This is a genomic window from Streptomyces sp. CB03238, assembly GCF_002099185.1.
GTDB lineage: Bacteria > Actinomycetota > Actinomycetes > Streptomycetales > Streptomycetaceae > Streptomyces.
The window spans coordinates 6,898-64,568 of the sequence record NZ_NBCN01000033.1; the positions used below are offsets into that span (position 1 = coordinate 6,898).

Genomic DNA, 57,671 nt, shown 5'->3' on the forward strand with positions numbered 1-57,671 from the left:
GCGCGTCGGCCGCCCGCCGCACCGCCGCGGCCAGCTCGGCGACCGCGACGCCGGCATCGGCGGGCACGGGCCCGGGGGCCATGGCCACCCCAGCCCCACCGGCACCCGGGTCCGCCGCACGACCGGGACCGCCCGGCCCGGCGGGCACCCCCGGCGTACCGGGGCCGGCCGCCGCCCCCGGCGCCGCCGGACCTGCAGGGGCCCCCGCGCGGGCGGGAACCTCCGCCGCCATCGGCGCACCCGGCGATCCCGGCCCCGCCGGGGCCCCTGGACCATCCGGCGCGGTGGGCGCACCCGGCCCCGCCGGGGCCCCTGGACCTGCAGGGGCTACCGCGTGGGCTGAACCCCCCGGGATCATCGGCGCACCCGGGGCGCCCGCGCGGGCCGGGCCGTCCGGGGGCGCCGGGGTCGTCGGGGTGGGCGACGTGCCCAGCGGGGCCAGGGCCGTCACGTGGGCCGCGACCGCCGCGCGCAGCGGGGTCAGCCGGGCGGTCAGCGAGGGGTGCGCGGCGAGCACGGCGTCGTACCGCGCCAGCAGCGCCGCGCTCGTCGCTGCCGAACGGCGGCGCAGTGCCGTCTCCGCGCGGGCCGCGCGTTCCACCTCCGCCGCGGACGACGACGTACCGCCGAGGCCGCCGTCCGACGTGCACGCCCCGAGCACACCGGCCGCGGCCACCGCGCCCGTCGCGATGAGCGCACGTCTCCGTGTCGTCCCCGTACGCCCCACGCGTCACTCCCTCCACCCAAAGCCCAAGATCACCGCAGGCGAGCGTACCCGCGGCTCGCGCGAGGTGGACGGCAACACCCCCCGCGACCGGATACCCTTTGATCTGACACGCGACGATCCACACAACAGCACACGCGGCCGAGGAGTCACCCGGATGAGCACCACCCAGAGCGAAAGGCTGCGCGGGCTGCTGGAACCGCTGGTCAGCGACAGGGACCTGGACCTCGAGGAGATCGAGGTGTCCCGGGCGGGCCGGCGGCGGATGCTGAGGATCATCGTCGACTCGGACGAGGGCGTGGAACTCGACGCCTGTGCCGAGCTGAGCCGCGCCATCTCCGACAAGCTCGACGAGACGGACGCGATGGGCGACGAGGAGTACGTCCTCGAAGTCAGCTCGCCGGGCGCCGACCGCCCGCTGACCGAGCACCGCCACTACGTTCGCGCCACCGGCCGCCTCGTGAAGCTCCAGCTGACCGCCCAAGGGGCAGAGGGAGCCGGGGAGCTGGTGGCCCGCATCCTCTCCGTGGACGACGACGGCCTCGATCTCGAGGTGCCGGGCGTGAAGGGGCGCAAGCCCACCGCCCGCCGCGTGACGTTCGGGGACATCGCGAAGGCGCGCGTGGAGATCGAGTTCAACCGCAAGGACAAGAAGGAAGAGGAGGCGTAGCCGTGGACATCGACGTGAAGCTCCTGAGGGGCTTGGCGCAGGAGAAGGAGATTCCCTTCGACCTGCTGGTCGAGGCGATCGAGTCGGCCCTCCTCATCGCCTACCACCGCACCGAGGGAGCCCGCCGTCACGCCCGTGTCGTGCTGGACCGGCAGACCGGTCATGTGACGGTGTGGGCGAAGGAGGACCCGGCCGATCTGGAGGAGGGGCAGGAGCCCAAGGAGTTCGACGACACGCCGTCGGACTTCGGCCGGATCGCGGCGAGCACCGCCCGTCAGGTCATCCAGCAGCGGCTGCGGGACGCCGAGAACGACGTGACGTTCGGCGAGTACGCCCGCCGTGAGGGCGACATCGTGGCCGGCATGGTGCAGCAGGGCAAGGACCCCAAGAACGTCCTGGTCAAGCTGGACGACAAGCTGGAAGCGATCCTTCCGGTGCAGGAGCAGGTGCCGGGCGAGGAGTACACGCACGGGCTGCGGCTGCGGACGTACGTCGTCCGCGTCGCCCGGGGCGTGCGCGGTCCGTCCGTCACCCTGTCGCGTACACATCCCAATCTGGTGAAGAAACTGTTCGCGCTGGAGGTCCCCGAGATCGCGGACGGTTCGGTCGAGATCGCGGCGATCGCCCGTGAGGCCGGTCACCGCACCAAGATCGCGGTCCGGTCCACCCGTTCGGGCCTGAACGCCAAGGGCGCCTGCATCGGCCCGATGGGCAGCCGTGTGCGCAATGTCATGGCCGAGCTGCACGGTGAGAAGATCGACATCGTCGACTGGTCGGACGACCCGGCCGAGATGGTGGCGAACGCCCTGTCCCCGGCCCGGGTCTCCAAGGTGGAGGTCGTCGACCTCGCCGCCCGGTCCGCCCGCGTGACCGTGCCGGACTACCAGCTGTCGCTGGCGATCGGCAAGGAGGGGCAGAACGCCCGCCTGGCCGCCCGCCTGACCGGCTGGCGCATCGACATCCGCCCGGACACCGAGCAGCCCTCCGAGCAGGACTGAACCCGCTCCGGGATCCGCTCCGGGGAATAGAACTCGCCATGGTCACGTTGTGCGATGGCGAGATCACGACAACAACCGTTCGATTTTTGCCCCAAAGGGGTGAGGTCGGTGCGGGGAGGTAGACTTAACCGTGTCTGGCCGGACGCATGCCCGCGCCTGCCCTGAGCGAACCTGTGTGGGATGCCGGGAGCGAGCGGCCAAGCGCGATCTGCTGCGCATCGTGTTGATCAAGGGCGGCTGCGCCCCCGATCCACGCGGTACGCTGCCCGGCCGGGGTGCTTATGTGCATCCCGCCTCGGTCTGTCTCGACCTGGCGGTCCGCCGCCGGGCGTTCCCCAGGGCCTTCAGGGTCCAGGGGCCGCTCGAAGTCGCGGACGTCCGCCAGTACGTCGAGCAGTCGGCACCCGTAAGTTCGGCACCGTAAGAAGAAGTACGGCACGGAACACCGTGCGGTCAGGTACCTCGCGAGTTGGAAGTAGGTCGAGATTGCGATGAGCACTCGATGAGTACGCGATGAGTACGCCCATGAAGTAGCGACGGTCCGGCGGTAACCCGGACCTAAAAGGAGCGAAGTGGCTAAGGTCCGGGTATACGAACTCGCCAAGGAGTTCGGTGTAGAGAGCAAGGTCGTCATGGCCAAGCTCCAGGAACTCGGTGAATTCGTCCGTTCGGCGTCTTCGACCATCGAAGCGCCGGTTGTACGTAAACTGACTGACGCGCTGCAGGGGCCCGGCGGCAACGCCGGCAAGTCCGCAGCCAAGCCGGGCGCGCCTCGCAAGGCCGCGCCTGCCAAGCCTTCCCCCGCCGCGCCCTCCCCGGCGCAGGCGGCACGTCCCGCCGCCCCGAAGCCCGGCGCCCCCGCGCCGAAGCCCGCGGCGGCCGAGAAGCCCGCGGTGGCGGAGAAGCCCGCGACGCCGGCCCCCGGCCCGCGTCCCACCCCGGGTCCGAAGCCCGCGGCGGCGCCCAAGCCGGCGCCCGCCTCGCCGGCTCCGACCGCCCCGGAGTTCACCGCGCCCCCGTCGGCCCCGGCCGCCGGTCCCCGGCCCGGTGCCACCCCCGGTCCCCGTCCCGCCGGCCGCCCGCAGGGCGAGCGCGGTCAGGGCGGCGAGCGCGGTGGCCGTCCCGGCGGCGCCCCGCGCCCCGGTGGCGAGCGTCAGGCCCCCCGTCCGGGTGCCCCGCGTCCCGCGGGTCCGCGTCCGGGCAACAACCCGTTCACCTCTGGTGGCTCCACCGGCATGGCGCGCCCGCAGGCGCCCCGTCCGGGCGGTGCCCCGCGTCCCGGCGGCGCCGGTGCCCCGGGCGGTCCGCGTCCGCAGGGCGCCGGTCAGGGCGGTCCCCGTCCGCAGGCCGGTCCCGGTGGCCCGCGTCCCACTCCCGGCGGCATGCCCCGTCCCCAGGCCCCGCGCCCGGGTGGCGGCCCCGCCGGTAACCGCCCGAACCCGGGCATGATGCCGCAGCGTCCGGCTGCCGGTCCCCGCCCCGGCGGTGGCCCCGGTGGCGGTGGCCGTGGTCCCGGTGGCGGCGCCGGTCGTCCCGGCGGCGGCGCAGGTCGTCCCGGTGGCGGCTTCGCCGGCCGTCCGGCCGGTCCCGGTGGCGGTGGCGGCGGCTTCGCCGGCCGTCCCGGTGGCGGCGGTGGCGGCGGCGGTCGTCCCGGTGGTCCCGGTGGCGGTGGCGGCGGCTTCGGCGGTCGTCCCGGCTTCGGTGGCCGTCCCGGCGGTCCCGGTGGCCGTGGTGGCACGCAGGGTGCGTTCGGCCGTCCCGGCGGTCCGGCGCGTCGTGGCCGTAAGTCGAAGCGGCAGAGGCGCCAGGAGTACGAGGCCATGCAGGCCCCGTCGGTCGGCGGCGTGATGCTGCCTCGCGGCAACGGCGAGACCGTTCGCCTGTCGCGCGGTGCGTCCCTCACCGACTTCGCGGAGAAGATCAACGCCAACCCGGCGTCCCTCGTCGCGGTCATGATGAACCTCGGCGAGATGGTCACCGCCACGCAGTCCGTCTCCGACGAGACGCTGCAGCTGCTCGGCGACGAGATGAACTACACGGTTCAGATCGTCAGCCCCGAGGAGGAGGACCGCGAGCTGCTCGAGTCCTTCGACCTCGAGTGGGGCGAGGACGAGGGCGGCGAGGAGTACCTCGCGCCGCGTCCGCCGGTCGTGACCGTCATGGGTCACGTCGACCACGGTAAGACCCGACTGCTGGACGCGATCCGCAAGACGAACGTCGTCGCGGGCGAGGCCGGCGGTATTACGCAGCACATCGGTGCGTACCAGGTCGCCACCGAGGTCAACGGCGAGGACCGCAAGATCACCTTCATCGACACCCCGGGTCACGAGGCGTTCACCGCCATGCGTGCCCGTGGTGCGAAGTCCACCGACATCGCGATCCTCGTGGTCGCGGCCAATGACGGTGTGATGCCCCAGACGATCGAGGCGCTGAACCACGCCAAGGCGGCCGACGTGCCGATCGTGGTCGCGGTCAACAAGATCGACGTCGAGGGCGCCGACCCGGTCAAGGTGCGCGGTCAGCTGACCGAGTACGGCCTGGTGGCCGAGGAGTACGGCGGCGACACCATGTTCGTCGACATCTCCGCCAAGCAGGGTCTGCACATCGACTCCCTGCTGGAGGCCGTGATCCTGACGGCCGACGCCTCGCTCGACCTCCGGGCCAACCCGGAGCAGGACGCGCAGGGTATTGCCATCGAGGCCCACCTGGACAAGGGCCGCGGCGCCGTCGCGACCGTCCTGGTCCAGCGAGGCACGCTGCGGGTCGGCGACACGATGGTCGCGGGCGACGCCTACGGCCGTGTCCGCGCCATGCTCGACGACAAGGGCGAGAACGTGGAAGAGGCGGGTCCCTCGACCCCGGTCCTCGTCCTCGGCCTCACCAACGTCCCGGGCGCCGGCGACAACTTCCTGGTGGTCGACGAGGACCGTACGGCCCGTCAGATCGCCGAGAAGCGTGCCGCCCGTGAGCGCAACGCCGCGTTCGCCAAGCGCGTGCGCCGCGTCTCCCTCGAGGACCTGGACAAGGTGCTCAAGGCCGGCGAGATCCAGCAGCTCAACCTCATCATCAAGGGTGACGCTTCCGGTTCCGTCGAGGCGCTCGAGTCGTCGCTGCTCCAGCTCGACGTCGGCGAAGAGGTCGACATCCGGGTCCTGCACCGCGGTGTCGGTGCGGTCACGGAGTCGGACATCGACCTGGCGATGGGCTCCGACGCCATCGTCATCGGCTTCAACGTCCGCGCGGCCGGCCGTGCCGCGCAGATGGCGGAGCGCGAGGGCGTCGACGTCCGGTACTACTCGGTGATCTACCAGGCCATCGAGGAGATCGAGGCGGCCCTCAAGGGCATGCTCAAGCCGGAGTACGAAGAGGTCGAGCTCGGTACGGCGGAGATCCGCGAGGTCTTCCGCTCGTCCAAGCTGGGCAACATCGCCGGTGTCCTCATCCGCTCCGGCGAGGTGCGACGCAACACCAAGGCGCGCCTCATCCGCGACGGCAAGGTCATCGCGGAGAACCTCAACATCGAGGGTCTGCGTCGCTTCAAGGACGACGTCACCGAGATCCGCGAAGGCTTCGAGGGTGGTATCAACCTCGGAAACTTCAACGACATCAAGGTCGACGACGTCATCGCGACGTACGAGATGCGCGAGAAGCCGCGCGGCTGATCCAGCCACGGCAGCCGGGGCCGGTCGGCGGAAGTATTTCCGTCGATCGGCCCCGGCCGTTGCGTGTACGGTTCTTGGTGTCCCTGCCAAGTGGTTGGCGGGGCCCTGAACCCGAACCGGCGGGACATCCGGGCACACATGTATGTGGGGACTCTGTCCTTCGACCTGCTCCTCGGCGACGTACGGTCGTTGAAGGAGAAGCGCTCCGTCGTCCGCCCGATCATCGCGGAACTGCAACGCAAATTCGCGGTGAGTGTGGCGGAGACCGGCTCCCAGAACCTCCATCGCAGGGCCCACATCGGCCTCGCGATGGTGTCCGGGGACGTCGGGCACTTGACGGACGTGCTGGACCGGTGCGAGCGCATGGTCGCCGGCCGGCCCGAGGTGGAGCTGCTGTCGGTACGCCGGCGGATGCACACCGATGAAGACTGAACGTGTCGCGGCGCGGCACGACGAACGTAGGACGAAAGAGGAGAAGGACCGGTGGCCGACAACGCGCGGGCCCGCAAGCTGGCCGATCGCATCCAGGTCGTGGTCGCGGAGACCCTGGACCGGCGTATCAAGGATCCGCGACTGGGCTTCGTGACGATCACGGACGCCCGGGTCACCGGTGACCTGCGGGAGGCCACGGTCTTCTACACGGTCTACGGCGACGAGGAGGAGCGGGCGGCGTCCGCGGCGGCCCTGGAGTCCGCCAAGGGCATCCTGCGCTCCGAGGTGGGCAAGCAGACCGGCGTCCGCTTCACGCCGACCCTGACCTTCGTACCGGACGCCCTGCCGGACAACGCCCGCACCATCGAGGACCTCCTCCACAAGGCGCGGGCCAAGGACGAGGAGGTGCGCGAGGTGTCGACCGGCAAGACGTACGCCGGCGAGGCCGACCCGTACCGCAAGCCCGAGGACGAGGACGAGGGCGAAGCCCCGGAATGACACAGCAGAACAAGACGCCCGACGGGCTTGTCATCGTCGACAAGCCGTCGGGCTTCACTTCGCACGACGTCGTCGCCAAGATGCGCGGGATCGCCAGGACCCGACGCGTCGGACACGCGGGGACGCTCGACCCGATGGCGACCGGAGTCCTGGTCCTCGGCGTCGAGAAGGCCACCAAGCTCCTCGGTCACCTCGCGCTGACCGAGAAGGAGTACCTGGGCACCATCCGCCTCGGGCAGAACACCGTCACCGACGACGCGGAGGGCGAGATCACCTCGTCCACCGACGCCTCCCGGGTCACCCGCGAGGCCGTCGACGGGGAGGTCGCCAAGCTGTCCGGCGCCATCATGCAGGTGCCGTCCAAGGTCAGCGCCATCAAGATCGACGGCAAGCGGTCGTACGCGCGCGTGCGGGGCGGCGAGGAGTTCGACATCCCGGCCCGCCCGGTGACGGTGTCGTCGTTCCAGGTGTACGACATGCGCGACGCCGTCGCGGAGGACGGGACCCCGGTCGTCGACCTGGTCGTGTCGGTGGTCTGCTCCTCCGGTACGTACATCCGCGCCCTCGCCCGCGACCTGGGCGCCGGGCTCGGCGTCGGCGGCCACCTCACGGCCCTGCGGCGCACCCGGGTCGGCCCGTACAAGCTGGACGCGGCCCGCACGCTGGACCAGCTCCAGGAGGAGCTGACCGTCATGCCGATCGCCGAGGCTGCGGCGGCCGCGTTCCCCCGCTGGGACGTGGACGAGCGGCGGGCGAAGCTGCTGCTGAACGGCGTACGGCTGGACATGCCCGCGTACGACACCGCCCCGGTGGCGGTCTTCGGGCCGGAGGGGCGCTTCCTGGCTCTGGTGGAGGAGAAGAAGGGCAAGGCCAAGAGCCTGGCCGTCTTTGGTTGACCGCGTCTCGGCTGATGGCCGAGCACCGTGGAGCGGGCAACAAGGCCCGCTCCACGACCCCCTCCCCAAGGGTCTGTCCGCCCGGAACCGCGGATTCACCCACTTGGGCAGGCGCTCGGAGTGAATGACGGGGGCACTCGGGGGCGCTTTCGAACCGCGTCCTTCTCCCGGTGATCAACGCCGCCCTACCGTCGAACCATGGAACGCGGGGAACGGGCGACGCTGGTGCGGATCTGCGATCCGGCGGGCCGGACCCGGGGGGCCGGCTTTGTCGCCGACGACGAGGGCACGGTCGTGACCAGCCACGAAGCCGTGGACGGGCTCGACCGGGTCGAGGTGCGCGCGCCCGGCGGCCGCACGTACGTGGCCGGGACCGATGCCATCACTCCGCTGCCCGAGGCCGATCTGGCGCTCGTGCGCACCGAGGGGCTCGGCGTGAGCCCACTGCCGGTGGCGGCCCGGGGGCGCGTCGAGGCGGGGACGTACGTACGGATCGCCGCGCACGGCTGGCGCGAGGCGCGCGTGCTCGGCACCGCCCGGGTGACCTACACGGCCGCCGACCGGTTCCACCTGCTCGGTGACGTGCTGGAGCTCGCCATCGGGACCGAGGGCAGCGAGGCGCTGCGGCGGGGCGGCGAGGCCGCCGGTGGCCCCGTCCTGGACGCCGCCACCGGCGCGGTACTGGGCGTGCTCGGGACGGCGCTGCACGCCGGGCACCGGGCGGCCGGGCTCGCCGTCCCGCTCGCACGGGTCGCCGCGGCGGCGCCCGACGGCCCGCTGGCCGCGCTGCTGCGGCGCAACGCCGCCACCGTCCCCGCGTACGGCGCCGACCTGAACCTCGCGGGTGTCCTCCGGCTCGCCGCTACGACGGGCGGGCCCGCCGGTGGGACCAGCGCCTGGCCCGACCCGGTGGAACGGCGCGCCGTCGCCGACGAGTTGGCGGCCTTCGAGGCGTCGGACGCCGTGGCGTTCGCCCTCGTCGGCGAACCGGGCACCGGCCGGACCACCGAACTGCGCGCCCTCGCCGCCCGCCGCGCACGGGGCGACGCGCCCGCCCCCACCCTCTGGCTGCGCGGCGCCGACCTGCGCGCCGACGACACGTCCCTGGCCGACGGCGTCGGGCGGGCGCTGCGGGCGGCCGGCCGGATCGTGGCCTGCTCGGGCGCCCACAGCGACATGGGCACCGCCACCCCCGAACGGGTGGCGCGGCTCGCCCTCGACTGGGGGCGCCCCCTCCTCGTACTCCTCGACGGGCCGGAGGAGATGCCGCCCGCCCTCGCGCACCGGCCCGCCGCGTGGACCGCCGGGACCGTGTCGTGGCTGCGCGCGCACCGCGCCCGGCTCGTCGTCGCCTGCCGGCCCGAGCACTGGGAACAGGCGGGCGCCCTCTACCCCTCCGGGGCGCTGCACCGGCCCGGGCGGCCCGCGTGGCGGCTGCCGGACGCGCTGCGGATCGGCGACCTCGCCGGGCGCGAAGCGAAGCGGGCGCGGGAATGGTACGGGCTGCCCGGCGATGCCCTCGCGGCGGACGACGCCCGGCACCCGCTGGCGCTGCGGCTCCTCGCCGAGGTACGGGAGGCCCTGCCCGGGGACGTACCGGGGCGGCCCGGCCGGGCGGAGGTCTTCGCCGCGCACCTGGACCTGATGTGCCTGCGCGTCGCCGTCCGGATCGCCGCCGCGTCCCGGCCAGCGCTGCGAGGCGGCGCGGTACGGCGGCTGGCCGCGCGGGTGGCGGGCCGCGTCCACGAGGCGGCGCGGCGCTGCCTGGGGCCCGGACAGGGGGAACTGTCCCGCGAGGCCTTCGAGGAGCTGTTCCCCTGGGCGACCGGCTGGGCCCCCGCCGTCCTGACGGAGGGCCTCCTGGTCCCGGCGGGCGCCGGCTACCGGTTCGCCCACGAGGAGTTCGGCGACTGGATCCAGGGCACCCACCTGGACCTCGACGCGGCGCTGGACGCGCTGGTCCACGGCGAGGACCCCGTGGAGGACGCCTTGGAGGTCCAGCCCGCCCCTCCCGTTCTCCCCGTCCCGCGCCACCGGATCGGCCCGGTCCTCCAGGCGCTCCTCCTCCTGGACCGCGCCCAGGGCCCGTCCGCCCTGGCCCGGCGGCTCGAGGCCCTTATCGACGCCATCGACACCATCGACGCCATCGACGCCTTGGACGAGCACGAGGAGCGGGGCGGCGTGGGTGTGGACGGATCCGGGGAGGGGCGGCTTCAGGACGCCGAGTGGTGGGGCGCCCGGTTGCTGGGCGAGACGCTGCTGAGGGTGCCGGACCTGCGGCCGTACCTGGGCGTGTTGCGGCGGCTGGCCGAGCGCGTCGCCGCCGGCTCCGTCAGCGGCGGTGCGCTCGGCGAGTTCGGGCCCTGGTTCTGGGAGCGGCTCCGCCTCGGCGAGGACGACCGCCTCGACCTGCTGCGCCGGCTCGTGCCCGCCGACGGGCCGCCCGGGAGGTGCGACGCCCCGCGCTACCTGGACGCCGTCGCCCTACGCCTGGCCGCCGACCCACGAGGCGTACAGCCCCTGCTGTGCCGCTGGTTCACCGACGAGCGGCCGCTGCTCGCCGAGCCGGGCGCGCGGGTGCGGCCCACCGTCGCCGGGGCGGCGCAGGCCCTGCTGTACGCCCACCGTGACCTGGCCGTCGACGACCTGTGCGAGGCGCTCGTGACCACCGCGCACCCGCGCGCCGACGAGCTGCTCGCCGCCCTCGCCGAGGACGAGCCCGCCGCGCTGTGCCGCGCCGTCGACCGCTGGGCCCACGACGACACCCGGCCCGGCCGCCGCGTGGCCGCCGCCGCGTACGGGCAGCTGCTCGCCGCGCACGTCACCGCCGACGGGGACCGCGAACTGCTGCGGTACGCCGCCCGCGCGCTCCTCGCCCGCCCCGGGGACCAGGCCCTGCACGGACCGGCGCTCGGCCTGCTCGTACGCGACCCGCACAGCCGCTCCCCGTACCTCCGCCAGGCCCTGGCCGCCTTCCGCGCCGGGACCCCCGGGCTGCCCGCGAGCGCGCTCGCCGCCGCGCTGCACACCCACCCCGAGCAGGTCCTCGCCGCGTTCCGTCGCCGGCTCCTCGACGGAGGCCCGGGTCCCGGGGCCGTACTGGAGGTGCTCGCAGAGGTGCGCACGCCCGCGCTCGCCCGCCGCGCCGCCGACCTGGTCCGGGCGTACGTCGACCGCCACCCCGACGGCGCCGTCCACGCGGCCGGATACGTGGACCGGCGCCTGGAGCAGGGCCCGGCCGCCCGGGCCGTCCTCTTCCCGCTGGTCAGCGGAGTGCTGCGGGGCAGCCCCGTGGAGGTCCGCGGCGCGCTCGCCCCGGTCCTCGCGGCGCCCGGGACGCGCGCGTCACGGCCGCTGCGCGACGAGCTCCTCGACGTACTCCTGGAATACGAGCAGTACGAGAGCCACGACGGCCGCGACCTCGCCGTACTCGACGCGCTGCTGCGGGCCGCCGCGCTCGGCGCCGCGCGGCGCCCGGAGGCACGCACCCGGGAGCTGGTCCACCGCACCGGGCTGCTCCTCGTCCGTACGCTGGAGGGCGCCACCTGCTTCGACCGGCGGCTCGTCGAGCTCGCCCGGGAGGTGCCCGGATTCGCCGCCCTGGTGGTGGGATGGCTGCGGCAGGCCCCGGGAGACTGGGCGTTCGTCGTCGGACCCAGCGCCCGCCGGACCGTCGAGAGCCTGGGCGGCACCCCGGCCGGTCCGGCCCATCCGATGCCGATGCGGGCCGGAAGCCGTGGGCATGGCAGTCTTAGACCTGCGTAAGCGGTCAATGACGTACACGGGTTCGGGCGAGGAGCGGTCACAGTGCAGCGCTGGCGTGGCTTGGAGGACATCCCCCAGGACTGGGGGCGCAGCGTCGTCACCATCGGCTCCTACGACGGGGTGCACCGCGGACACCAGCTGATCATCGGGCGGGCGGTGGAGCGGGCGCGTGAGCTCGGCATCCCGTCGGTCGTCGTGACCTTCGACCCGCATCCGTCGGAGGTCGTCCGCCCCGGCAGCCACCCGCCGCTGCTCGCCCCGCACCACCGGCGCGCCGAACTGATGGCCGAGCTCGGCGTCGACGCGGTGCTCGTGCTGCCGTTCACCGCCGAGTTCTCGCAGCTGTCGCCGGCCGACTTCATCGTGAAGGTGCTCGTCGACAAGCTCCACGCGCGCGCCGTCATCGAGGGCCCGAACTTCCGTTTCGGGCACCGGGCGGCCGGGAACGTGGACTTCCTGCGCGAGATGGGCGCCACGTACGACTACGAGGTCGAGGTCGTCGACCTGTACGTGCGCGGAGAGGCGGGTGGCGGCGAGCCCTTCTCGTCCACCCTGACGCGGCGCCTGGTCGCCGCCGGTGACGTCGAGGGCGCCGCCGAGATCCTGGGCCGGCCCCACCGTGTGGAGGGCGTGGTCGTACGCGGCGCACAGCGCGGCCGCGAGCTGGGCTACCCGACCGCGAACGTCGAGACCCTGCCGCACACCGCCATCCCGGCCGACGGCGTCTACGCCGGCTGGCTCACGGCGGCGGGCGAACGCATGCCGGCGGCGATCTCGGTCGGCACGAACCCGCAGTTCGACGGCACGGAGCGGACGGTCGAGGCGTACGCGATCGACCGCGTCGGCCTCGACCTGTACGGGCTGCACGTGGCGGTCGACTTCCTGGCGTATGTCCGGGGGCAGGAGAAGTTCGCGTCCATCGAGGACCTGCTGGAAGCGATCGCGGACGACGTGAAGCGCTGCCGCGACCTCACCTCCGGCCGGTAGGCCCGCCCTCCGGGCCACACCACGCTCCACGCCCGTCGGGCGACACCACGTCCACGCCCGCCGGCAGTCGTCCCGCCGTACCCCGCCCCCCGTTGTGGGCAATCGTCCCGCAGGGCGGGACGGGTGGGCACAACGGGACGGGGCGGTGCCCCTTCCCGGTTCACCCCGGGGCGGTGCCGTTTCCGGTGCCCGGCCGGACCGGCGGACACCCCGGGTGCGTGGGGGGGTGCCCCCTCCGGGCTTGTCTCTCCCCCAGAGGGGGCACCCCCACGAGGCCGGCGGCGTTGGGCACGGGCAAGGGAGCCGTTACGGCGCCGCCGACCTCTGCGGGGACGACCCTGCACGGCCCCACCCCGGCCGGACGCCGACTGCGGTCCCGTCAGGGCGCCGTGCCGTGTACGTGGCACGCCGCCGCCCGGCCCCGTCCGTGCAGGACCGGGAGGTCACGCGTGCGGCACGCGGAGGCCAGGCCCGCCCGGTCCGCCTCCCCGGACGCCAGAACCTGGCACCGCGCGTGGAAGCGGCACCCGGCCGGGACCCGGGAGGGGTCGGGGGGTTCGCCCGCGAGGACCACCGGGGCGGTGGGGGATTCCGGGAGGACGGAGAGGAGCGCCTGGGTGTACGGGTGACGCGGCGCCGAGAGGACCTCCTCCACCGTGCCCGTCTCGACGATCCGCCCCAGGTACATCACCGCCACCCGGTCGGCGATGTTCCAGGCCAAGCCCAGGTCGTGCGTGACGACCAGCGCGGACAGGCCCAACTCGTCGCGCAGGCGCAGAAGGAGGGCGAGGATCTCGCCGCGTACCGAGGCGTCCAGGGACGCGACGGGCTCGTCCGCGACGATGAGCTCGGGTTCGAGGACCAGGGCGCCGGCGATGACGACCCGCTGCCGCTGGCCGCCCGACAGTTCGTGCGGGTAGCGCAGGAAGAAGCGTTCCGGGGGGCGCAGCCCGGCGCGGGAGAGGGCGGAGGCGACGGCGGCGTGTTCGTCACCGGCGTACCCATGGATGCGGAGGCCCTCGGCGACCGCGTCGTACACGGTGTGCCGGGGGTTGAGGGAGCCGCTCGGGTCCTGGAGTACGAGCTGGACGCGCCGCCGGTATGCCTTCAGGTCGCGGGAGGTGTACGAGAGCGGTGACCCGTCGAAGGTGACCGAGCCGGATGCCGGGCGCACCAGGCCCAGGAGCGAGCGCGCCAGGGTCGTCTTGCCGCAGCCCGACTCGCCGACGAGCGCGACGATCTCGCCCGCGCCGATGTCGAGGTCGACCCCGTCCACGGCGCGGGAGGGCGGGGCGCCGCGCCGGCCCGGGAAGGTGATGTGCAGGTCGGAGGCCGACAGCAGGGGGTTCATGCGGGGCTCCCGTGGGTCAGGACGCACGCCGAACGGTGCCCGGGCGCCGCCTGGACGAGTGGCGGGTCCTCGGACGCGCACACCTCCAGCGCGACCGGGCAGCGCGGGTGGAACGTACAGCCGGACGGCAGCGCGGCCGGGTCCGGCGGATCGCCGGGCAGGCCGCGCGGGGCGAGCCGGGAGGCCGGGTCGCCGATGCGGGGGAAGGCGGCGGCCAGGGCGCGCCCGTAGGGGTGCCGGGCCGCGTCGTACACCTGCCGTGCCGGGCCCTCCTCGACGATGCGCCCCGCGTACATCACGGCCAGCCGGTCGCATGTGTCGGCCAGTACGGCGAGGTCGTGACTGATCATGACCAGGCTGATGTCCTGTTCGGTGACCAGACGCTCCAGCAGCCGCAGGATCTGCGCCTGGATCATCACATCGAGCGCGGTGGTCGGCTCGTCCGCCACGATCAGCCGGGGCTCGCAGGCCAGTGCCATGGCGATCATCACGCGCTGCCGCTGCCCGCCGGACAGCTCATGGGGGTACGCGGCGGCCCGGGCGGCCGGCAGCCCCACCTGTTCCAGCAGCGCGCCCACCCGCTTGCGGGCCGCGCCCGGGGTCGCCTGCCGGTGGACGAGGAGGGGCTCGGCGATCTGGTCGCCGATCCGGTGCACCGCGTTCAGCGAGTGCATGGCGCCCTGGAACACGATCGACGCGCCCGCCCACCGTACGGCCCGCAACCGCCCCCACTTCATGGTCAGGACGTCCTCGCCGTCCAGCAGGACCTCGCCGCTCAGCCGTGCGGTGGCGGGCAGCAGCCGCAGCAGCGCGAGCGCGAGGGTCGTCTTGCCGCACCCCGACTCGCCCGCGATGCCCAGCTTCTGCCCCGCCCCCATGGTCAGGTCGACACCGCGTACCGCGGCGGTGCCTTCGTAGGTGACGTGCAGGTTCCTGATCGTGAGGACGCTCAACGGCCCGCTCCCAGCCTCGGGTTGAGCACGGACTCGATCGCCCGCCCGCACAGGGTGAAGGCGAGCGCGACGGCCGCGATGGCGATCCCGGGCGGCGCCAGGTACCACCAGTGCCCGGACGAGACCGCGCCCGCCTCGCGCGCGTCCTGGAGCATGCCGCCCCAGGAGACGACCGTCGGGTCGCCCAGGCCGAGGAAGGCGAGGGTCGCTTCGGTGAGGATCGCGGTGGAGATGCACAGGGTGGTCTGCGACAGCACCAGCGGCATGACGTTGGGCAGGACGTGGCGGCTCATGATGTGGCCGTGGCCGCCGCCGAGCGCCGTGGCGCGTTCGATGTACGGGCGGGACTCCACCGCGATGGTCTGGGCGCGGACGAGGCGGGCGGTGGTGGGCCAGCTGGTGACGCCGATGGCCAGGATCACCGTCCACATGCTCCGCGACATCACCGTGGCCAGCACGATCGCCAGCACCAGCGCCGGCATCACCAGGAACCAGTCGGTGACGCGCATGACGACCGTGGAGAACCAGCCGCCGAAGTGGCCTGCGAGGATCCCCACGAGCGTACCGATGGCGACGGACAGCGCCGCGGCGAGCAGCCCGACGGCGAGCGAGACGCGCGCGCCCCAGACGAGGAGGCCCAGCAGGGAGCGCCCGAACTGGTCGGTGCCGAGGGGGAATCGGCCGCTGGGTGACTCCAGTGCCGTACCGGGCGCGTTGGTCACGCTCTGTACGTCGTCGCCGACGAGCAGCGGTGCCGTGAGCGCGACGAGGGCGATGAGGGCGAGGGCGCCGAGCCCGTACAGCCCGGTCCGGTGTTTGCGGTACTGGCGCCAGAAGCGTGCCACGGACTCGCGTCGCCTGGTCCACGTCAAGGAGGTCATCGGCCCACCCGGGGGTCGAGCAGCGGGTACAGCAGGTCCGCGAGGAGGTTCATGAGGATCATCGCGCCGGCGAAGACCACGAACAGCCCTTGGACCAGCGGGAGATCGGGTACGGAGAGGGCTTGGTAGAAGAGCCCGCCGAGCCCCGGCCAGGAGAACACCGTCTCGACGAGGATGGACCCGGCGGCCACATGCCCCAGGTTGATGAAGATCATGGTGACGGTCGGCAGGAGGGCGTTCGGTACGGCGTGTCTGCGGCGTACGGCGTCGTCGCGCAGGCCCTTCGCCCGCGCGGTCGTCAGGTAGTCGCTGCCCATCTCGTCGAGCAGCGAGGCACGCATCACCAGCAGCGTCTGCGCGTACCCGACCGCCACCAGGGTGAGGACGGGCAGCACCATGTGGTGGGCGACATCGAGGACGTACGCGAAGCCCGTCTCGTCCCCGGACTCCATGCCGCCCGTCGGGAACACGCCGGGGACCGGGCCGATGCCCACCGAGAAGACGATGATGAGCAGCAGCCCGAGCCAGAACGACGGCACCGACCAGAGGGTCAGCGCGACGCCCGTGTGGATCCTGTCGCCGAGGCCGCCGTGGCGCCAGGCCGAGCGGGTGCCGAGCCACAGGCCGATCGCCGAGTAGACGACGACGGCGACACCGGTGAGGAGGAGGGTCGCGGGGAGCTTGGTCGCGATCAGCTCGCCGACCGGTGCGCGGAACTGGTACGACATGCCGAGATCGCCGGTCAGTGCCTTGGCGCAGTAGTCGGTGAACTGCTGCCACAGCGGCAGGTCGAGGCCGAACTGCCGGCGTAGCGTGGCCATTTGCTCGGCGGACGTCGGCATGCCGTGCGTCATGGCCTTGACCGGGTCGCCGGGGATGATGCGGAAGAGGAAGAAGCTGGTCACGAGCACGGCGAAGAGGGAGACGGCCGCGCCGCCCAGCTTGCCCGCCAGGTAGCGCGGATAGGCGCTCGTCGTCGTGCCCGGGCGCCGCACCACATCGGCGGGCGAGCTGACCGTCGTCATCGGCTACTCGCGGTCGTCGGCGGTGGAGCGGCGGCGTACGGCGGCCCAGACGCCCACGGCGAGGAGGACGACGGCGGCGGGACCGAGCACCAGCCACAGCCCTGTCGAGGAACCGGAGTCCTTGCTCCCGCTCGCCGCGGCGGCCGGCTCCGCGGACCACCAGCTCCAGTAGCCGTCCTGGCCGTAGATGTTGCCGCCGTCCGCGGGCATCGTGGTGATGGACGCGATGTGGTCCGTGCGGTACGCCTCGACCGCGTTGGGGTACGCCATGACATTCATGTACCCCGTGTCGTACAGCCGCGATTGCAACTGCTTGACCAGATCGGCGCGTTTGGCGGGGTCGTACTCGACGGACTGCTTGGCGTACAGCTCGTCGTACTTCTTGTCGCAGATGAAGTTGTCCGTCGCGCCGGTGTCCTTGGTGGTGGCGGGCAGCGCGGCGCAGGTGTGGATGGACAGGACGAAGTCGGGGTCGGGGTTGACCGACCAGCCGTCGAAGGCGAGGTCGTAGTCGCCCTTGAGCCATGGGTCGGAGACGTTGTCGAGGCACTCGACCTTCAGTCCGATGCCGAGCTTGCCCCACCACTCCTGGAGGTACTTGCCGACCGCCTTGTCGTTGGGGTCGGTGGCGTGGCACAGGATGCGGAAGTCCAGCGGCCTGCCGTCCTTGCCGACGCGCTTGCCGCTGCTGTTCTTCTTGTATCCGGCCTGCTGGAGGGTCTGTTCCGCCTTGATGGGGTCGTAGTCGATCCGCTGGGCGCCTTCCGGTTTCCAGAAGTACGTGCCGAAGCGTGGCGGGATGTAGCCCTCGCCCTCCACGGCGTGGCCCTGGAAGACCTTGTCGACGATCGTCCTGCGGTCGACGGCGTGGAACAGCGCCTTGCGGACCGCCGGGTCGAGCAGCGCCGGGTGGCCGCTGCCGAACTTCTTGCCGTCCTTCGATCGCGCCCCCGGGTTGGTGGCGAGGGCGAAGAAACGGCGGCCGGGCGCGTCGTTCACCTTGATGTTCTCGGCCGACTTCAGGGACGCGGCCTGGGCGGGGGTGAGGTTCGGTACGAAGGACACCTCGCCCTTGCGCAGCGCGGCGACGGCGGCGTCACCGTCCTTGTAGTAGCGCAGCACCAGCTCGTCGAACTTCGGCGCCCCGCGCCAGAAGGTCTTGTTCGGCTTGAGCTTCACGTACTGGTCGACCTGGTAGTCGGTGATGACGAACGGCCCGTTGCCGACGATCGGGAACTGCTTGTCGTTGTTGAACTTCGAGAAGTCCCCGACCTTCTCCCAGATGTGCTTGGGCACGATCGGGACGTCGAGGGCCGTCATGGTGGCCTGCGGCTTCTTCAGCTTGATGACCAGCGTCCGGGGGTCGGGCGCGGTGACCTTCTCGAAGTTGGCGGTGAAGCTGCCGTTGGCGGTGGCGGCGTTCTCGTCCGTCATCATCTTGGTGAAGGTCCAGGCCGCGTCCTCGGCGGTGGCCTGCTTGCCGTCCGACCACGTGGAGTCGGAGCGGATGGTGTACGTCCACGTCAGCTTGTCCGGCGACGGCTTCCAGGCGGTGGCGAGGCCGGGGATGGTGCGCGCGTCCTTGGCGTCGTAGTTGGTCAGGTACTCGTAGGTGAGCCGGTGGATGCTGGTGGAGACCAGCCGCTGGGCGAGGAAGGGGCTGAGGGAGTCCACGCTCTGCGACACGGCGACGGTGAGGACGGTCTTGTCGCCGCCCTCGTCCGCCTGTGCCTGTGCCGGCTGGCCGGCGGTGAGGGAGGTGACGGCGATACCTGAGGCGATGCCTGAGGTGAGAAGCAGGCGGAGGGAGCGGTGTGGAGCCTTGGTGACCATGAGGTTGACCTCGCGTCGATCTCGGGGCGCCGGCTGGTGAAGCGAAGGTCTATCAGCGGGGGAGGACCGAGTCAACGATGCGTCAAACCCGTTGTGTACTGCGGGAATACGGCGAGGGCCCGCACCGTGCTGACGGTGCGGGCCCTCATTGGTCCAGTCCTCTGTCGCGCTACTGCTGAGGGGCTGGCGGCGCCTGCGGGGGCCACCCGGGGGTGGGCTGCTGGGCCGGGGGCATGGGCTGACCGGGCTGACCCGGCTGCTGGTACGGCTGCCAGCCCTGCGGCGGTACGCCGGGCTGCTGCTGGGGCGGGTACGGCTGCCCTGGCATGGGCTGGCCGTGACCCGGCATGGGCTGACCCGGCACCGGCGGGGCCATCTGCGGCGGCATGGAGCCCTGGCCGGCACCCGTCCACAAGCCCTGCGCCTGCTGCGCCCGTACGAAGTCCTCGGCGACCATCGCGGAGAGGTTGAAGTACGCCTCACGCGTCTTCGGCCGCATCATGTCGAGGTCCACTTCGGCACCCGCCGCCAGGTGCTCGTCGAACGGCACCACGATCACCCCGCGGCAGCGCGTCTCGAAGTGCTGCACGATGTCGTCGACCTTGATCATCTTGCCGGTCTCGCGGACGCCCGAGATCACCGTGAGCGAGCGCTGCACCAGCTCGGCGTACCCGTGCGCGGACAGCCAGTCGAGCGTGGTCGACGCACTGGACGCACCGTCGACGGACGGGGTCGAGATGATGATCAGCTGGTCGGCGAGGTCGAGGACGCCGCGCATCGCGCTGTAGAGCAGACCCGTGCCGGAGTCGGTGAGGATGATCGGATACTGCTTGCCCAGGACGTCGATCGCCCGCCGGTAGTCCTCGTCGTTGAACGTCGTCGAGACGGCCGGGTCCACGTCGTTGGCGATGATCTCCAGACCGGAGGGCGCCTGCGAGGTGAAGCGGCGGATGTCCATGTACGAGTTGAGGTACGGGATCGCCTGGACGAGGTCACGGATGGTGGCCCCGGTCTCGCGGCGCACGCGGCGGCCGAGCGTACCGGCGTCCGGGTTGGCGTCGATCGCCAGGATCTTGTCCTGCCGCTCGGTCGCCAGGGTGGCGCCGAGGGCGGTGGTCGTCGTGGTCTTGCCGACGCCGCCCTTGAGGGAGATGACCGCGATCCGGTAGCAGGACAGGACCGGCGTACGGATCAGGTCGAGCTTGCGCTGCCGCTCGGCCTCCTCCTTCTTGCCCCCGAGCTTGAAACGGGCGGCGGCGGAGGGGTTACGGCTGGACTTGGCCTTCTGCTTGTTGTTGCGCAGCAGGCGGTCGGAGGACAGCTCGACGGCCGCGGTGTACCCGAGTGGCGCCCCCGGCACGGACCGCTCGCGCTGGTCGTGCGTGACGGACGTGGGCCAAGCGCCCCCGGTCCGCGGATCGACGGGCGGCTGCTGGGGCTGCTGGGGCTGCTGGGGCTGCTGGGGCTGCTGGGGGAACCCGTACCCACCCTGCGGCGCAGGCGCCTGCGGCGGCAACGCCCCACCGGGCCCGGGCTGCGGCGGCTGCGCCTGCTGGCCGGGGTGTGGGAAGCCGTATCCGTCTTGGGGGGCGGGCTGGGGTGCGGGCTGTGGTGCTGCCTGGGGGCCGGGCTGCGGCTGGGGCTGGCCCGGGTGGGGGAAGCCGTAGCCCTGAGGTGCCGCCTGCGGGGCGGTCTGGGGCTGCCCGGGCTGCGGGAAGCCGTACCCGCCCTGGGGCGCGGCCTGCGGCGGCAGCGGCGCGGCGGGTGCTGGCGCAGGCGCGGGCGGAGCCGACTGCTCCTGGGTCGGGGCCGGCGGTACGGGCCACTGCGGCGCACCCGTCGGGGCGGCCGGCTGGAACGCGGGCGGCAGCGGCGGCAGCGCCGCGCCCTGCGGGCCCGGCGGGGGAGACCACGGCTGCACCGGCTCGGGCGCGGGCGGGGCAACGTCCTGGGGGGCAGCGTCCTGCGGCGCGGCGTCAGCCACCGCCTCGGCAGCCTCGGCCTCCGCCTCCTCCGCCCCCTCGGTGCCGCCGCCGTCCGCCGCGACTTCGGCGCGCTCGTCGCTGTCCGCGCCGCTCTCGACGGCATCGTCCCCGGGAGCGTCCTCCTCGGCGGCCTTGGCCCCGCCCTCCTCCGAGTCCCCGGAGGAGCCCTCGGGAGCCGACGCCGACGTGGCGGCCTCGCGCTCCGCGATCTCGGCCATCTCACGCTTCAACGCGGCCGGAGAGAAGCGCATGGTGGCCCCGCTCTCCACATCGCCGCCCCCGAACGGCTGCCGGGCCTCGCCGGAACCCTGTTCAGCCGAAGGAGCGGGTGCCGGAACGGGAGCGGGCGCCGGAGCAGGCGCAGGCTCATCCGCAGCCGGAGGCGCCGGAGGAACGGGCGCCGCAGCAGGCGCCCCCGGCGCCCAGTTCGGCTCGAAACCGTCGCTCTGCGGCGCCGGCAGCCCCGGCACAGCCACCGGCGTGGCCCCGCTCGGCGGCGGGGGAGGCGTGACCGCCGCCCCGCCGCCCGACGATGTGTCGCCCGCGTTCTGCGTGTACCAGGCAGGCGGGGTGTAGTCGATGGTGAACTCACCCGTCATCTCGGCGGGATCCGCGTCGGACTGATCGTCGACGGGCGGCGCGTTCCAGCCGCCCCCGCGGATCTCGTCCCGATCGCCGTTCACTTTGCCTCCTGGTGTGGTCGAGCACCCTTGTGCCGTCGTTGGGTGGGGGCGACCGTTCCTGTCGTCGTCCGTCCGCCCGGCTCTCCCTCTGGGGACGCCGCGCACCTGCGGGCAGATTCGTGCCGCGCTCTTCCCACCCTAATCGTCAACAGTGTCCATACGTCAGGCCCGTCGGCCCGCCATCGCCGGTCACGTACCCCACCCGCTGTCGCCAAGTGACGTGCGTGCGCCACAGCGTGAAGAAATTCCCCCTCAAAAGGGTACATAGGGGCCCGGATTCAGGGCGGGGATACGCCTCAGTCCATCCGGCGGGCGCTGCCCAACAATCCGGTCTCGGCATCCGTGGCCTGCGTCATGACGAACCGGCGATCGCGGCCTGTGCACCAGAGGGTGACCCCGTCGGCGAGCGTGGACAGCGCCTCCGCCTCGCCCCTCGGCAGGTTCATGATCCGGCCGATCTGCGCGGCCTCGTCCGGCGACACACGCTGCACCCCCACGAGCCCCGACTTCTCCATCAACCGGGGCGCGACCGGGCTCAGATAGGGCAGCAGCGTCACCACCGACTGCCACGGCCCGGAGACCACCCGCCCCCGCGGCGGCCGCATCCCGCAGTCACGTACGACGACGACCGGACTGCCGGCCGAGGCACCCTGCGGCGGTACGCGCCCCACGTCGTGCAGCGTGATGCAGGGCTGCCCGCCGCCCGCGGCCTGCGCGAGCGCGGTCCACGCCGGCGCGCGGCCCGTCTCCACGGCTACGCGCGCCCCGGTCGCGGCCGCCCGCAGCGCCATGACCTGCGCGGTCCACAGACCACCGATCAGCGTGACGTCGTACGGCGTCGGCCGGTTGATGCCCAGGACCGCCGGCCGGCCCTCGGCGTCGACACCGATGACCACGCCGTCGTCACCGACCGGCAGGCCCAGCGATTCCAGTTGTTCCAGCGGAACCGAATGGCGCTCACGGCGCGGCCCGATCAGCCCGAACCCGATGCGCGGCCGGCTGCCGCGTCCCGTACGTACAACGGATGGGGAAGACATCAGCGGGCACCCCCGAGCGGAAGAGAGGCGAGCATCCCGGGAACCTGCTCCCGGTCGAGCCGGACGAGCCCGGTCTTCACCCCGCGTGCGGCCCGCTCCAGCTCGTGCCGCGCCGCCACGAGCTCCTCGTCGCTGCGCCCGGTGATCCGCACATGGCCGGTCACCGTCGCCCCCTGCCGGTCGCCGCCGCTCACGGTGAGGCTGAACGTGCTGGCCAGCGCGGGGACGGAGGTGAGCAGCGCCACCAGCTGCGGCATGGACGCGCCGCCCGGGCCGAACTGGGGCCAGCGCGCCACCCAGTAGGTGGTGTGCCGCCGGTCGTCGCAGCGCCAGGTCCGCGACGTCTCCTGCGTACGCCGCCCCGGCGTCTGGGCCCGGCCCGCCTGTGCGATGGCGAGTGGGTTGGCGCACGTGGAGGTGGCGAGCGCCGCGGTCAGCTCCTGCTCGGTCAGCACGGTCGCCCGGAACCCGGCCCCGGCCAGGCGGCTCGCCAACTGGTCCGCCGCCCGCACCACGCACTTCTGCGCGCCCTCCAGGCCACCGCCGCGCGCGGCCACGGCCTCCGGGCACAGCTCCGGGTCGAGCTTCAGCGCGACCCAGGTGATCCGCAGGGCCGGCGAACCGGTCTGTGCCTGGAGCGGCGCGTAGTTGCGCGCGGCCACCGACTGCTGCGGCAGGTGCGGGGCGGGCGCGGGCTGGGTGTGCTGCACTATCTGCGCCGACTCCAGCCGGATGCCGTCGACATCCAGTACGTCCCGTACGAGGCCGAGCGGCAGCGGCCGCGTGGAGCGGTCCGGGCGCAGGGCGGTGGCGTCCGACTCGACCTGGAGAACGGCCGTCAGGAACGTACCGTCGCCGATCATGCCGACCGGCCGCCGGTCGCGGTCGCTGTAGGTGTACGTCCGCAGGGCGGGGTCGCACTCGACGACGGGCGCCAGCCCCGGCTCCGTACCCGGAGGGACCGTCAGTGAGGCCGCCCTGCGGGTGCGTGCCCGCAGCGCGAGCGCCGTCGAGAGCCACTCGGGCAGCGAGCGGCGGTGACGGCGCACGACGGCGAGCAGCACCAGCAGCGCGGCCACCACACCGGCGGGGACCAGCAGCAGCGGGCCGACGACCCAGGCCACCAGCAGCAAGGCCGCGGCAACCTCGATCAGCACGAACTGTTGCAATCGGAACGACCCGAACTGACCGGGACGGCCCTTGAGACGGGGTGCCGCCGCCGACCGGTCCGGCACCCTGGCCGGCGCGGCCGCGGCGGGCCGCGTCTGCGTCGCGGAAGCCATGCTGGAGATTCCCCCCCACTTCGTCCCGATCACCCTGGCCTGCCAGGGCTTTGGCGGCTGGATCACCCTACCCGCCCCACAAGCACCCTCGGACAACAGGCATAGTAGGGGGCCGGTCCGACAACGAGGCCCCGGGTGCCATGCTCCCCCGGGCGCTCGCAAGTGACTGTGCCTTTCGAAGATGGGGACTCATGGCATCACGGCGGGATGAGCTCAACGCGTACACCTTTGCGAAGAAGCGCACGGTGGCCGCTTTCCTCCAACCTTCGCCCACGGTCACGGAGGAGGGGGCGCCGCGCCCGCTGCGCGCCATCGTGCCCGGCCTGATCGTGGCGGCGCTCGTGCTGGCCGGTTTCGGCGCCTGGGGCATGTTCCGCCCGAAGGCCCCCAAGGGCTGGGACGAAGCCGGTGCCAAGGTGATCGTCGGCAAGCAGTCGACCACCCGCTACGTCGTCCTCACCACCGGCAAGGGCAAGGACGGCAAGACCCTGCTGCACCCGGTGCTGAACCTCGCCTCCGCGCGACTGCTGCTGGACCCGCAGAAGTTCGGGGTCGTCCAGGTCAGTGACGACATCCTCGACGCGGGCAAGCCGCCGCGCGGCCCCATCCTCGGCATCCCGTACGCACCGGACCGGCTGCCCAGCGACACCGAGGCCGCCAAGGCCAAGCGCTGGGCCGTGTGCGAACAGCCCGGCGGCGGCAAGGGAGCCAGTGTGCAGAAGGCCACCTTCGTCCTCGCCGAACGTGACTTCGCCCGCACTGACGGCAAGGAGCGGCTCAAGGACGGTCAGGTCCTGTACGTCAAGGGCCAGAAGGGCGCCCGCTATCTCGTCGACGCGTCCGGCACCAAGTACCTGGTGCGCGGCACGCCCACGGATGCCGCCGTCCTGACCACGGCCCTGGTCGGCCTGAACAAGGAGCCGCAGGCCGTCACGGACGACTGGCTGACCACCCTCCACGACGGCAGCCCCATCGACTTCCCCGAGATCCCCGGCACGGTCGGCGAGCCCGCCGGCATAGAGGGACTCGAGGCGAACGAGAACCGGGTCGGCATGGTCCTGCTGGCCAAGACCGGTTCCGGTCCCCAGCACTTCGTCGTCCTGCCCGGCAAGGTGCAGCCGGTCTCCGACTTCACGGCCTGGCTGCTGATCAACCACCCGCAGACCAAGGACCTCAACATGAACGGCGAGGCGGCCGCCGTCGGCGTCCAGTCGTTCACGTACGACTCGTCGACCTTCGGGTCCCAGTACCGCTGGCCCGCGCGCAAGGCCCGGCAGGCCAACTCCACCGGCGGCGAGGGCGCCCGCGACACCGTGTGCAGCGTGCTGCGCAAGGTCGACGACAAGGGCCGCACCACCCTGTCCACCTGGGCGGGCACCCAGTACCCCGCCGACATCACCGCGGGCGGCAGCAGCACCTACGTCACCCCCGGCAGCGGTCTGCTCTACACCCAGGTCCAGGGCAAGCAGACCAAGCCCGACGGCTCGCTGTTCCTCGTCACCGACACCGGGCTCCGGTACGCCGTCCAGGCGAACGGCGACAGTGACAGCGAGCGCTCCGACATCGGCACCGGCGGTCAGCAGAAGCAGCAGGACGGCCGCCCCGAGCCCAGCCAGGCGCAGATCCGGCTCGGCTACGAGAAGGTCACCCCCGCACTCGTACCCATCACCTGGTCGGAGTTCCTGTCCAAGGGTCCCCGGCTCGACACCAACAGCGCGCGCCAGCCGCAGGGTTCCTGACGGGGGATGCCGATGCCGTACCGCAGAACATGCCTGCTGACCGCGACCGCGGCCGCTCTCACGAGCGTGATCGCGCTACCGCCCACCGCGTACGCCGGCAGCGGCGAGTGCACTTTCCCGATGAAGAAGCAGATCGCCGGCACGCCCTGGCCGCTCCAGCGCGTGCTGCTCGACGAGCTGTGGCAGGACACCAAGGGCAAGGACGTACGCGTCGCCGTCGTCGACACCGGTGTCGACAACGTCAACCCGCAGCTGAAGGACGCCGTCGACGCCTCCGCGGGCGCCGACTTCCTCAAGCCCGAGAAGGGCGACAAGGACAGCAAGCGCGGCAAGACCGACGGCACCGTCGACGAGGTGGGCCACGGTACGAAGGTCGCCGGCATCATCGCGGCACGTCCCCGCAAGGGCACGGGTTTCGTGGGGCTGGCCCCTGAGGCGACGATCATCCCGATACGGCAGAACGACGAGAAGAACAGCGGCAAGTCCGACACGATGGCGGAGGCGATCGACCACGCGATCGCGAAGAAGGCCGACGTCATCAACATCTCGCAGGACACCACCCAGGCGCTGGGACCCCAGTCGTCGCTCGGCCGGGCGGTCCAGCGGGCCCTCGACCAGGACATCGTGGTGGTCGCCTCGGCCGGCAACGACGGCCTCGACGGCAAGCTCAAGAACACCTACCCCGCGGCCTTCCCCGGTGTCCTCGCCGTCGCCTCCTCCGACCGCAACAACGAGCGCGCGGTCTTCTCCCAGTCCGGCACCTTCGTCGGCGTCGCGGCCCCCGGCGTGGACGTCGTCTCCACCGTCCCGGGCGGCGGCCAGTGCGTCGACAACGGCACCAGCTTCTCCGCCCCGTACGTCGCCGGCGTCGCTGCCCTGCTGCGCGCCAAGTACCCGGACTGGAAGAACCACCAGATCGTCGCCCAGATCGAGCAGACCGCCGAACGTTCCATCAACGGCCGCGACAATCACGTCGGTTGGGGCGTCGTCGACCCCCTGCGTGCCCTCGACGGCGACGCGGGCCCCCCGGAAGCCCCCACCCCCGACCCGGGCCCCCCGAAACCCCCCGCCCCCGAACCGGCCCACCTGGCCATGTCGGAGACCCCCCAGGAACGCGACGAGCGGTACGCGACGTACGCCCTGGGCATCGCGGGCATCCTCGTCGCGGTGGTCGCGGGCACGGCGACGGTCATCCGGGACGCACGGGGGCGGAGGCGGCGGGTGTGGTGAGGGACATGTCACTGATGAGTCCCAACCGCGGAACTCGTGTTGGGGCAGAGAGTCGAATTGACTAGAGTGAACGAAGGATTCACGAGTGTGACGAGGGGGCGCTGACGTGGCCGGGTCGGACGGGGGCGGCAAGAAGGATCTTGAGGTCGGAGGAGTCACCCTCCAAAGCTTCAGGACACGCATGCAGGAGCTGCTGACGGAGCTGGACGCATCGCCCGCGCAGCACCGCAAGATCGGCGAACAGAAGATCACGGCAGACGCCTACGGCCAGGGCTTCGGAGCGGCCACCACCCTCCACGGGGCATACGAAAAGGTTCGCAGCCGCCTCGAGGAACTGACCAGGGTCTTCGGCGAGACGATCGAGGGCATGGGCATCGCCGTCCACTTCGCCGACAAGGGTTACGCGAACGTCGACATCGAAGAGAAGGAGCGCTTCGAGGCGATCCAGAAGCGCGTCGAGGAGCACAGGGCGGCCGACAGCAAGGGCGGGGCCACGACAAAGCCGCCCACGCACACCAACACCGGTGATTCCGGCGGATTCAGCTAACGGGGGAGAGCGAACACATGGCAGGAGAGTTCGAGGGGAAGTCCCTGGACGCCCTCTACGCGATGATCGCGTCCGCCAGGCCGGAAGAACTGTCGGGCGCCGGCGACGCCTTGGCCGCTGCGGCGCCGAAGATCCTCGGTATCGCCCGGGACCTGCGGCACTACATCAGCCGCGTCCAGTGGGAGGGCGAGGGCGGTGAGGCATTCCGCAAGTGGGGTGCCGACATGGTCTCGGAGACGCTGGTACTCGGTGACTTCACCGAGGTCGTCAGTCAGGAGATGCTGCGAGCGGGCCAGGCCCTCCGCGAAGCCAAGGCGGCGGTGCCGAAGCCGGCCGGACAGTGCTTCGCGGACCCTGAGAAGGAGAAGGCCCGCATCGAGGAGGAGAAGGGCCCGAAGCTCCAGGAGGCCATACACCAGCTGGAGCGGCTGTCGTCGTACTACGACAACACGCAGGAGCGGATGAGGGCGCAGCGGCAGCCGGAGTTCAAGCCAATTGGTGACGGGATCACTGGAGAGCGCCCTTACGCCACAGGGGGTGGAACAGGGGCGGTGTCGGCAGCCTCCTCGGGCGGGTCGGCGTCCGGAGGGGCAGGGGCCGAATATTCGACAGTGCAGGCTTCCTCCTCCACTGCCCCGGCCGGCAGGGCCTCAGCGCCGGACCAGGCAGCCGTGCGCCCTGGGCCACCGCCGGTCATGCCGCCGGAGGGGACCGTAGGTACGAACCTTGATTCGGTGTCGACGCTGCCTCCGGAGACCGTGACCCGCCCTGCTCCGCAGTCTCCCAACGTTCCGCCCACGACAGGGCCAGGGACGGGAGCCCCGCCGCCTCCTCCCATTGTTCCGGTGGTCGGCCCCCAGCAGGGTCGTACCGCCCGCATGCCTTCTGTCCCAGGTCCTGGCCCAGTGAGTGGACCGGGCTCAGTGCGGGGCCCTCTGGGCACTCCCGGACCGTTGGGTATCGCCCGACCGGGTGCTCAGGACGGCATCGTTGGCGGCAAGCCCATGTTGGGGCGTACCGGCCCCTCCACGGGTGGGCCCAGGTTGCCCGTGGGGACGGTTATCGGTGAAGAACGTGGGGCCTACGGCCGTGGTGTCCCGGGCATGCCCGGCTACGGCGGCGGCATGACGGGCGCACCCGGAGCCGCAACAGGAACTGGCACCGGCCGTCGGCTCGCGTCCCAGCCCGGCGGAACCGTAGGCGTACCGGCTGCGTCCAGTGTCACTGGACGTGGCACCTTCACGCCGGGCGGTACAGGCTTGGTGCGCCCTCCAGTCACGACAGCATCAGGCCAGGAGGAGCGTCGGCAGTCCGCTCCACGTCCTGACTACCTGTCGGAGGACGAGGAGACCTGGGCCATGGGCCAGCGCAAGATTGTCCCGCCAGTCATTGACTAGGAGTCCCACCGATGTCCCCCCACGCCCGTTCCTATCGCGCCCGCGTTCTCGCCGTGCTCGGAGTCATGACAGCGGTCGTCGCCGCTTCTGCCGTCGTTGCTCCGGTGGCGTATGCGGACGACATGCGTGCGCGCCAGTGGTATCTGGATGCCATGAAGGCTGAGGAACTCTGGAAGGTCTCCACCGGCAAGGGAATCACGGTTGCTGTACTGGATTCCGGGGTTGACTCAACGGTGTCGGAACTGCGCGGAAAGGTCCTGCCTGGCCGCAACTTTTACGATCCGGAAGGAGGCCCGGGTCGCATCGATGGCAAGGACACCGAGCGGCATGGCACCAATATGGCCATCACCATTGCGGGAAACGGGGCTGACGGTGGGGCCAAGGGGGTGGCCCCCGATGCGCAGATCTTGCCTGTGAAGGTGAGCCCGAAGGCATCGTTTGGCTATGTCAAGCCGGCGTCCAAGGGCATCCGCTACGCCGTGGACAACGGGGCACGGATCATCAACATGTCCATCGCCGGCCCTGACGATCAAGCCGAGAGCATGGAGTGGCAGAAGGCAGTCGATTACGCCCTCAAGAAGGGTGCTCTGATCTTTGCGGGTTCGGGCAACAGCGGACTGGAAAGCCGTATGTACCCAGCAGCCATTCCCGGTGTCATCGCGGTCGGCGCCTTGGATACCAAGGGCAAGGTAACCAAGTTCTCCAACTACGGTGACCACCTCGCTCTTGCTGCCCCCGGCGAATCTGTCCCGGCGCGCTGCTCTGGCGACAAGAGCCGCTACTGCGACAGCTACGGCACCAGCCAAGCCACCGCCATCGCCTCCGCCTCCGCCGCGCTCATCTGGTCGGCCCACCCCGACTGGACCGCCAACCAGGTCCTGCGTGTCATGATGCAGACCGCCGGCCATGTCGGCCCCGTACCGAGCAAGTACATCGGTTACGGCTCGATCCGCCCGGCGCAGGTCCTGCTGGAGGGCAAGGGCGACCCCGGCGCGCCCGATGTGAACCCGCTTCTCGCCGCCCAGGCGAAGAAGTCGCCGGGACCAGAGACTTCCCCCTCTCCTGAGGGCACGGGGGCAAGCGGCAAGGGTCCTGTCCAGGCGTCCAAGGAACCTGTGGCAGCGGCCAGGCCAGAAGAGGGCGGGTTCCCGCTCTGGGCCATCGCCGCGAGTGCCGTCGCGGTCGTCGCCATCGGCGCGGCCGTGGCGGTAGGCGTACGCAGCAGGAGAGCGTAGCTGTAGGCGTCACCATCAGGCCGGGCGAAGGCCAACAGCTCGGCATCGGAACCGATTTGAGGAGCTTCACATGGCCACTCCCACAGGTGGTGGGTTCGGACTTGTCGACGATCCGGTCATCAAGGCCAAGAACAAGATCATGGAAACCGGCAACGAGGTGAGCAAGCAGGCCCGCGAACTGGCCAACATCATCGAGACGGCGCGTGCCGGCTGGACGGGTGTGGGTGCGGACGGCTTCCGGCGGGCCCAGATCCAGCTCAACGAGGACCACGACAGGATCCGTCGGCTCCTGGGCGTGCTGCTCAACGCGGTCGGTGAGACCAAGAACCTGAGCAACGCCAACGACGTGGAGGTTCAGGCCTCCTTCAAGGCCGCGAACTCCCAGCTGAACTTCTTGTAAGCGGCATCGTCACTGTTTTCCGGATCGACCGACAAGCAAGGAGACCAGCATGTCTGAAGACCTCGGCACCAAGGTCCAGTATGCAAGCGTCCAGGAGATGGCCAACCGCATTCGCGTCGTTTCCCAGGGCATCATCAACGACCTCGCGGAGATGGACGCAGCCGTCAAGGTGGTGACCGGTACCTGGGACGGTGAGGCCTTCGCCCAGTACACCGCACTTCAGCGGAAGTACCGCGAACTGGCCGACGACATGAAGAACCGCCTGGAGATCGTCGCGAAGGCGATCGAGTCGGGCAAGGAGAACTACAGGTCGACCGACGTCAAGGCGTCGCAGCTGTTCACCGAGGCCTACTGACGCCCCGCCACCCCCGCCGACCCACTGCGGTGGTGCGGTGGTGCGGTGGTGCGGTGGTGCGCACCAAGAAGGGGCCTGCTCCGGGACAGGAGCAGGCCCCTTCTCGCGCGTTCAGAGGGTCACTGAAGGTCGAACTCGCCGTCCTTCGCCCCGAGTACGAACGCGGTCCACTCCGCCTCCGTGTACCGGAGCACAGTGTCGGGGTCCAGAGACGACCGCATCGCGACGGCCCCACCGGGGAGGTGCGCGATCTCCACCCGCTCCTCGTCAGGGCTGGTACCGGGGGCGCCCTGCCACTCCACACCACTGATGTCGAGCGCGTACAGCTCGTCCTTCTCCTGCTGAGTGCCCATCAGGCGTGCTTCCCTTCGCGAGGTGCTGGAACGGCGTTGTGGCTCGATTATCTGTCGCCGGAGCCCGGGGTGTCACAGGGAACGTCCACAATCACCCGACGCCACCTCTCGGCTGGCCCCGCCGGCCGCCCGCTCTCGACGAGCGGGTTCGCCGCGCGCCTCGTTCGGCTCTGCGGCAGGGCGGGCGAACACCTTCTCCCGGGTCATAGGTCGAATGCCTCAATCCATACACGTGTCTCGGCCTCGGCAACCTTCGCGGTCCAGATGTTGAGGTCCTCCGCTGTTTCGGCGGTCGGTTGAGTGAAGCGCACACTGCGGGAGATTGACTCCTGGAATTCTTCGGGCCCGGGAGCGTCGATCTTCGCGTAGAACTCCTTGTGATCGATGCCCATCATGGTGAGCTTCTCCTCGTGTTCTCCATCGATGGACCGGAGAAAATTTCCCACTTCGGCAGAAGGCATCACAAAAGTGAGCGCCGCCGCGTCGTCCTGGAACCCGTGCTTGTAACCCCAACGGATGTCACGAGCGCCTGCGGGTACGGTCACCCGTGCGTCGGCCTCGACTTCGGCTTGCGGAATCGTGCGGTCCCAGCCGTTACGCGCCGCGCTTGGCGACGGGTGCTGTCGCTGCGGATCCGCTCCGGAGGAGGTGCACCCAGCGGCCCCGAGGCAGCAGCGTGATCAGGAGCACGCCGCCCAGTGGACGGGCTGTGCGCGACAGCCCTTGCCGGGATAGCGCTCTTTTCGTCATCGCCCATCACCTCTTCTGGTCCCGTTCAAGGTCGGTACGCTCGTCCTGTCGGCCCGTGGCCGACGGCGGCGTCACGACGGGGTCCTCCACTCCGCGTGTCATGACATCGCTCGAGCCGTGCACGTTGTACTCCTGACCCAGTCCTACGGTGTGCAAGCGGGCCATGTCCGCGTCCGAGACGGTGAGCCACGGCACACTCGGAGTGCTCTTCCCCTGGTCCCAGCTGTAGCGGTCCCAGATGTCGACTTGGTATTCCATACTGACCTTGGGTTTCCCGTCGGCGTCGGGGACGTGTCATGACACCTGATGCCGTATAAGCCTGACTGCCGATGGCGTAAAACCAGTCGGAACCGTCGGAAAATGTGTAATCGTGCCGCTTCGTCTCCACGGGGATGGACACCGGTGCGCCGCCGTTCTTCTCGAAAGCTGCCAAGGCCTGCTGTGTCAACTCCTTGTCGTAGTCCTTCATCGTCGTGGCGACGACCTGGTTGAAGCCGCGGTCCTCTCGCAACATGGCCGAGACATCGACGTCCAAGTCCGTTCCCGTTGCCGAAAGGTAGTAGGCCATGTGCCGGGCGGCGTTCTGCTTGTCCAGCGCGTCACCTCCGGTGTACATGAGCAACGCTTGGGAAAGATTGGCCATGTCGCCGACGGTTTGCGGTTCCACGTCGAACGGTCCCGCTCCCTCGTCCGGGGCGCTCCACTTATAGCGAGGGTTCAGCACACCGGACTTGATCAGCTCCTCGCGGTGATCCATTCACATCGCGGCACGTTGCTTCGGGTCGATGTCCCGCCAGGCCGCGTCGAGCTGTTTACGCTCGGACTCGGTGAGGTTGCCGTCCTTGCCCAAGAGCGCAGCGATCTCATAGGCCTCGATGTCGCCGTACGCTCCGGCGTTGGTGTCCTTGTTGCTGTCGACGACGACCGCTTCCAGGGCCAGCCTGACGCCCTGGTCGGCGTCGTTAAAGGCCTGCACGGCATCCTTGATGCGCTTGGCCCCTCCGGCGACCTTGTTGTTCAGGTCGGTCACCGCTTCGGGGTGGTCTCGCAGGTACATGCGCTCCCGGGCGGTGAATTCGACTCGTCGTACTTCACGTTGCCGTCCGCGTCGACCAGCATGTCGGCGTTCCGCGCGTCCTGAACGACGGACTCCAGACGGCTCTGCAGATCGACGACATCCCATGTCTTCCCCCGTTGAATGATCTGGAGTACGGCTCCATGGACGTCATGAAGCTGTGGTTCGGTTCACGCCTCCGCCTCCGGCTAGCGAAGTGCGGCGGCCTCAGAGACGAGGGAAGACCGCATCGCGACCGCCCCACCGGGCAGGTGCGCCATCTTCCCTTCGCGAGGTGCTGGAACGGCGCTGCCTGCTCGGTCATCTGCCTACGGGGGTCCGGGTGCCACAAAGAATCGGAACCACCCGCTACCGTGCGCTCCGACCTCGAGATGCTGTCCAGGCTCGGCGTCCGGCAGCCGGTATTACCGTTTTGTGCCTCCACAACCGAGCATCGCGATGGTGTTGTTCATGTATGCCTTCATGAACTTCTCGATGGCGGGACGAAGATTCTCCTTGGCGGGGGGCACCCGGGGAGCGACGACGGACAGGGTGAGCCGGTCACCCTCGGCTGTCCGGCAGGCCTCCGTGGCGATGGCCCCCTCATTGCCGACCACCGAAGCCTCGAAACCCAGATCGATCACACTCGGGTTCGTCAGCCCGACGATGCTGCTTTCGTTCGCCCACTTCATCAGGTCCGGGGACTCGGAGTGGAACGCCAATCGGAAGCGCAGCGCGGGATCGCCGTCGACGGATACGACGCAAGGCGCTGTCTTCGGATGTTCGGGGTCGAGACGGTTGAACTCATCGAACTCGCCGAGCGGTTCCAGGAGCGGGCGGGAGAGGCCCGGCTCGATGCGTGTCCCACACATGGACGCGGGAACCTCGGGGGACGACGTGTCGCAGGACACCACGGTCAGCAGTGTCATGCCTGCGATGGTGAGTGTCAGTGGCTTGCTGAGGCGGCAGAGGGAATCCATTTACTTATTTTCCGAGTTGCCTACGGCCTTCGCCCGGCTCTCACCGGACCCAGAGGCTTCTTCGATGGTTCGCTGATGTTCTACCTTGCTGCCGTCCTTGTCGTGAACCTTGATCCATTCATCGGTCAATGCCATGAGCTGTTCATTGCGCTTCGTGTAGGCCGTCAGTTTTTCATTGGCGTGGTCCTCGTCCAGCTTCTTTTGCTCATCGTTCTGCCACTTCTCGACCACGTAGTCAAAGCCAGCTTGGACATCGTCGCTGGCCACGGGGATGTAGCTGATCGCCTTGTCGAACATCCACTTCTCGTCCCAGCCTGCGGTCTCAGCCGGGCCGACGGCGTCGGTGCGCGCCTGCTCCAAGAAGCCGATCGTGCGGCCGGCGCGGATCAGTGACTCCTGCGGGTGCTTCTGGTCGGGAGCATGGACATCCGACACGAGTGCCTGGTTGATCCCGTAGTTCAGGGCTTGGTAGGAGGCCTGATCCTTCGAGACCTGCTTGATTACCTCAAAGAGTTCGTCCTGCTTGATCGGAAGATCCCGCATGTCGATCCTGCTGGAAATGTCATGGACGGTGGAACCATGGTTCACCAAAACATGAGCCATCGGCTCCCGCAGTGATTCAGGAAACTCGTCTCCCGCTTCGGCGAGGTGCTTGATCGAGTTCTTGAACACCGCGACATTGTCGTCCGAGTGCTTGACGAACCTGCCGTTCTCGTCCGACGGGTCGATCCCCGTCGCCCCCGCCTGGAGCGCGGCCGCGAAACCAGCCCGGTCATCCCCGTCCAGCGACGGCGAGTAGTGCGTGGAGTTGCCGTGCTCGTGCGCCTCCAGGACCACCTCCCAGTCGCGGTCCATGAGGTGCTTCATGCGCCCCTCGTCCTTGAGGAACGCGGCCGAGGCGGCTGGGTCATGGCTCATCACGCCGAGCAGGCCGTCCATCGGGTCGTTGGCGAACCAGCCGGTGTCCTTGCCGCTGTAGTCGCCCTTCATGACCCAGATGTCCGTGCCGTTTTTCTCGGCCTTCATGATGTCGTCGCCGAGGTCGTGGAGGAACTGCTTCGAGTAGCCCTCGCCCTGGCTCATCAGCGTGACCAACGACTGGTAGCCCCGGGCCTTTTCAAGGCGCAGGTCGGTGAAGGACGTGTTGAAACGCTCCATGCCGACCTTCTGCATGTCCGAGCGCCATTTCTTGTAGAAGTCCGACTTGGTGTCCCGGGTGGCTGATGCCAGCGTGTTGGCCAGCCCCTTCTCCAAGGCCACGAAGTCCGTGCGGTTCTTGGGGTTCTTGACGTGGATCTGGTCGTTCATCCTGTTCGAGAACTCGATCAGGCCCTTGGCGCCAAGGCCGTTGAGGAACGTCTGACTGAACTCGGGTTTGCCGGCGTTGTCCCGGAACGTGCGCTGGAGTTCGGCCAGCTCCGCGGCCGACAGCTTGTCACCACCGTTGATCCTGGTCGCGACCTCTTCGGCATACTGCGCCTCGTACACCTCGATGTCGCCCTGGGCCCGGCCATTGAAGCCCACGCCCAGGGTCGCGTCGTCCTTGCCTCCGAGGGTGTCGACGACGACCGCTTCGAGTGCCAGCTTCACGCCCTGGTCGGCGTCGTCCACCGCGCGTACTGCGTCCCTGATGCGCTGGGCCCACTTCTGCTCCTGCTCGCGGACGGCTGCTTTGGCGTCGGGGTCATGCTGGTAGGCGTTACGTTCCGCAGGGGTGAGCTTGCTGGTGTCGTAGGAGACGTCGCCTTGGTCGGAAACGCTCATGTCGGCCGCGATGGCGTCCGCACGTGCCGACTCGACCTTCTTCTTGAGGTCGACCAGCTGTGTATGGGCATCGCGCAGGAGCGAGGCGATGGCCTTGGCCTGGGTTTGCGCGGCGGCGTACTCGTACCGGGTCGCGGCGAAATTCACCTGGGCGACGTCCGCGCTGACACCGTTCCAGGGCCCCATGGTGATGTTCTGGACGCTGTCCTTGTAGCGGTCCTCGACAGTCTTGAAGTCAGCGGCCGCGGCGTCCCACTGTGCCGCCGCTGTCGTCAGTAGGCCGAAGTCGGTCGTCATCACCTGCTGAAAGGTGAGCACGTTTCCTCCTCCCGGGGCGCCCACAGCGCCCGTCGTCGGCTGTGGCCGCGGCATGCCTGTCGGATAAATGACAGCGCGACCGATGATCTAGCGCACCTCGCCGAGCTTCGACCGGGACGCCGGAGCGAAGCTCAGGCCCGTGTCGACGTCGTTGAGCTGGAACCTGTTCGACGTGCCCCGCAGGGCGGCCTCCTCAGCGGACAGCCGTCCCTTCAGCGTCCTGACCTGGCTCTCCCAGGTTTCTTTGACCTTCTTCAGGCCTGCGGCGGTGTCCCAGCCGGCAAAGCCCTTGATGGCGTTGTTCGTCGCCTCATCCGGCTTGTCGGACGCCGCCTGTGTGTTCTTGAGCAGCTCGTTGTGGATGACGTTCGCGGCGGCCGTCTTCTGCGCAGGCGTCGAAGCGAAGTCCTTCGTGGGGCCTGGCAACAGCGGGCTGTCCCCCGTGCCGTTCAGTCGCGTACTCGATGTCTGGCGCTCGGCAGCTTCCGCACGGAGGCGGCCGTACTCCTCGTCGAATCCCATGTTTCCTACCCGTTGGTGCCCGCCTCAGCGGGAATCGGAGTCGGCATCCTTCATGGTGGACCTGTCGCACCGTGTTCATCCGGAGCGGCTTCCGCCGACGCGGATCACAGCTCCGGCATCTTCCCCAGCTGCACCAGCGACGCCCCGCCCTTCCGCGCCGCGAAGAAGCCGCGTCCCGGAGGCAGCGGTCGCGGGCGGACGTTGCCGATCAGGTCGCCCTCGGAGGGGTCGCCGGACAGGACCACGCCCTGTGCGCCCAGCTCCTTGATGCGCTGCATGAAGCTCTCGTACATCGACCGCGACGCCCCGGCGGAGTTGCGGGCGATGATGAAGCGGACGCCCGTGTCGCGGGCGAAGGGCAGGAAGTCCGTGAGCGGTGCCAGAGGGTTTCCGGAGCCGGCGGCGACCAGGTCGTAGTCGTCCACGATGATGAAGATCTGCGGACCCGACCACCAGCTGCGGTCACGCAGCTGCTGGGGTGTGACATCGGCCGGCGGCTGACGCCGCGCGAACAGGCCTGTCAGGGCCTCCATGTGCATCTGCATCGAGCTGGCCATCGGCGCGTACTCGAGCAGGTGCTCCTCCGGCAGGGCACCGAGCAGGGCGCGCCGGTAGTCACCGACGACGAGCTTCGCCTCGTCCGCGGAATACCGCTCCGCGATCTGCTTCGCGATCAGCCGCAGCAGGTTCGTCTTTCCGGTCTCGCTCTCACCGAAGATGAGGAAGAACGGATCGGTCTCGAAGTTGACGAACACCGGCTCCAGATTGGCCTCGTCGATGCCGATCGCCACGCCGCGCTGCGGGAACTCGAAGCCCTTCGGCAGGTGGTCGGCCAGGATCTTGCGGGGCAGAAGCCGCACGCCCGGCGCCGGGGGCCCGCTCCAGCTGCCCTTCACCGCCTGCACGAACGCGGCCGTGCCGTCCGCCAGGTCCCCCGCGCTGCTGGAGCCGTCGATGCGCGGCAGCGCACCCATGAAGTGCAGCTTCTCCGGTACCTGGCCGCGCCCCGGCACACCCGCCGGGACGTTCGCCGCGACCTTCCGGTCGAACTCCGAGTCCATGACGTCACCGAGCCGCAGCTCCAGACGCCCGAGCATCTGGTCCTTGAGCGCCGCCCGCACCTCCATGTACCGGGCGGCGGTGATGATGACGTGGATGCCGTAACCGAGACCGCGTGCCGCGAGGTCGGCGACGACCGGCTCCAGCATCTCGTACTCGGTCTTGAAGCCGCCCCAGCCGTCGATCACCAGGAACACGTCGCCCCACGCCTCGCCCGGCAGTTCCCCCGCCGCGCGCTTGCGCCGGTAGGTGGCGATGGAATCGATGCCCTGGGAGCGGAAGAACTCCTCCCGCCGGTTCAGCACACCCATGACCTCCGCGACCGTACGCCGCACCCGCTCCGGGTCCAGGCGGGACGCGACGCCGCCGACGTGCGGCAGGTCCGCCAGCGAGGACATACCGCCGCCGCCGAAGTCCAGGGCGTAGAACTGCACCTCGTACGGGGTGTGGGTGAGCGCGAACGACGAGATCAGCGTCCGCATCAGGGTCGACTTGCCGGACTGCGGTCCGCCCACGACCATCATGTGGCCCGCCGCGCCCGAGAAGTCCCGGTACAGCACCTCACGGCGCTGCTCGAACGGCTTGTCGATCAGGCCCAGCGGCACGGTCAGACCGCCCGGACGGGTGTACTCCGTCGCCGTGAGGCCCCGCTCCGCCGTCGGCGCGAGGCCCGGCAGCAGTTGGTCGAGCGACGGCGCCTGGTCCAGCGGCGGCAGCCACACCTGGTGGGCGGGCACGCCCTGGCCCTCCAGCCGGCGCACGATGACATCGAGGACGGTGTCGGCGAGCGCGTCGTCCTCCTCGCTCTGCGAGGGGGCGAGGTGCGCCGGATCCGGCGCCGCGTACACCACCGGCACCGGGGGCGCGGTGAAGACGGCCGGGCGCCGCTCGATCGGCAGGTGGCCGGCCGACAACTGCGGCCCGCCCGTGCGGTACGTACCCGAGACGTACGCCGCCTTGAAGCGCGTCATCTCGTCCGTACCGAACTTGAGGTAGCCCGAACCGGGCACCGACGGCAGGTGGTACGCGTCCGGCACACCGATCGCCGTACGCGACTCGGCCGCCGAGAAGGTCCGCAGACCGATCCGGTACGAGAGGTAGGTGTCCAGGCCGCGCAGCTTGCCTTCCTCCAGGCGCTGCGAGGCGAGCAGCAGGTGTACGCCCAGGGACCGGCCGATACGGCCGATCTGGATGAACATGTCGATGAAGTCGGGCTTGGCGGTGAGGAGTTCGGAGAACTCGTCGATCACCAGGACGAGTGACGCCAGCGGCTCCAGTGGGGCACCCGCCGCCCGCGCCTTCTCGTAGTCGTGGATGTTGGCGTAGTTGCCGGCCGAGCGCAGCAGCTCCTGCCGGCGCTGCAGTTCACCGCGGATCGCGTCACCCATGCGGTCGACGAGCGTCAGGTCGTCGGCCAGGTTGGTGATGACAGCGGCCACGTGCGGCATCTGCGACATGCCCGCGAACGTCGCGCCACCCTTGAAGTCCGCGAGCACGAAGTTCAGCGTCTCGGAGGAGTGCGTCACCGCCAGACCGAGCACCAGGGTGCGCAGCAGTTCCGACTTGCCGGAACCGGTCGCGCCCACGCACAGCCCGTGCGGGCCCATGCCCTCCTGTGCGGCTTCCTTGAGGTCCAGCATCACCGGCTGGCCGTCCTCACCGACACCGATCGGCACGCGCAGCCGCTCGGCGGTCGACCGTGGGCGCCAGGTCCGCGCCACGTCCACCGCGGCCGCGTCACCCAGGTTCAGCAGGTCGGTGAAGTCCAGGTTGGCCAGCAGCGGTTCGTCGTCGTCGCCCCCGCCCGTGCGCAGCGGCGCCAGCTGCCGCGCCAGCGCCTCGGCGGCTGCCAGGGAGATGGTGTCCGGCACCCCTTCGTACGCGAAGCCCGCCCCCGACTCCAGCCGCAGCCGTCCCGGCCGCACAACCACGGAGAGCCCACCGCGCGGCTCGTCCAGGTCACCCGAGACCACCTCGACGATGGTCACGCCCTGCAGGCCCTCGGCCGCCGCGAACAGCGAGTCCGGCGGCACCATCCCGCCGTCGAGCACCACCACGATGTGCGGCTGGTCCAGCACCGGCTGATTGTCCCGGCCGAACCGGGGCCGCCCGTCGAGCCGGCTGTGCAGCAACTGCTCCAGCTCACCCAGGTCGTCCCCGAACAGCCGCTTCGTACCGGCCCCGTCGAGCTGACCCGGCACCTGGGTGTGGGGCAGCCACTTCGTCCAGTCCCAGCGCGGTACGGCACCGGGCGCGGCGACCACCGCGACCATCAGGTCCTCGGGGGAGTGCAGCGTCACCAACTGCGAAACCAGGGCCCGCGCCGCCCCCTGCGCCGCCTCCGGCTCACCGGACACCGTCACGTGGTAGAACGCCCGCATCGATACGGCCATCGGCAGCCCGTCCAACGAGCCGTGCACGGCCAGGAACTGCTGCATCGCACCCGCGCACAGCGGCTCCAGCTCGTCGACCGGTGCCGTCTCGGGTGCCACCAGCGGCGTCGACAGCTGCTGCGCGCCGAGCCCGACCCGTACCTGCCCGAAGTCCTTGTCGCCCACACGCCGTTCCCACACCCGCGAGCCCTCGGCCACCACCGACCACAGCTGCTCGGGGGAGGGGTGCAGATACAACTGGGCGTCGCGCTGGGCACGGGCGGTCTTGCGGACCGTACGCCGCGTCTGCGCGAGGTATTTGAGGTAGTCGCGCCGCACATCGGCAATTTGCCCCTGCGTACCACGCCGGTATCTGACGATCTGCGCGACGACCATGGCGACCGTCGACGCCAGCATCAGAACGCCCATGATGCGCATCATCGGAGACGGCGTCATGAAGAAGAAGACCACCGACGAGCCCATGCCGAGGACCGGCAGGACCTGCATCAGCATGCCCTCCTGCTGCCCCCGCGGCAGTTCCGGCGGAGCCTCCAGAGTCAGCTCTTCCGTGGGCACTTCCGGCGGAAGGGACCGCGGCGGGCGTTTGACGACGATCTGGCTCACCGGAGCATCAATCCCTCGGGTACGGACGGAAGTCGGAAGGCAGGTTCCGCACCGGCGCCCCCGTGGCGACGGCCTCCTCCCGCGACTGGCGATCCTACTTGCAGCCACTGACACGGCTGCCCGGTAGGGTGGCGCGCGCACCGTGCGCAACCGCGAATCAGGGGGTCCAGACACGTGAGTACGACCGCAGCGACCGGCTTCTGCCGCGTCACCGTCGTGGCGCCGGACAGCCGGATCGATGTCGCTCTCCCCGAGGACATCGCCGTCGCCGACGTCTACCCGGAGATCCTCCGGCTCACCGGCCAGACCCAGGCGCCCGGCACCCCCACCGGCTACCACCTCGTCCGCCGTGACGGCACCGTCCTCGACGGCGCCCGCACTCTCGCCGCCCAGCAGGTGCTCGACGGCGAGGTCCTCTCGCTGCGCCCATTCGCCGAATCCCTCCCGCCGGCCGTCTTCGACGACGTCTCCGACGCCGTCGCCTCCGCCGTCACCCGCGACCGTCATCTGTGGAGCGACGACCTGCTGCGCGCGGCGGGTCTCGTCGGTGGTGTCCTGCTGCTGGTCCTGATGGGCTTCGTGCTCTGGTTCGCCGACCCCGTCCGCCACGACATGCACGGCCTGCCCGGCATCATCGCGGGCGCCGTCGGACTGCTGCTCACCGCCTTCGCCGGCGTACGCGCCCGGGTCTACGGCGACCGCGCCACCGCCGTCGCCCTCGGCCTCGGCGCGCTGCCGCTGCTGCTGATCGCCGGCTCCGGCATCATCGGCCCGGCCGCCGGCCACGGGCCGGGACGGCTGCAGTTCCTGCTCGGCTGCGTCGCCGTGCTGGTCGCCTCCGTCGCCCTGGTCGCGCTCACCCCGAGCGGAGACGCCCCCTTCGTGGCGGCCACCTTCCTGTCGACCGTCGGCACCCTCGCCACCTTCGCGGCCATCCTCACCGAGGCCTCCGCCACCGAGACCGCCGCCGTCTGCGCCCCGGTCGCCATCGGCCTGGTCGCCTTCCTGCCGGGCCTGTCCGCCCGCTTCGCCCGCCTCCCCATCGGGTACGCCGCGCCGCGCAGCGCCACGGGCGGCTACGACGACGACACGTTCACCGACCCGAACGAGGCCCCGGACGCCCAGCCCGTCGACGCCGAGCGGATCGCGCTCCAGGCCCGCCGCGGTCACGAGATGCTGCTGGGCCTGGTCGGCGGCTGCGCGGCCGTCGTCGTCGGCTCCGCCGCCGTCCTGGGCTTCGCCGGCAACGTCTGGGGCGAGCTCCTCGCGCTCGCCTCCGGCCTCGCCATGCTGCTGCGCGCCCGCCTCTTCCGCTACACCTCGCAGGTCGCCTGCGTCCTCGTGGCCGGGATCGCCGCCATCGCCCTGCTGGTGCTGGGGCTGTCCCTGAACCCGCCGGCCGACCTGGTGTACGAGCTGATCCGGTACGGGGACCGGGGCGCCCTGGACATCCGTACGATCTGGCTCACCGCCTCCGTCGCCGCCGGAGCCGCCCTGATCACCGCGATCGGCCTGGTCATCCCGAAGAAGGGCCTGTCACCCTTCTGGGGGCGCCTGCTCGACCTCGCCGAGGGCGCGGTACTGCTCTCCCTGGTCCCGCTGTGCCTCGCCGTCCTGGACGTCTTCATGGCGGCCCGCTCACTGACGAGCTAGCACGCCCGCCCCGCAGCCCAGCGCAAGGCCCGCACCAGCGGGCTGGTACGCTGTGTAACGGCCGTTTGTGTACGCGCTCCCGGAGTATCTGGAAGCTGCGCTCATCGGACCTTCGCCTCCGAGTCACGGAAGCTCCCCTGAGACCAAGACCAGGGGCACTCGCGGGCGCATCGAACACCAAGAGGAGTACCGAGTGTCTCTCGACGCCGCTACGAAGAAGCAGATCATGGCCGAGTTCGGCACCAAGGAGGGCGACACCGGCTCCCCCGAGGTCCAGGTCGCCATGCTCTCCCGCCGCATCTCGGACCTGACCGAGCACCTCAAGACCCACAAGCACGACCACCACTCCCGTCGTGGTCTGCTGATCCTGGTCGGCCAGCGTCGCCGTCTGCTGCAGTACCTGGCCAAGAAGGACATCCAGCGCTTCCGCGCGCTGGTCGACCGCCTCGGCATCCGCCGCGGTGCGGCCGGCGGCGCCAAGTAAGACGCCGTGAAGGGAGCGGTTCCCACGATCAGGGGGCCGCTCCCTTTGCTGTACGTGCGGACTGTCACCACCCCTTTGTAGGCTGGTCGCACAACGCCATAACGAAAATTCCATAAGTACGCACAGGAGAGGCGCCCTCGCCGCCGCCGGTCCTCGGTAGTGGCCCCCGGGAGACACACCCCGGGTGCTTCGATCGAAGACCGGCCCGCACACAAGGCGCGCTTCTCCGCCCCGTCCCTCCGCCACACGGGCGCATGGGACCAAAGACGACAAGTAATGGAGAAACCGCTAGTGGAGAACGAGACCCACTACGCCGAGGCCGTCATCGACAACGGCTCCTTCGGCACCCGCACCATCCGCTTCGAGACGGGCCGCCTGGCCAAGCAGGCCGCCGGCTCCGCCGTGGCGTACCTGGACGACGACACCATGGTGCTGTCGGCCACGACCGCCTCCAAGAAGCCCAAGGACCAGCTCGACTTCTTCCCCCTGACGGTGGACGTCGAGGAGCGGATGTACGCGGCCGGCAAGATCCCCGGCTCCTTCTTCCGCCGGGAGGGCCGCCCCTCCGAGGACGCCGTCCTCACCTGCCGCCTGATCGACCGGCCGCTGCGCCCCTCCTTCAAGAAGGGCCTGCGCAACGAGATCCAGATCGTCGAGACGATCATGGCGCTCAACCCCGACCACCTGTACGACGTGGTCGCGATCAACGCCGCCTCCTGCTCCACGCAGCTGGCCGGCCTGCCCTTCTCCGGCCCGATCGGCGGCACCCGTGTCGCCCTGATCAAGGGCCAGTGGGTCGCGTTCCCGACGCACACCGAGCTCGAGGACGCCGTCTTCGACATGGTCGTCGCCGGTCGCGTCCTGGAGGACGGCGACGTCGCGATCATGATGGTCGAGGCCGAGGCCACCGAGAAGACCATCCAGCTCGTCAAGGACGGCGCCGAGGCCCCCACCGAGGAGGTCGTCGCCGCCGGTCTCGAGGCCGCGAAGCCCTTCATCAAGGTGCTGTGCAAGGCCCAGTCGGACCTCGCCGCCAAGGCCGCCAAGCCGGTCGGCGAGTTCCCGGTCTTCCTCGAGTACCAGGACGACGTCCTGGAGGCGCTGACCGCCGCGGTCAAGACCGAGCTCTCCCAGGCGCTCACCATCGCCGGCAAGCAGGAGCGCGAGACCGAGCTGGACCGCGTCAAGGAGATCGCCGCCGAGAAGCTGCTCCCGCAGTTCGAGGGCCGCGAGAAGGAGATCTCCGCCGCGTACCGCGCGCTGACCAAGAAGCTGGTCCGCGAGCGCGTCATCAAGGACAAGGTCCGCATCGACGGCCGTGGCCTGACCGACATCCGTACGCTCGCGGCCGAGGTCGAGGCCATCCCGCGCGTGCACGGCTCGGCGCTGTTCGAGCGTGGCGAGACCCAGATCCTGGGCGTCACCACCCTCAACATGCTCCGTATGGAGCAGCAGCTGGACACCCTCTCCCCGGTGACCCGCAAGCGCTACATGCACAACTACAACTTCCCGCCGTACTCCGTCGGTGAGACCGGCCGCGTCGGTTCCCCGAAGCGCCGCGAGATCGGCCACGGCGCGCTCGCCGAGCGCGCGATCGTGCCGGTCCTGCCGACGCGCGAGGAGTTCCCGTACGCGATCCGTCAGGTGTCCGAGGCCCTCGGCTCCAACGGCTCGACGTCCATGGGCTCGGTCTGCGCCTCCACCATGTCGCTGCTGAACGCCGGTGTGCCCCTGAAGGCCCCCGTCGCCGGTATCGCCATGGGCCTGATCTCCGAGGAGGTCGACGGCAAGACGCACTACGTCGCGCTCACCGACATCCTCGGTGCGGAGGACGCCTTCGGCGACATGGACTTCAAGGTCGCCGGTACGAAGGAGTTCGTCACCGCCCTCCAGCTCGACACCAAGCTGGACGGCATCCCGGCCTCCGTCCTGGCCGCGGCCCTCAAGCAGGCCCGCGACGCCCGCCTCCACATCCTCGACGTGATGATGGAAGCGATCGACACGCCGGACGAGATGTCCCCGAACGCCCCGCGGATCATCACCGTCAAGATCCCCGTGGACAAGATCGGCGAGGTCATCGGCCCCAAGGGCAAGATGATCAACCAGATCCAGGAGGACACCGGCGCAGAGATCACGATCGAGGACGACGGCACCATCTACATCGGTGCCCAGGTCGGCTCGCAGGCCGAGGCCGCCCGCGCCACGATCAACGGCATCGCCAACCCGACCATGCCGGAGGTCGGCGAGCGCTACCTGGGTACGGTCGTCAAGACCACCACCTTCGGTGCGTTCGTGTCCCTGATGCCGGGCAAGGACGGCCTGCTGCACATCTCGCAGATCCGCAAGCTCGCCGGTGGCAAGCGCGTGGAGAACGTCGAGGACGTGCTCGCGGTCGGCGCCAAGGTCCAGGTCGAGATCGCGGAGATCGACCAGCGCGGCAAGCTCTCCCTGGTCCCCGTGATGGCGGACGAGGACGCTGCCGAGGGCGAGACGAAGGACGACACCGACCAGTGACGTCCCGTAGTTCGAAGGCGACGGCCCGCACCTCCTCGGAGGCGCGGGCCGTCGCCCGTACCCAAACGCTTCTCAAGGGCAAGGACGGCATCGGCACGGTCCGCCGCACCACCCTGCCCGGCGGCCTCCGTATCGTCACCGAGACCCTGCCCTCGGTCCGCTCCGCCACCTTCGGCATCTGGGCGCACGTCGGCTCCCGCGACGAGACGCCCACCCTGGGCGGCGCCACGCACTACCTGGAGCACCTCCTCTTCAAGGGCACGCACAGGCGCAGCGCCCTCGACATCTCCTCCGCCATCGACGCGGTGGGCGGCGAGATGAACGCCTTCACGGCGAAGGAGTACACCTGCTACTACGCGCGTGTGCTGGACACCGACCTGCCGCTCGCCATCGACGTCGTCTGCGACATGCTCACCGGCTCGCTGATCCTCCAGGAGGACGTCGACGCCGAGCGCGGAGTCATCCTCGAAGAGATCGCGATGACCGAGGACGACCCGGGCGACGTCGTCCATGACCTGTTCGCCAAGACGATGTTCGGCGACACGCCGCTGGGCCGCCCGGTCCTCGGCACCGTCGACACCGTCGAGGCACTCACCGCCGACCGCATCCGCCGCTTCTACAAGAAGCACTACGACCCCACGCACCTGGTCGTCGCCGCCGCCGGCAACATCGACCACGCCACGGTCGTACGCCAGGTCCGCCGCGCCTTCGAGAAGGCCGGCGCCCTCACCCGCACGGACGCCGTCCCGGTCGCCCCGCGCGACGGCCGGCGCACCATCCGCACGGCGGGCCGCGTCGAGGTGCTCAGCCGCCGCACCGAGCAGGCCCACGTCGTCCTCGGCGTACCGGGCTTCGCCCGCACCGACGACCGCCGCTGGGCCCTGGGCGTACTGAACACGGCCCTGGGCGGTGGCATGTCCTCGCGCCTCTTCCAGGAGGTCCGCGAGAAGCGCGGCCTGGCCTACAGCGTCTACTCGTACACGTCGGGCTTCGCCGACTGCGGCCTGTTCGGCGTGTACGCGGGCTGCCGCCCCAACCAGGTCCACGACGTCCTGAAGATCTGCCGGGACGAGCTGGACCGGGTCGCGACGGACGGCCTGACCGACGACGAGATCGAGCGGGCCATCGGCCAGCTCAAGGGCTCCACCGTCCTCGGCCTGGAGGACACCGGCGCGCTGATGAACCGCATCGGCAAGAGCGAGCTGTGCTGGGGCGACCAGATGTCGGTCGACGACATGCTCACCCACATGGCGGCCGTCACCCCCGATGATGTACGAGAGGTGGCCGCCGAGCTCCTCGGACAGCGCCCGTCGCTGTCGGTGATCGGCCCCCTGAAGGACAAGCAGGCGGACCGCCTCCACGAAGCGGTGGCGTAACGCACCCCTGACGGAACCGAAGGAAGAAGCACGAGCATGAGCAGCAAGCTGCGGGTCGCGGTCATCGGCGCCAAGGGACGCATCGGCGCCGAAGCCGTACGCGCCGTCGAGGCCGCCGACGACATGGAACTGGTCGCGGCCCTCGGCCGGGGCGACAAGCTGGAGACGCTCGCCGAGACCGGCACCCAGGTCGCGGTGGAGCTGACCACCCCCGCCTCCGTCATGGGCAACCTCGACTTCTGCGTACGCCATGGCATCCACGCCGTGGTGGGCACGACCGGCTGGACCGAGGAGCGGCTCACCCAGCTGAACGGCTGGCTGGAGGCCTCGCCCGACACCGGTGTCCTGATCGCGCCGAACTTCTCCATCGGCGCGGTCCTCACCATGAAGTTCGCGCAGATCGCGGCGCCCTACTTCGAGTCGGTCGAGGTCGTCGAGCTGCACCACCCGAACAAGGTGGACGCCCCCTCCGGCACCGCCACCCGCACCGCCCAGCTGATCGCCGCCGCCCGCGCGGAGGCCGGCTGCGCTCCGCAGCCGGACGCCACGACGACGGCCCTGGACGGCGCCCGGGGAGCGAACGTGGAGGGCGTGCCGGTCCACGCCGTACGCCTCAGGGGCCTGCTGGCCCACCAGGAGGTGCTCCTCGGCGGCGAGGGCGAGACCCTGACGGTCCGCCACGACTCGCTGCACCACAGCAGCTTCATGCCGGGCATCCTGCTCGGCGCGCGCCGCGTGGTGACGACCCCGGGCCTCACCTTCGGCCTGGAACACTTCCTGGACCTGGGCTGACCGCCGTCATGCGCGCGAAGCTCACGTATGTCGTCACGGCTGCCGTCCTGGTCGTCTACTTCGTCCTGGTCGGCAGCCGGGGCGTGATGCTGATCCAGCAGGGCACCGCGCTCACCGTCACCTTCGGCTGCGCGGTGCTCGTCCTGCCGGTCATCGGCGTCTGGTTCCTGTGGAAGAACACCCAGTTCGTCACCAAGGCCAACCGCCTGGCTGCCGAACTGGAAGCCGAAGGCGGGCTGCCGGTCGACGAGTTGAAGCGCACGCCCGGCGGCCGCATCGACCGGGACTCCGCCGACGCCGTCTTCGCCAAGCGGCGCGAGGAGACCGAGGACTCACCGGACGACTGGCGCTGCTGGTTCCGGCTCGCGGTCGCCTACCACGACGCCCGCGACACCCCGCGCGCCCGCAAGGCGATGCAGCGCGCGATCGCCCTCCACGAGGGCAGGCAGCCGGTCGGGAGCTGACCGCGGTCAGGAACTAGCGCCGTACTCCGCGCTCCAGGCCTCGACCGTGTCGGCCGCCCGGTCGAACGCCTCGACCCGCGCCAGGAAGTCCGCGTTGTGGTCGGTGAGCAGCGCCAGCTGCTCACCACCCTTGCGTACGGCGACGAGAGCCTGCCCCTGCACGGTGCGCGGCAGCCCGAGCCACCGCACGGGCTGCTGCACGGTGCGTACGTCGGTGGTCTGCGCCCAGGGCAGTGTCGTCGTCCGGAAGAACGCGACGCGCCGCAGACCGTGCCGGCTCACCCAGGTCCCCACGCGCAGCATGCGCAGTGCGCAGACGACCACCAGGGCCGCCAGCACGAAGCACACGATCGCAGCCGACGGCGCCCCCGCGAAGGCGATGATCATGGTGGCCAGCAGCATGAACGAGGCGAGCAGCAGCGCCACCGCCGCCGCGGCGACCCGCCAGGGCCCCGGGCGGTACGGACGGCGCCACTGATCGTGATCGTCGAACGGCAGCGCGACGTCCTCGTCGGTGTCGAAACCACGGTCGGCCGTCAGGAAGGGCAGGGGCACGGCTGATCCTCACTCATACGCACGCTCGATGGGCTGTGCCGGGTGAGGCTACCCAGCAGGTCGACGCCCGGCCACCCCAGGGTGGCCGTACGGGGCAGTCCCCGCGTCAGCGTCCGTTGGATGCCTCGGACTTCTGACTGTGACCGGTGGTGGCGGGGCCGGACTCCATCGCCGGAAGGCCGAAGAGCAGCGACCCGGCCAGACCGGCCACGACGGTCAGCCCGATCAGCGTACGGCCGGCGACCTCCGAAAGGCTGGGACGCTGCCGAGCCGGGGGAGTGACGTTACTGCGGAAGCGGTCGGCCTCGGCGACGAACGCGAACGGGACTGCCTCACGCCGGCGGAACATGTGTGAGAACCCTCCTTGAGAACTCGTAATGGACGCTGCTACAGGGACAGACGCGCGAAGCAGCGGTTTGGTGCCCCTTTCGGTGCCCGAATTCAAGGGATTCATGTGCTGTCAGTGCCGGGCCGTAGAGTGGGCGCCGCCCGAGCGATGCAATTGGAAGGACCCCGCCGGTGACCGACACCCCCGCCGAAGACCTCAAGCCCAGCTTCCGCAGCGATGTGACCGTCGAGCTGGTCAAGCACAGCGCCGCCGACTCCGACGTCCTGTGGGCGGCCCGCGTCTCCACGGCCGGCGAGCAGTCCCTGGAGGAGCTCACGAAGGACCCGGAGCGCTCCAAGGGCCTGATCAACTACCTGATGCGGGACCGGCACGGCAGCCCCTTCGAGCACAATTCGATGACGTTCTTCATCAGCGCCCCGATCTTCGTCTTCCGCGAGTTCATGCGGCACCGCGTGGGCTGGTCGTACAACGAGGAATCCGGCCGCTACCGGGAGCTCCAGCCGGTCTTCTACGTCCCGGACGCCTCCCGCAAGCTCGTCCAGCAGGGCCGCCCCGGCAAGTACGTCTTCGTCGAGGGCACGGAGGAGCAGCAGGCCCTCGTGGAGCGCACGATGGAGGCCTCCTACGTCCAGGCGTACGAGGCGTACCAGGAGATGCTCGCCGCCGGTGTCGCCCGCGAGGTCGCCCGCTCGGTCCTCCCGGTCGGCCTGTTCTCCTCGATGTACGCCACGTGCAACGCCCGCTCGCTGATGCACTTCCTCGGCCTGCGTACGCAGCACGAGCTGGCCAAGGTCCCGTCCTTCCCGCAGCGGGAGATCGAGATGGTGGGGGAGAAGATGGAGCAGGAGTGGGCGCGGCTGATGCCGCTGACGTACGCCGCCTTCAACGCCAACGGCCGCGTCGCTCCGTAGTCGTCCCAGGTCACGGCACGGCACAGATGTACGGATCATCCGCCCGAAGTGTCCGTATTGCGGCGTTTCGAGAAGTTCATCTAGGCTGATCAAACGGACCCGGCACTGCTTGAACCCCCGAGCAGGCAGTGCCGGGCTCCACCTCCCTCACGTCCCCCGAGGGGACCCGGCGGGCAGAGCAGCGAGTAGCGTGTTACCCATGGCTCCGATCTCGACTCCGCAGACCCCCTTCGGGCGGGTCCTCACCGCTATGGTCACGCCCTTCACGGCGGACGGCGCACTCGACCTCGACGGCGCTCAGCGGCTCGCCACCCACCTGGTGGACGCAGGCAACGACGGCCTGGTCATCAGCGGCACCACCGGCGAGTCCCCGACCACCAGCGACGCGGAGAAAGACCAGCTCGTACGAGCGGTCCTCGAGGCGGTCGGCGACCGTGCCCACGTCGTCGCCGGCATCGGCACCAACGACACCCACCACTCCATCGAACTGGCCCGCGCCGCGGAGCGCGCCGGCGCACACGGCCTGCTCGCCGTCACCCCGTACTACAACAAGCCCCCGCAAGAGGGCCTCTTCCGCCACTTCACCGCCATCGCGGATGCCACCGGCCTCCCCGTGATGCTGTACGACATCCCCGGCCGCAGCGGCGTCCCGATCGACACCGAGACGATCGTCCGCCTCGCCGACCACCCCCGCATCGTCGCCAACAAGGACGCCAAGGGCGACCTCGGCCGCGCCAGCTGGGCCATCGCCCGCAGCGGCCTCGCCTGGTACTCCGGCGACGACATGCTCAACCTCCCGCTGCTCTCCGTCGGCGCCTGCGGCTTCGTCTCCGTCGTCAGCCACGTCGTCACCCCGGAGCTCCGCGCCCTCCTCGACGCCCACCTCACCGGTGACGTCCAGAAGGCCACCGAGATCCACCAGCAGCTGCTGCCGGTCTTCACCGGTATGTTCCGTACCCAGGGCGTGATCACTACCAAGGCCGCCCTCGCCCTCCAGGGCCTCCCCGCCGGGCCGCTGCGCCTGCCGCTGGTGGAGCTCTCCCCGGAGGAAACCGCTCAGCTCAAGATCGACCTCGCCGCCGGCGGGGTACAGCTGTAGCCACAGACTTCATAACTGAATACGAACAACACATCCGACAACAGCAAGTGCACGAATGTCATGCGCGCCACGTGCCTCCACGTGGCGCGTGTGGTGAGGAGAGTCTTTTGAGTCATCCGCATCCTGAACTGGGCGCGCCCCCGAAGCTGCCCAAGGGCGGCCTGCGCGTCACCCCGCTCGGCGGTCTCGGCGAGATCGGCCGGAACATGACCGTCTTCGAGTTCGACGGCCGCCTGCTGATCGTCGACTGCGGCGTGCTCTTCCCCGAGGAGGAGCAGCCCGGCATCGACCTGATCCTTCCGGATTTCACCAGCATCAAGGACCGCCTCGACGACATCGAGGGCATCGTGCTCACGCACGGTCATGAGGACCACATCGGTGGCGTCCCCTTCCTGCTCCGGCTCAAGCCGGACATCCCGCTCATCGGCTCCAAGCTGACGCTCGCGCTCATCGAGGCCAAGCTCCAGGAGCACCGGATCCGTCCGTACACCCTGGAGGTCTCGGAGGGCGACCGCGAGCGTCTGGGCCCCTTCGACTGCGAGTTCGTGGCGGTCAACCACTCCATCCCGGACGCCCTGGCCGTCGCCATCCGCACCCCCGCGGGCATGGTCGTCCACACCGGTGACTTCAAGATGGACCAGCTCCCGCTGGACAACCGTCTCACCGACCTGCACGCCTTCGCGCGCCTCAGCGAGGAGGGCATCGACCTCCTCCTCTCGGACTCCACGAACGCCGAGGTCCCGGGCTTCGTCCCGCCCGAGCGCGACATCTCCAATGTCATGCGCTCGGTCTTCGCGGGCGCCCAGAAGCGCATCATCGTGGCCAGCTTCGCCAGCCACGTGCACCGCATCCAGCAGATCCTCGACGCGGCCCACGAGTACGGCAGACGAGTCGCCTTCGTCGGGCGTTCGATGGTCCGGAACATGGGTATCGCCCGCGACCTGGGCTACCTCCGCGTCCCGGCCGGCCTGGTCGTCGACGTCAAGACGCTCGACGACCTCCCGGACCACGAGATCGTGCTCGTCTGCACGGGCTCCCAGGGCGAACCGATGGCAGCCCTGTCCCGCATGGCCAACCGTGACCACCAGATCCGCATCGTCCAGGGCGACACCGTGATCCTGGCGTCCTCCCTGATCCCGGGCAACGAGAACGCGGTCTACCGCGTGATCAACGGCCTGACCCGCTGGGGCGCCAACGTCGTCCACAAGGGCAACGCCAAGGTCCACGTCTCGGGCCACGCCTCGGCCGGCGAGCTGCTGTACTTCTACAACATCTGCAGGCCGAAGAACCTGATGCCGGTTCACGGCGAATGGCGCCACCTCCGCGCCAACGCCGAGCTCGGCGCCCTGACGGGTGTCCCCAAGGACCGCATCGTCATCGCCGAGGACGGCGTCGTGGTCGACCTCGTCGACGGCAAGGCCAAGATCGTCGGCAAGGTCCAGGCGGGGTACGTGTACGTCGACGGCCTCTCGGTCGGCGACGTCACCGAGGTGCACCTGAAGGACCGCCGCATCCTCGGCGAGGAGGGCATCATCTCGGTCTTCGTGGTGGTCGACTCCACGACCGGCAAGATCACCGGCGGCCCGCACATCCACGCCCGCGGCTCCGGCATCGAGGACAACGCGTTCGACGCGGTCATCCCGAAGGTCCAGGACGCCATCGCCAGGTCGGCCGCCGACGGAGTGGCGGAGCCGCACCAGCTCCAGCAGCTGATCCGCCGCACGATCGGCAAGTGGGTCTCCGACACCTACCGTCGGCGCCCGATGATCCTCCCGGTGGTCGTCGAGGTCTGACGCCCCACCAGCTCGCTTGCGGAGCGGGGCCCCTCGATTTGCATCGGGGCGCCCCGCTCCAGTACGTTTACGGCTCCGCCTGATCGGGAACCCGGCACATCTGTGTGCCTCACAGGGTGCCCAGGAGGGGCCGGAAATTCCGACTCAGAATCTCTGATAAAGTCGGTCCAGCCGAAAGGCAAAGGCCCTCCAACGGCCACCGGGAACTGAATCCGAACCGGAAACGGAACGGAAAAAGGATCTGGTAAGGTTGGAAACACGAAATACCGAAGGGAAGCGCCCGGAGGAAAGCCCGAGAGGGTGAGTACGAAGGAAGCGTCCGTTCCTTGAGAACTCAACAGCGTGCCAAAAATCAACGCCAGATTAGTTGATACCCCGTCCATCTTCGGATGGTCGAGGTTCCTTTGAAGAAAACACAGCGAGGACGCTGTGAACCGAGGGGATCATTCCTCCCCTCCGGTTCCGCTCAACGCGAGTGTCACACCCGATTACGGGTAAACATTCACGGAGAGTTTGATCCTGGCTCAGGACGAACGCTGGCGGCGTGCTTAACACATGCAAGTCGAACGATGAACCCGCTTCGGTGGGGGATTAGTGGCGAACGGGTGAGTAACACGTGGGCAATCTGCCCTTCACTCTGGGACAAGCCCTGGAAACGGGGTCTAATACCGGATAACACCGGCTTCCGCATGGGAGCTGGTTGAAAGCTCCGGCGGTGAAGGATGAGCCCGCGGCCTATCAGCTTGTTGGTGGGGTGATGGCCTACCAAGGCGACGACGGGTAGCCGGCCTGAGAGGGCGACCGGCCACACTGGGACTGAGACACGGCCCAGACTCCTACGGGAGGCAGCAGTGGGGAATATTGCACAATGGGCGAAAGCCTGATGCAGCGACGCCGCGTGAGGGATGACGGCCTTCGGGTTGTAAACCTCTTTCAGCAGGGAAGAAGCGAAAGTGACGGTACCTGCAGAAGAAGCGCCGGCTAACTACGTGCCAGCAGCCGCGGTAATACGTAGGGCGCAAGCGTTGTCCGGAATTATTGGGCGTAAAGAGCTCGTAGGCGGCTTGTCGCGTCGGATGTGAAAGCCCGGGGCTTAACCCCGGGTCTGCATTCGATACGGGCAGGCTAGAGTGTGGTAGGGGAGATCGGAATTCCTGGTGTAGCGGTGAAATGCGCAGATATCAGGAGGAACACCGGTGGCGAAGGCGGATCTCTGGGCCATTACTGACGCTGAGGAGCGAAAGCGTGGGGAGCGAACAGGATTAGATACCCTGGTAGTCCACGCCGTAAACGTTGGGAACTAGGTGTTGGCGACATTCCACGTCGTCGGTGCCGCAGCTAACGCATTAAGTTCCCCGCCTGGGGAGTACGGCCGCAAGGCTAAAACTCAAAGGAATTGACGGGGGCCCGCACAAGCAGCGGAGCATGTGGCTTAATTCGACGCAACGCGAAGAACCTTACCAAGGCTTGACATATACCGGAAACGGCCAGAGATGGTCGCCCCCTTGTGGTCGGTATACAGGTGGTGCATGGCTGTCGTCAGCTCGTGTCGTGAGATGTTGGGTTAAGTCCCGCAACGAGCGCAACCCTTGTTCTGTGTTGCCAGCATGCCCTTCGGGGTGATGGGGACTCACAGGAGACTGCCGGGGTCAACTCGGAGGAAGGTGGGGACGACGTCAAGTCATCATGCCCCTTATGTCTTGGGCTGCACACGTGCTACAATGGCCGGTACAAAGAGCTGCGAAGCCGTGAGGCGGAGCGAATCTCAAAAAGCCGGTCTCAGTTCGGATTGGGGTCTGCAACTCGACCCCATGAAGTCGGAGTTGCTAGTAATCGCAGATCAGCATTGCTGCGGTGAATACGTTCCCGGGCCTTGTACACACCGCCCGTCACGTCACGAAAGTCGGTAACACCCGAAGCCGGTGGCCCAACCCCTTGTGGGAGGGAGCTGTCGAAGGTGGGACTGGCGATTGGGACGAAGTCGTAACAAGGTAGCCGTACCGGAAGGTGCGGCTGGATCACCTCCTTTCTAAGGAGCACTTCTTATCCGGCTTCGGCTGGATCAGAGGCCAGTACATCGGCGAATGTCCGGTGCTGGTTGCTCATGGGTGGAACGTTGATTATTCGGCACACTCGGGATCTTCCTGTCAGTACTGCTTCGGCGTGGAACACAGAGAAGAGTCGAGGGTGTCGGGCACGCTGTTGGGTGTCTGAAGGTACGGGCTACGGTCTTTATCTTCGCGATGCCGGCCCCAGTGCACTCACCACGTTGTGGTGGGGTGATGGGTGGCTGGTCGTTGCTTGAGAACTGCACAGTGGACGCGAGCATCTGTGGCCAAGTTTTTAAGGGCGCACGGTGGATGCCTTGGTACCAGGAACCGATGAAGGACGTGGGAGGCCACGATAGTCCCCGGGGAGCCGTCAACCAGGCTTTGATCCGGGGGTTTCCGAATGGGGAAACCCGGCAGTCGTCATGGGCTGTCACCCATGCCTGAACACATAGGGCATGTGGAGGGAACGAGGGGAAGTGAAACATCTCAGTACCCTCAGGAAGAGAAAACAACCGTGATTCCGGGAGTAGTGGCGAGCGAAACCGGATGAGGCCAAACCGTATGCGTGTGATACCCGGCAGGGGTTGCGCATGCGGGGTTGTGGGATCTCTTTGTCATGGTCTGCCGGCCGTGAGACGAGTCAGAAACCGTATGGATAGGCGAAGGACATGCGAAAGGTCCGGCGTAGAGGGTAAGACCCCCGTAGCTGAAATTCATGCGGCTCGTTTAAGAGACACCCAAGTAGCACGGGGCCCGAGAAATCCCGTGTGAATCTGGCGGGACCACCCGCTAAGCCTAAATATTCCCTGGTGACCGATAGCGGATAGTACCGTGAGGGAATGGTGAAAAGTACCGCGGGAGCGGAGTGAAATAGTACCTGAAACCGTGTGCCTACAAGCCGTGGGAGCGTCGGATGCAAGCTTGCTTGCATCTCGTGACTGCGTGCCTTTTGAAGAATGAGCCTGCGAGTTTGCGGTGTGTTGCGAGGTTAACCCGTGTGGGGAAGCCGTAGCGAAAGCGAGTCCGAATAGGGCGATTTAGTAGCGCGCTCAAGACCCGAAGCGGAGTGATCTAGCCATGGGCAGGTTGAAGCGGAGGTAAGACTTCGTGGAGGACCGAACCCACCAGGGTTGAAAACCTGGGGGATGACCTGTGGTTAGGGGTGAAAGGCCAATCAAACTCCGTGATAGCTGGTTCTCCCCGAAATGCATTTAGGTGCAGCGTCGTGTGTTTCTTGCCGGAGGTAGAGCACTGGATAGGCGATGGGCCCTACCGGGTTACTGACCTTAGCCAAACTCCGAATGCCGGTAAGTGAGAGCGCGGCAGTGAGACTGTGGGGGATAAGCTCCATGGTCGAGAGGGAAACAGCCCAGAGCATCGACTAAGGCCCCTAAGCGTACGCTAAGTGGGAAAGGATGTGGAGTCGCAGAGACAACCAGGAGGTTGGCTTAGAAGCAGCCACCCTTGAAAGAGTGCGTAATAGCTCACTGGTCAAGTGATTCCGCGCCGACAATGTAGCGGGGCTCAAGCGTACCGCCGAAGTCGTGTCATTCCAGCATGAGGGCCAACGCCCGCTGGGATGGGTAGGGGAGCGTCGTGTGCCGGGTGAAGCAGCCGCGGAAGCGAGTTGTGGACGGTTCACGAGTGAGAATGCAGGCATGAGTAGCGATACACACGTGAGAAACGTGTGCGCCGATTGACTAAGGGTTCCTGGGTCAAGCTGATCTGCCCAGGGTAAGTCGGGACCTAAGGCGAGGCCGACAGGCGTAGTCGATGGACAACCGGTTGATATTCCGGTACCCGCTTTGAAACGCCCAATACTGAGCCCATTAATGCTAAGGCCGTGAAGCCGCCCCGGAGCCTTCGGGCAATGGGGAGTGGTGGAGCCGCCGGCCCAAGGTGGTAGTAGGTAAGCGATGGGGTGACGCAGGAAGGTAGTCCAGCCCGGGCGGTGGTTGTCCCGGGGTAAGGGTGTAGGCCGTGTGATAGGCAAATCCGTCACACATTAAGGCTGAGACCTGATGCCGAGCCGATTGTGGTGAAGTGGATGATCCTATGCTGTCGAGAAAAGCCTCTAGCGAGTTTCATGGCGGCCCGTACCCTAAACCGACTCAGGTGGTCAGGTAGAGAATACCGAGGCGTTCGGGTGAACTATGGTTAAGGAACTCGGCAAAATGCCCCCGTAACTTCGGGAGAAGGGGGGCCATCACTGGTGAGAGGACTTGCTCCTCGAGCTGGGGGTGGCCGCAGAGACCAGCGAGAAGCGACTGTTTACTAAAAACACAGGTCCGTGCGAAGCCGTAAGGCGATGTATACGGACTGACGCCTGCCCGGTGCTGGAACGTTAAGGGGACCGGTTAGCTCTGTTTCGACAGGGCGAAGCTGAGAACTTAAGCGCCAGTAAACGGCGGTGGTAACTATAACCATCCTAAGGTAGCGAAATTCCTTGTCGGGTAAGTTCCGACCTGCACGAATGGCGTAACGACTTCTCGACTGTCTCAACCATAGGCCCGGTGAAATTGCACTACGAGTAAAGATGCTCGTTTCGCGCAGCAGGACGGAAAGACCCCGGGACCTTTACTACAGTTTGATATTGGTGTTCGGTTCGGCTTGTGTAGGATAGGTGGGAGACTGTGAAGCTTGGACGCCAGTTCAGGTGGAGTCGTCGTTGAAATACCACTCTGGTCGTGCTGGATGTCTAACCTGGGTCCGTGATCCGGATCAGGGACAGTGTCTGATGGGTAGTTTAACTGGGGCGGTTGCCTCCTAAAGGGTAACGGAGGCGCCCAAAGGTTCCCTCAGCCTGGTTGGCAATCAGGTGTTGAGTGTAAGTGCACAAGGGAGCTTGACTGTGAGACCGACGGGTCGAGCAGGGACGAAAGTCGGGACTAGTGATCCGGCGGTGGCTTGTGGAAGCGCCGTCGCTCAACGGATAAAAGGTACCCCGGGGATAACAGGCTGATCTTCCCCAAGAGTCCATATCGACGGGATGGTTTGGCACCTCGATGTCGGCTCGTCGCATCCTGGGGCTGGAGTCGGTCCCAAGGGTTGGGCTGTTCGCCCATTAAAGCGGTACGCGAGCTGGGTTTAGAACGTCGTGAGACAGTTCGGTCCCTATCCGCTGTGCGCGTAGGAATATTGAGAAGGGCTGTCCCTAGTACGAGAGGACCGGGACGGACGAACCTCTGGTGTGCCAGTTGTTCTGCCAAGGGCATGGCTGGTTGGCTACGTTCGGGAGGGATAACCGCTGAAAGCATCTAAGCGGGAA

The 57,671-nt window shown here is 69.2% G+C and carries 43 protein-coding genes and 2 rRNA genes (1 of these 45 running past the window's edge); 26 read left to right on the plus strand and 19 right to left on the minus strand.

Going from position 1 to position 57,671, the window contains the following annotated elements; all coding sequences use genetic code 11:
* A partial coding sequence (locus BKD26_RS40700) for a hypothetical protein (protein ID WP_179166830.1) occupies window positions 1-727 on the minus strand: 727 nt, incomplete at its 3' end.
* A 154-nt stretch (window positions 728-881) separates the two neighbouring features.
* On the opposite strand from BKD26_RS40700, the gene rimP reads away from it, so the two are divergent.
* The 9 genes from rimP to BKD26_RS35505 all read left to right on the plus strand — a co-directional run bounded on the left by rimP (window position 882) and on the right by BKD26_RS35505 (window position 12,632).
* Window positions 882-1,394: a ribosome maturation factor RimP gene (rimP, locus tag BKD26_RS35465; RefSeq protein ID WP_084906874.1), complete on the plus strand. Its 513-nt coding sequence runs from the start codon at window positions 882-884 to the stop codon at window positions 1,392-1,394.
* Window positions 1,395-1,396: 2 nt separating this feature from the next.
* A complete protein-coding gene (gene nusA, locus BKD26_RS35470; protein ID WP_084906788.1) occupies window positions 1,397-2,392 on the plus strand; it encodes a transcription termination factor NusA in 996 nt (331 codons plus the stop codon).
* Window positions 2,393-2,522: 130 nt separating this feature from the next.
* Window positions 2,523-2,816 carry a YlxR family protein gene (locus BKD26_RS35475; protein ID WP_073754649.1) on the plus strand — a complete coding sequence of 98 codons (294 nt, stop codon included), beginning with the start codon at window positions 2,523-2,525 and terminating at the stop codon, window positions 2,814-2,816.
* A gap of 148 nt (window positions 2,817-2,964) precedes the next feature.
* A complete protein-coding gene (infB, locus tag BKD26_RS35480; RefSeq protein WP_084906790.1) occupies window positions 2,965-6,054 on the plus strand; it encodes a translation initiation factor IF-2 in 3,090 nt (1,029 codons plus the stop codon).
* A 138-nt stretch (window positions 6,055-6,192) separates the two neighbouring features.
* Window positions 6,193-6,486, plus strand: a complete 294-nt coding sequence (locus BKD26_RS35485) for a DUF503 domain-containing protein (RefSeq protein WP_073754651.1) — start codon at window positions 6,193-6,195, stop codon at window positions 6,484-6,486.
* Window positions 6,487-6,537: 51 nt separating this feature from the next.
* Window positions 6,538-6,984 carry a 30S ribosome-binding factor RbfA gene (rbfA, locus tag BKD26_RS35490; RefSeq protein ID WP_084906792.1) on the plus strand — a complete coding sequence of 149 codons (447 nt, stop codon included), beginning with the start codon at window positions 6,538-6,540 and terminating at the stop codon, window positions 6,982-6,984.
* Window positions 6,981-7,880, plus strand: a complete 900-nt coding sequence (gene truB, locus BKD26_RS35495) for a tRNA pseudouridine(55) synthase TruB (protein ID WP_084906794.1) — start codon at window positions 6,981-6,983, stop codon at window positions 7,878-7,880. Before rbfA ends, truB begins: the two co-directional genes overlap by 4 nt.
* A gap of 198 nt (window positions 7,881-8,078) precedes the next feature.
* Window positions 8,079-11,645 (plus strand): serine protease, encoded by a 3,567-nt coding sequence (locus BKD26_RS35500; RefSeq protein ID WP_084906796.1) that lies wholly within the window; start codon window positions 8,079-8,081, stop codon window positions 11,643-11,645.
* A 42-nt stretch (window positions 11,646-11,687) separates the two neighbouring features.
* Window positions 11,688-12,632 (plus strand): bifunctional riboflavin kinase/FAD synthetase, encoded by a 945-nt coding sequence (locus BKD26_RS35505; protein ID WP_084906798.1) that lies wholly within the window; start codon window positions 11,688-11,690, stop codon window positions 12,630-12,632.
* A 379-nt stretch (window positions 12,633-13,011) separates the two neighbouring features.
* Here BKD26_RS35505 and BKD26_RS35510 read toward each other — a convergent pair whose 3' ends face one another.
* The 8 genes from BKD26_RS35510 to eccE all read right to left on the minus strand — a co-directional run bounded on the left by BKD26_RS35510 (window position 13,012) and on the right by eccE (window position 23,663).
* Entirely contained in the window at window positions 13,012-13,983 is a 972-nt protein-coding gene (locus tag BKD26_RS35510) for an ABC transporter ATP-binding protein (protein ID WP_084906800.1), read from the minus strand.
* Window positions 13,980-14,936: an ABC transporter ATP-binding protein gene (locus BKD26_RS35515; RefSeq protein ID WP_084906803.1), complete on the minus strand. Its 957-nt coding sequence runs from the start codon at window positions 14,934-14,936 to the stop codon at window positions 13,980-13,982. Before BKD26_RS35515 ends, BKD26_RS35510 begins: the two co-directional genes overlap by 4 nt.
* On the minus strand, window positions 14,933-15,817 hold the full coding sequence (locus BKD26_RS35520) for an ABC transporter permease (RefSeq protein WP_084906805.1): 885 nt from the start codon (window positions 15,815-15,817) through the stop codon (window positions 14,933-14,935). The genes BKD26_RS35515 and BKD26_RS35520 overlap by 4 nt, the downstream gene beginning before the upstream one ends.
* Window positions 15,814-16,842 (minus strand): ABC transporter permease, encoded by a 1,029-nt coding sequence (locus BKD26_RS35525; RefSeq protein ID WP_084906807.1) that lies wholly within the window; start codon window positions 16,840-16,842, stop codon window positions 15,814-15,816. The genes BKD26_RS35520 and BKD26_RS35525 overlap by 4 nt, the downstream gene beginning before the upstream one ends.
* 3 nt (window positions 16,843-16,845) lie before the next feature.
* Entirely contained in the window at window positions 16,846-18,675 is a 1,830-nt protein-coding gene (locus tag BKD26_RS35530; protein ID WP_084906809.1) for an ABC transporter substrate-binding protein, read from the minus strand.
* 169 nt (window positions 18,676-18,844) lie between these two features.
* The gene (locus BKD26_RS35535; RefSeq protein WP_084906811.1) at window positions 18,845-21,343 is read right to left on the minus strand and encodes an SCO5717 family growth-regulating ATPase; all 2,499 of its coding nucleotides are present in this window, start codon (window positions 21,341-21,343) and stop codon (window positions 18,845-18,847) included.
* A gap of 296 nt (window positions 21,344-21,639) precedes the next feature.
* On the minus strand, window positions 21,640-22,380 hold the full coding sequence (locus tag BKD26_RS35540) for a hypothetical protein (RefSeq protein ID WP_084906813.1): 741 nt from the start codon (window positions 22,378-22,380) through the stop codon (window positions 21,640-21,642).
* Window positions 22,380-23,663, minus strand: coding sequence for a type VII secretion protein EccE (gene eccE, locus BKD26_RS35545; RefSeq protein ID WP_084906815.1), 1,284 nt, complete (start codon window positions 23,661-23,663; stop codon window positions 22,380-22,382). Before eccE ends, BKD26_RS35540 begins: the two co-directional genes overlap by 1 nt.
* 191 nt (window positions 23,664-23,854) lie before the next feature.
* Between eccE and eccB the strand changes: the two genes are divergently transcribed.
* The 6 genes from eccB to BKD26_RS35580 all read left to right on the plus strand — a co-directional run bounded on the left by eccB (window position 23,855) and on the right by BKD26_RS35580 (window position 30,566).
* Window positions 23,855-25,402, plus strand: coding sequence for a type VII secretion protein EccB (eccB, locus tag BKD26_RS35550; RefSeq protein ID WP_084906817.1), 1,548 nt, complete (start codon window positions 23,855-23,857; stop codon window positions 25,400-25,402).
* A 12-nt stretch (window positions 25,403-25,414) separates the two neighbouring features.
* On the plus strand, window positions 25,415-26,632 hold the full coding sequence (gene mycP / locus BKD26_RS35555) for a type VII secretion-associated serine protease mycosin (protein WP_084906876.1): 1,218 nt from the start codon (window positions 25,415-25,417) through the stop codon (window positions 26,630-26,632).
* A 181-nt stretch (window positions 26,633-26,813) separates the two neighbouring features.
* On the plus strand, window positions 26,814-27,179 hold the full coding sequence (locus BKD26_RS35560) for a hypothetical protein (RefSeq protein ID WP_084906819.1): 366 nt from the start codon (window positions 26,814-26,816) through the stop codon (window positions 27,177-27,179).
* Between the two features lie 1,462 nt (window positions 27,180-28,641).
* On the plus strand, window positions 28,642-29,811 hold the full coding sequence (locus BKD26_RS35570) for a S8 family serine peptidase (protein ID WP_107418111.1): 1,170 nt from the start codon (window positions 28,642-28,644) through the stop codon (window positions 29,809-29,811).
* 70 nt (window positions 29,812-29,881) lie between these two features.
* Window positions 29,882-30,211 carry a hypothetical protein gene (locus BKD26_RS35575; RefSeq protein WP_084906823.1) on the plus strand — a complete coding sequence of 110 codons (330 nt, stop codon included), beginning with the start codon at window positions 29,882-29,884 and terminating at the stop codon, window positions 30,209-30,211.
* Between the two features lie 49 nt (window positions 30,212-30,260).
* The gene (locus BKD26_RS35580; protein WP_084906825.1) at window positions 30,261-30,566 is read left to right on the plus strand and encodes a WXG100 family type VII secretion target; all 306 of its coding nucleotides are present in this window, start codon (window positions 30,261-30,263) and stop codon (window positions 30,564-30,566) included.
* A gap of 119 nt (window positions 30,567-30,685) precedes the next feature.
* Here BKD26_RS35580 and BKD26_RS35585 read toward each other — a convergent pair whose 3' ends face one another.
* The 8 genes from BKD26_RS35585 to eccCa form a co-directional block, all read right to left on the minus strand.
* On the minus strand, window positions 30,686-30,919 hold the full coding sequence (locus BKD26_RS35585) for a DUF397 domain-containing protein (RefSeq protein ID WP_084906827.1): 234 nt from the start codon (window positions 30,917-30,919) through the stop codon (window positions 30,686-30,688).
* Between the two features lie 203 nt (window positions 30,920-31,122).
* Window positions 31,123-31,464, minus strand: coding sequence for a hypothetical protein (locus tag BKD26_RS35590; RefSeq protein WP_084906829.1), 342 nt, complete (start codon window positions 31,462-31,464; stop codon window positions 31,123-31,125).
* A 211-nt stretch (window positions 31,465-31,675) separates the two neighbouring features.
* Entirely contained in the window at window positions 31,676-31,927 is a 252-nt protein-coding gene (locus tag BKD26_RS35595) for a hypothetical protein (protein ID WP_084906831.1), read from the minus strand.
* Between the two features lie 499 nt (window positions 31,928-32,426).
* Window positions 32,427-32,699, minus strand: a complete 273-nt coding sequence (locus BKD26_RS35600) for a hypothetical protein (RefSeq protein ID WP_143662759.1) — start codon at window positions 32,697-32,699, stop codon at window positions 32,427-32,429.
* 449 nt (window positions 32,700-33,148) lie between these two features.
* Window positions 33,149-33,652, minus strand: a complete 504-nt coding sequence (locus tag BKD26_RS35605; RefSeq protein WP_143662760.1) for a hypothetical protein — start codon at window positions 33,650-33,652, stop codon at window positions 33,149-33,151.
* 51 nt (window positions 33,653-33,703) lie between these two features.
* Entirely contained in the window at window positions 33,704-35,785 is a 2,082-nt protein-coding gene (locus BKD26_RS35610) for a hypothetical protein (RefSeq protein WP_084906838.1), read from the minus strand.
* A gap of 87 nt (window positions 35,786-35,872) precedes the next feature.
* Window positions 35,873-36,307 (minus strand): hypothetical protein, encoded by a 435-nt coding sequence (locus BKD26_RS35615; protein WP_084906840.1) that lies wholly within the window; start codon window positions 36,305-36,307, stop codon window positions 35,873-35,875.
* A 104-nt stretch (window positions 36,308-36,411) separates the two neighbouring features.
* Entirely contained in the window at window positions 36,412-40,362 is a 3,951-nt protein-coding gene (eccCa, locus tag BKD26_RS35620) for a type VII secretion protein EccCa (protein WP_084906842.1), read from the minus strand.
* Window positions 40,363-40,536: 174 nt separating this feature from the next.
* On the opposite strand from eccCa, the gene eccD reads away from it, so the two are divergent.
* From eccD to BKD26_RS35650, 6 genes are all read left to right on the plus strand, one after another.
* The gene (gene eccD / locus BKD26_RS35625; RefSeq protein WP_084906845.1) at window positions 40,537-42,015 is read left to right on the plus strand and encodes a type VII secretion integral membrane protein EccD; all 1,479 of its coding nucleotides are present in this window, start codon (window positions 40,537-40,539) and stop codon (window positions 42,013-42,015) included.
* 193 nt (window positions 42,016-42,208) lie between these two features.
* Window positions 42,209-42,499 (plus strand): 30S ribosomal protein S15, encoded by a 291-nt coding sequence (rpsO, locus tag BKD26_RS35630; protein WP_003958228.1) that lies wholly within the window; start codon window positions 42,209-42,211, stop codon window positions 42,497-42,499.
* A gap of 291 nt (window positions 42,500-42,790) precedes the next feature.
* Window positions 42,791-45,013: a polyribonucleotide nucleotidyltransferase gene (locus BKD26_RS35635; protein WP_084906848.1), complete on the plus strand. Its 2,223-nt coding sequence runs from the start codon at window positions 42,791-42,793 to the stop codon at window positions 45,011-45,013.
* Window positions 45,010-46,389, plus strand: coding sequence for a pitrilysin family protein (locus tag BKD26_RS35640; RefSeq protein WP_084906851.1), 1,380 nt, complete (start codon window positions 45,010-45,012; stop codon window positions 46,387-46,389). The genes BKD26_RS35635 and BKD26_RS35640 overlap by 4 nt, the downstream gene beginning before the upstream one ends.
* A 36-nt stretch (window positions 46,390-46,425) precedes the next feature.
* On the plus strand, window positions 46,426-47,181 hold the full coding sequence (dapB, locus tag BKD26_RS35645) for a 4-hydroxy-tetrahydrodipicolinate reductase (RefSeq protein ID WP_084906854.1): 756 nt from the start codon (window positions 46,426-46,428) through the stop codon (window positions 47,179-47,181).
* An 8-nt stretch (window positions 47,182-47,189) separates the two neighbouring features.
* Window positions 47,190-47,645, plus strand: coding sequence for a tetratricopeptide repeat protein (locus BKD26_RS35650; protein ID WP_084906857.1), 456 nt, complete (start codon window positions 47,190-47,192; stop codon window positions 47,643-47,645).
* 6 nt (window positions 47,646-47,651) lie between these two features.
* On the opposite strand, the gene BKD26_RS35655 is transcribed toward BKD26_RS35650, so the two are convergent.
* The gene (locus BKD26_RS35655; RefSeq protein WP_084906860.1) at window positions 47,652-48,200 is read right to left on the minus strand and encodes a hypothetical protein; all 549 of its coding nucleotides are present in this window, start codon (window positions 48,198-48,200) and stop codon (window positions 47,652-47,654) included.
* 106 nt (window positions 48,201-48,306) lie between these two features.
* Window positions 48,307-48,549 (minus strand): hypothetical protein, encoded by a 243-nt coding sequence (locus BKD26_RS35660; RefSeq protein ID WP_084906862.1) that lies wholly within the window; start codon window positions 48,547-48,549, stop codon window positions 48,307-48,309.
* 170 nt (window positions 48,550-48,719) lie between these two features.
* Between BKD26_RS35660 and thyX the strand changes: the two genes are divergently transcribed.
* The 5 genes from thyX to BKD26_RS35690 all read left to right on the plus strand — a co-directional run.
* Window positions 48,720-49,460: an FAD-dependent thymidylate synthase gene (gene thyX, locus BKD26_RS35665; protein ID WP_084906864.1), complete on the plus strand. Its 741-nt coding sequence runs from the start codon at window positions 48,720-48,722 to the stop codon at window positions 49,458-49,460.
* A 199-nt stretch (window positions 49,461-49,659) separates the two neighbouring features.
* Window positions 49,660-50,559, plus strand: a complete 900-nt coding sequence (gene dapA / locus BKD26_RS35670; protein WP_084906867.1) for a 4-hydroxy-tetrahydrodipicolinate synthase — start codon at window positions 49,660-49,662, stop codon at window positions 50,557-50,559.
* A 107-nt stretch (window positions 50,560-50,666) separates the two neighbouring features.
* Window positions 50,667-52,352, plus strand: a complete 1,686-nt coding sequence (locus BKD26_RS35675) for a ribonuclease J (RefSeq protein ID WP_084906869.1) — start codon at window positions 50,667-50,669, stop codon at window positions 52,350-52,352.
* A gap of 501 nt (window positions 52,353-52,853) precedes the next feature.
* Window positions 52,854-54,381 (plus strand): 16S ribosomal RNA (locus BKD26_RS35685).
* Window positions 54,382-54,685: 304 nt separating this feature from the next.
* A 23S ribosomal RNA gene (locus BKD26_RS35690) occupies window positions 54,686-57,671 on the plus strand (it continues 135 nt past the right edge of the window).
* Together the 16S and 23S rRNA genes form the textbook arrangement of a ribosomal RNA operon.

What these genes read in the sequence shown, in the direction of transcription:
- BKD26_RS35580 (WP_084906825.1), top strand. Translation starts at nt 30,261, where the DNA reads ATGTCTGAAGACCTCGGCACCAAGGTCCAGTATGCAAGCGTCCAGGAG.
- dapA (WP_084906867.1), top strand. Translation starts at nt 49,660, where the DNA reads ATGGCTCCGATCTCGACTCCGCAGACCCCCTTCGGGCGGGTCCTCACC.
- rimP (WP_084906874.1), top strand. Translation starts at nt 882, where the DNA reads ATGAGCACCACCCAGAGCGAAAGGCTGCGCGGGCTGCTGGAACCGCTG.
- BKD26_RS35605 (WP_143662760.1), bottom strand. Translation starts at nt 33,652, where the DNA reads ATGACACTGCTGACCGTGGTGTCCTGCGACACGTCGTCCCCCGAGGTT.
- eccE (WP_084906815.1), bottom strand. Translation starts at nt 23,663, where the DNA reads ATGGCTTCCGCGACGCAGACGCGGCCCGCCGCGGCCGCGCCGGCCAGG.
- mycP (WP_084906876.1), top strand. Translation starts at nt 25,415, where the DNA reads ATGCCGTACCGCAGAACATGCCTGCTGACCGCGACCGCGGCCGCTCTC.
- BKD26_RS35575 (WP_084906823.1), top strand. Translation starts at nt 29,882, where the DNA reads ATGGCCACTCCCACAGGTGGTGGGTTCGGACTTGTCGACGATCCGGTC.
- truB (WP_084906794.1), top strand. Translation starts at nt 6,981, where the DNA reads ATGACACAGCAGAACAAGACGCCCGACGGGCTTGTCATCGTCGACAAG.
- eccB (WP_084906817.1), top strand. Translation starts at nt 23,855, where the DNA reads ATGGCATCACGGCGGGATGAGCTCAACGCGTACACCTTTGCGAAGAAG.
- BKD26_RS35570 (WP_107418111.1), top strand. Translation starts at nt 28,642, where the DNA reads ATGACAGCGGTCGTCGCCGCTTCTGCCGTCGTTGCTCCGGTGGCGTAT.
- BKD26_RS35500 (WP_084906796.1), top strand. Translation starts at nt 8,079, where the DNA reads ATGGAACGCGGGGAACGGGCGACGCTGGTGCGGATCTGCGATCCGGCG.
- BKD26_RS35485 (WP_073754651.1), top strand. Translation starts at nt 6,193, where the DNA reads ATGTATGTGGGGACTCTGTCCTTCGACCTGCTCCTCGGCGACGTACGG.
- BKD26_RS35525 (WP_084906807.1), bottom strand. Translation starts at nt 16,842, where the DNA reads ATGACGACGGTCAGCTCGCCCGCCGATGTGGTGCGGCGCCCGGGCACG.
- dapB (WP_084906854.1), top strand. Translation starts at nt 46,426, where the DNA reads ATGAGCAGCAAGCTGCGGGTCGCGGTCATCGGCGCCAAGGGACGCATC.
- BKD26_RS35510 (WP_084906800.1), bottom strand. Translation starts at nt 13,983, where the DNA reads ATGAACCCCCTGCTGTCGGCCTCCGACCTGCACATCACCTTCCCGGGC.
- BKD26_RS35585 (WP_084906827.1), bottom strand. Translation starts at nt 30,919, where the DNA reads ATGGGCACTCAGCAGGAGAAGGACGAGCTGTACGCGCTCGACATCAGT.
- BKD26_RS35560 (WP_084906819.1), top strand. Translation starts at nt 26,814, where the DNA reads ATGCAGGAGCTGCTGACGGAGCTGGACGCATCGCCCGCGCAGCACCGC.
- BKD26_RS35520 (WP_084906805.1), bottom strand. Translation starts at nt 15,817, where the DNA reads ATGACCTCCTTGACGTGGACCAGGCGACGCGAGTCCGTGGCACGCTTC.
- BKD26_RS35530 (WP_084906809.1), bottom strand. Translation starts at nt 18,675, where the DNA reads ATGGTCACCAAGGCTCCACACCGCTCCCTCCGCCTGCTTCTCACCTCA.
- BKD26_RS35615 (WP_084906840.1), bottom strand. Translation starts at nt 36,307, where the DNA reads ATGGGATTCGACGAGGAGTACGGCCGCCTCCGTGCGGAAGCTGCCGAG.
- BKD26_RS35595 (WP_084906831.1), bottom strand. Translation starts at nt 31,927, where the DNA reads ATGGAATACCAAGTCGACATCTGGGACCGCTACAGCTGGGACCAGGGG.
- BKD26_RS35650 (WP_084906857.1), top strand. Translation starts at nt 47,190, where the DNA reads ATGCGCGCGAAGCTCACGTATGTCGTCACGGCTGCCGTCCTGGTCGTC.
- BKD26_RS35660 (WP_084906862.1), bottom strand. Translation starts at nt 48,549, where the DNA reads ATGTTCCGCCGGCGTGAGGCAGTCCCGTTCGCGTTCGTCGCCGAGGCC.
- BKD26_RS35540 (WP_084906813.1), bottom strand. Translation starts at nt 22,380, where the DNA reads ATGTCTTCCCCATCCGTTGTACGTACGGGACGCGGCAGCCGGCCGCGC.